At 52.1% G+C, this 55905-nt stretch carries 66 protein-coding genes, 1 tRNA gene, 1 riboswitch and 1 other annotated feature (2 of these 69 running past the window's edge); of the genes, 3 read left to right on the top strand and 64 right to left on the bottom strand.

Translation table 11 applies throughout. The features are described from left to right. From AC0LWM_RS12980 to AC0LWM_RS12810, 35 genes are all read right to left on the bottom strand, one after another. Positions 1-570, bottom strand: the 5' portion of a protein-coding gene (locus tag AC0LWM_RS12980; RefSeq protein ID WP_474675364.1) for a CheR family methyltransferase. Its footprint begins 207 nt before the window's first position; the window shows 570 of its 777 coding nt (coding positions 1-570); its start codon is at positions 568-570; its stop codon lies beyond the left edge, outside the window. 217 nt (positions 571-787) lie between these two features. Continuing rightward, the gene (ndk, locus tag AC0LWM_RS12975; RefSeq protein WP_474675363.1) at positions 788-1231 is read right to left on the bottom strand and encodes a nucleoside-diphosphate kinase; all 444 of its coding nucleotides are present in this window, start codon (positions 1229-1231) and stop codon (positions 788-790) included. A 95-nt stretch (positions 1232-1326) separates the two neighbouring features. Further along, positions 1327-2301, bottom strand: a complete 975-nt coding sequence (locus AC0LWM_RS12970; RefSeq protein ID WP_474675362.1) for a polyprenyl synthetase family protein — start codon at positions 2299-2301, stop codon at positions 1327-1329. Beyond that, the gene (locus tag AC0LWM_RS12965) at positions 2298-3164 is read right to left on the bottom strand and encodes a menaquinone biosynthetic enzyme MqnA/MqnD family protein (protein WP_474675361.1); all 867 of its coding nucleotides are present in this window, start codon (positions 3162-3164) and stop codon (positions 2298-2300) included. The genes AC0LWM_RS12970 and AC0LWM_RS12965 overlap by 4 nt, the downstream gene beginning before the upstream one ends. Further along, positions 3121-3777 (bottom strand): UbiX family flavin prenyltransferase, encoded by a 657-nt coding sequence (locus AC0LWM_RS12960; protein WP_474675360.1) that lies wholly within the window; start codon positions 3775-3777, stop codon positions 3121-3123. Before AC0LWM_RS12960 ends, AC0LWM_RS12965 begins: the two co-directional genes overlap by 44 nt. Further along, entirely contained in the window at positions 3771-4643 is an 873-nt protein-coding gene (locus AC0LWM_RS12955; protein ID WP_474675359.1) for a UbiA-like polyprenyltransferase, read from the bottom strand. Before AC0LWM_RS12955 ends, AC0LWM_RS12960 begins: the two co-directional genes overlap by 7 nt. After that, positions 4640-5359: a demethylmenaquinone methyltransferase gene (locus AC0LWM_RS12950; RefSeq protein ID WP_474675358.1), complete on the bottom strand. Its 720-nt coding sequence runs from the start codon at positions 5357-5359 to the stop codon at positions 4640-4642. Before AC0LWM_RS12950 ends, AC0LWM_RS12955 begins: the two co-directional genes overlap by 4 nt. A 10-nt stretch (positions 5360-5369) precedes the next feature. Beyond that, the gene (locus AC0LWM_RS12945) at positions 5370-6230 is read right to left on the bottom strand and encodes a heptaprenyl diphosphate synthase component 1 (RefSeq protein WP_474675357.1); all 861 of its coding nucleotides are present in this window, start codon (positions 6228-6230) and stop codon (positions 5370-5372) included. 132 nt (positions 6231-6362) lie between these two features. Continuing rightward, on the bottom strand, positions 6363-6929 hold the full coding sequence (locus AC0LWM_RS12940) for a hypothetical protein (RefSeq protein WP_474675356.1): 567 nt from the start codon (positions 6927-6929) through the stop codon (positions 6363-6365). A gap of 78 nt (positions 6930-7007) precedes the next feature. Then, entirely contained in the window at positions 7008-7229 is a 222-nt protein-coding gene (gene mtrB / locus AC0LWM_RS12935) for a trp RNA-binding attenuation protein MtrB (RefSeq protein ID WP_474675355.1), read from the bottom strand. Positions 7230-7377: 148 nt separating this feature from the next. Beyond that, positions 7378-7454, bottom strand: a tRNA-Pro gene (locus tag AC0LWM_RS12930). A gap of 132 nt (positions 7455-7586) precedes the next feature. Further along, positions 7587-7859 (bottom strand): HU family DNA-binding protein, encoded by a 273-nt coding sequence (locus AC0LWM_RS12925; protein ID WP_474675354.1) that lies wholly within the window; start codon positions 7857-7859, stop codon positions 7587-7589. A gap of 443 nt (positions 7860-8302) precedes the next feature. Continuing rightward, on the bottom strand, positions 8303-9781 hold the full coding sequence (gene spoIVA / locus AC0LWM_RS12920; RefSeq protein ID WP_474675353.1) for a stage IV sporulation protein A: 1479 nt from the start codon (positions 9779-9781) through the stop codon (positions 8303-8305). Positions 9782-10059: 278 nt separating this feature from the next. Further along, positions 10060-10809 (bottom strand): hypothetical protein, encoded by a 750-nt coding sequence (locus tag AC0LWM_RS12915; RefSeq protein ID WP_474675412.1) that lies wholly within the window; start codon positions 10807-10809, stop codon positions 10060-10062. A 28-nt stretch (positions 10810-10837) separates the two neighbouring features. After that, positions 10838-11182, bottom strand: coding sequence for a 2Fe-2S iron-sulfur cluster-binding protein (locus tag AC0LWM_RS12910; RefSeq protein ID WP_474675352.1), 345 nt, complete (start codon positions 11180-11182; stop codon positions 10838-10840). 17 nt (positions 11183-11199) lie between these two features. Then, entirely contained in the window at positions 11200-11793 is a 594-nt protein-coding gene (locus AC0LWM_RS12905; protein WP_474675351.1) for a nucleotidyltransferase domain-containing protein, read from the bottom strand. Positions 11794-11820: 27 nt separating this feature from the next. Further along, positions 11821-12114: a 2Fe-2S iron-sulfur cluster-binding protein gene (locus AC0LWM_RS12900; protein ID WP_474675350.1), complete on the bottom strand. Its 294-nt coding sequence runs from the start codon at positions 12112-12114 to the stop codon at positions 11821-11823. A gap of 33 nt (positions 12115-12147) precedes the next feature. Then, a complete protein-coding gene (locus AC0LWM_RS12895) occupies positions 12148-12378 on the bottom strand; it encodes a DUF2768 family protein (RefSeq protein WP_474675349.1) in 231 nt (76 codons plus the stop codon). 93 nt (positions 12379-12471) lie between these two features. After that, entirely contained in the window at positions 12472-12750 is a 279-nt protein-coding gene (locus AC0LWM_RS12890) for a stage VI sporulation protein F (protein ID WP_474675348.1), read from the bottom strand. Positions 12751-12823: 73 nt separating this feature from the next. Then, positions 12824-13867 (bottom strand): NAD(P)H-dependent glycerol-3-phosphate dehydrogenase, encoded by a 1044-nt coding sequence (locus AC0LWM_RS12885; protein ID WP_474675347.1) that lies wholly within the window; start codon positions 13865-13867, stop codon positions 12824-12826. Between the two features lie 19 nt (positions 13868-13886). After that, positions 13887-14486: a glycerol-3-phosphate 1-O-acyltransferase PlsY gene (gene plsY / locus AC0LWM_RS12880; protein ID WP_474675346.1), complete on the bottom strand. Its 600-nt coding sequence runs from the start codon at positions 14484-14486 to the stop codon at positions 13887-13889. Positions 14487-14497: 11 nt separating this feature from the next. Further along, positions 14498-15820, bottom strand: a complete 1323-nt coding sequence (der, locus tag AC0LWM_RS12875) for a ribosome biogenesis GTPase Der (protein ID WP_474675345.1) — start codon at positions 15818-15820, stop codon at positions 14498-14500. A gap of 72 nt (positions 15821-15892) precedes the next feature. Further along, positions 15893-16516: a YphA family membrane protein gene (locus tag AC0LWM_RS12870; RefSeq protein WP_474675344.1), complete on the bottom strand. Its 624-nt coding sequence runs from the start codon at positions 16514-16516 to the stop codon at positions 15893-15895. Positions 16517-16566: 50 nt separating this feature from the next. Then, positions 16567-17619 carry a type 2 isopentenyl-diphosphate Delta-isomerase gene (fni, locus tag AC0LWM_RS12865; protein ID WP_474675343.1) on the bottom strand — a complete coding sequence of 351 codons (1053 nt, stop codon included), beginning with the start codon at positions 17617-17619 and terminating at the stop codon, positions 16567-16569. A gap of 67 nt (positions 17620-17686) precedes the next feature. Then, positions 17687-18892: a 30S ribosomal protein S1 gene (rpsA, locus tag AC0LWM_RS12860; RefSeq protein WP_474675342.1), complete on the bottom strand. Its 1206-nt coding sequence runs from the start codon at positions 18890-18892 to the stop codon at positions 17687-17689. A 181-nt stretch (positions 18893-19073) separates the two neighbouring features. After that, complete coding sequence (locus AC0LWM_RS12855) at positions 19074-19655, bottom strand: lysophospholipid acyltransferase family protein (protein WP_474675341.1); 582 nt, start codon at positions 19653-19655, stop codon at positions 19074-19076. Positions 19656-19658: 3 nt separating this feature from the next. Continuing rightward, the gene (gene cmk / locus AC0LWM_RS12850; protein WP_474675340.1) at positions 19659-20357 is read right to left on the bottom strand and encodes a (d)CMP kinase; all 699 of its coding nucleotides are present in this window, start codon (positions 20355-20357) and stop codon (positions 19659-19661) included. A 129-nt stretch (positions 20358-20486) separates the two neighbouring features. Then, complete coding sequence (locus AC0LWM_RS12845; protein ID WP_474675339.1) at positions 20487-20717, bottom strand: hypothetical protein; 231 nt, start codon at positions 20715-20717, stop codon at positions 20487-20489. Between the two features lie 70 nt (positions 20718-20787). Further along, positions 20788-21441 (bottom strand): flagellar brake protein, encoded by a 654-nt coding sequence (locus tag AC0LWM_RS12840; RefSeq protein ID WP_474675338.1) that lies wholly within the window; start codon positions 21439-21441, stop codon positions 20788-20790. 140 nt (positions 21442-21581) lie between these two features. Next, the gene (gene ypeB, locus AC0LWM_RS12835) at positions 21582-22934 is read right to left on the bottom strand and encodes a germination protein YpeB (protein ID WP_474675337.1); all 1353 of its coding nucleotides are present in this window, start codon (positions 22932-22934) and stop codon (positions 21582-21584) included. Positions 22935-23036: 102 nt separating this feature from the next. After that, positions 23037-23186, bottom strand: coding sequence for a hypothetical protein (locus AC0LWM_RS12830; RefSeq protein WP_474675336.1), 150 nt, complete (start codon positions 23184-23186; stop codon positions 23037-23039). Positions 23187-23258: 72 nt separating this feature from the next. After that, the gene (gene prsW / locus AC0LWM_RS12825) at positions 23259-23954 is read right to left on the bottom strand and encodes a glutamic-type intramembrane protease PrsW (protein ID WP_474675335.1); all 696 of its coding nucleotides are present in this window, start codon (positions 23952-23954) and stop codon (positions 23259-23261) included. Between the two features lie 32 nt (positions 23955-23986). Beyond that, on the bottom strand, positions 23987-25246 hold the full coding sequence (locus tag AC0LWM_RS12820) for a Glu/Leu/Phe/Val family dehydrogenase (protein WP_474675334.1): 1260 nt from the start codon (positions 25244-25246) through the stop codon (positions 23987-23989). A gap of 168 nt (positions 25247-25414) precedes the next feature. Beyond that, a complete protein-coding gene (locus AC0LWM_RS12815; RefSeq protein ID WP_474675333.1) occupies positions 25415-26023 on the bottom strand; it encodes a genetic competence negative regulator in 609 nt (202 codons plus the stop codon). A 191-nt stretch (positions 26024-26214) separates the two neighbouring features. After that, entirely contained in the window at positions 26215-26595 is a 381-nt protein-coding gene (locus tag AC0LWM_RS12810) for a hypothetical protein (protein WP_474675332.1), read from the bottom strand. A 188-nt stretch (positions 26596-26783) separates the two neighbouring features. Between AC0LWM_RS12810 and AC0LWM_RS12805 the strand changes: the two genes are divergently transcribed. Continuing rightward, the gene (locus AC0LWM_RS12805) at positions 26784-27671 is read left to right on the top strand and encodes a polysaccharide deacetylase family protein (protein ID WP_474675331.1); all 888 of its coding nucleotides are present in this window, start codon (positions 26784-26786) and stop codon (positions 27669-27671) included. A 51-nt stretch (positions 27672-27722) separates the two neighbouring features. Here AC0LWM_RS12805 and AC0LWM_RS12800 read toward each other — a convergent pair whose 3' ends face one another. The 3 genes from AC0LWM_RS12800 to AC0LWM_RS12790 are packed head-to-tail and all read right to left on the bottom strand — an operon-like array spanning position 27723 to position 29434. Then, positions 27723-28568 (bottom strand): metallophosphoesterase, encoded by an 846-nt coding sequence (locus AC0LWM_RS12800; RefSeq protein ID WP_474675330.1) that lies wholly within the window; start codon positions 28566-28568, stop codon positions 27723-27725. 24 nt (positions 28569-28592) lie between these two features. Next, a complete protein-coding gene (locus tag AC0LWM_RS12795) occupies positions 28593-28832 on the bottom strand; it encodes a hypothetical protein (RefSeq protein WP_474675329.1) in 240 nt (79 codons plus the stop codon). Then, positions 28829-29434 (bottom strand): CPBP family intramembrane glutamic endopeptidase, encoded by a 606-nt coding sequence (locus tag AC0LWM_RS12790; protein WP_474675328.1) that lies wholly within the window; start codon positions 29432-29434, stop codon positions 28829-28831. Before AC0LWM_RS12790 ends, AC0LWM_RS12795 begins: the two co-directional genes overlap by 4 nt. Positions 29435-29527: 93 nt before the next feature. On the opposite strand from AC0LWM_RS12790, the gene AC0LWM_RS12785 reads away from it, so the two are divergent. Beyond that, complete coding sequence (locus AC0LWM_RS12785; protein ID WP_474675327.1) at positions 29528-30442, top strand: hypothetical protein; 915 nt, start codon at positions 29528-29530, stop codon at positions 30440-30442. On the opposite strand, the gene AC0LWM_RS12780 is transcribed toward AC0LWM_RS12785, so the two are convergent. Then, positions 30429-30767, bottom strand: a complete 339-nt coding sequence (locus tag AC0LWM_RS12780; RefSeq protein ID WP_474675326.1) for a rhodanese-like domain-containing protein — start codon at positions 30765-30767, stop codon at positions 30429-30431. The genes AC0LWM_RS12785 and AC0LWM_RS12780 overlap by 14 nt on opposite strands. Positions 30768-30980: 213 nt before the next feature. Then, positions 30981-31219 (top strand) — a binding site (T-box leader). A 106-nt stretch (positions 31220-31325) separates the two neighbouring features. Here AC0LWM_RS12780 and serA point away from each other — a divergent pair. Next, complete coding sequence (gene serA / locus AC0LWM_RS12775; protein WP_474675325.1) at positions 31326-32915, top strand: phosphoglycerate dehydrogenase; 1590 nt, start codon at positions 31326-31328, stop codon at positions 32913-32915. Positions 32916-33006: 91 nt separating this feature from the next. Here the strand turns inward: serA and AC0LWM_RS12770 are convergent, their stop codons facing one another. The 25 genes from AC0LWM_RS12770 to sigF form a co-directional block, all read right to left on the bottom strand. After that, positions 33007-34440 (bottom strand): HAMP domain-containing sensor histidine kinase, encoded by a 1434-nt coding sequence (locus AC0LWM_RS12770; protein ID WP_474675324.1) that lies wholly within the window; start codon positions 34438-34440, stop codon positions 33007-33009. Beyond that, positions 34441-35157 (bottom strand): response regulator transcription factor, encoded by a 717-nt coding sequence (locus AC0LWM_RS12765; protein WP_474675323.1) that lies wholly within the window; start codon positions 35155-35157, stop codon positions 34441-34443. A gap of 56 nt (positions 35158-35213) precedes the next feature. After that, positions 35214-36473 carry a cytochrome c biogenesis protein CcsA gene (gene ccsA / locus AC0LWM_RS12760; RefSeq protein ID WP_474675322.1) on the bottom strand — a complete coding sequence of 420 codons (1260 nt, stop codon included), beginning with the start codon at positions 36471-36473 and terminating at the stop codon, positions 35214-35216. After that, positions 36470-38131: a cytochrome c biogenesis protein ResB gene (gene resB, locus AC0LWM_RS12755; protein WP_474675321.1), complete on the bottom strand. Its 1662-nt coding sequence runs from the start codon at positions 38129-38131 to the stop codon at positions 36470-36472. Before resB ends, ccsA begins: the two co-directional genes overlap by 4 nt. Positions 38132-38152: 21 nt before the next feature. Next, on the bottom strand, positions 38153-38671 hold the full coding sequence (locus AC0LWM_RS12750) for a redoxin family protein (protein ID WP_474675320.1): 519 nt from the start codon (positions 38669-38671) through the stop codon (positions 38153-38155). A gap of 43 nt (positions 38672-38714) precedes the next feature. Then, positions 38715-39461 carry a pseudouridine synthase gene (locus tag AC0LWM_RS12745; RefSeq protein ID WP_474675319.1) on the bottom strand — a complete coding sequence of 249 codons (747 nt, stop codon included), beginning with the start codon at positions 39459-39461 and terminating at the stop codon, positions 38715-38717. Between the two features lie 18 nt (positions 39462-39479). Beyond that, positions 39480-39821: a hypothetical protein gene (locus AC0LWM_RS12740; RefSeq protein WP_474675318.1), complete on the bottom strand. Its 342-nt coding sequence runs from the start codon at positions 39819-39821 to the stop codon at positions 39480-39482. Positions 39822-39884: 63 nt separating this feature from the next. Further along, complete coding sequence (locus tag AC0LWM_RS12735; protein ID WP_474675317.1) at positions 39885-40418, bottom strand: spore maturation protein; 534 nt, start codon at positions 40416-40418, stop codon at positions 39885-39887. Positions 40419-40423: 5 nt separating this feature from the next. Next, the gene (locus AC0LWM_RS12730; protein WP_474675316.1) at positions 40424-41023 is read right to left on the bottom strand and encodes a nucleoside recognition domain-containing protein; all 600 of its coding nucleotides are present in this window, start codon (positions 41021-41023) and stop codon (positions 40424-40426) included. A gap of 17 nt (positions 41024-41040) precedes the next feature. Continuing rightward, on the bottom strand, positions 41041-42246 hold the full coding sequence (locus tag AC0LWM_RS12725; protein ID WP_474675315.1) for a D-alanyl-D-alanine carboxypeptidase family protein: 1206 nt from the start codon (positions 42244-42246) through the stop codon (positions 41041-41043). 219 nt (positions 42247-42465) lie between these two features. Then, positions 42466-42930, bottom strand: a complete 465-nt coding sequence (gene ytfJ, locus AC0LWM_RS12720) for a GerW family sporulation protein (RefSeq protein ID WP_474675314.1) — start codon at positions 42928-42930, stop codon at positions 42466-42468. 68 nt (positions 42931-42998) lie between these two features. Beyond that, the gene (locus tag AC0LWM_RS12715; protein WP_474675313.1) at positions 42999-43688 is read right to left on the bottom strand and encodes a DUF2953 domain-containing protein; all 690 of its coding nucleotides are present in this window, start codon (positions 43686-43688) and stop codon (positions 42999-43001) included. A gap of 118 nt (positions 43689-43806) precedes the next feature. Further along, complete coding sequence (scpB, locus tag AC0LWM_RS12710) at positions 43807-44409, bottom strand: SMC-Scp complex subunit ScpB (RefSeq protein WP_474675312.1); 603 nt, start codon at positions 44407-44409, stop codon at positions 43807-43809. After that, complete coding sequence (locus tag AC0LWM_RS12705) at positions 44378-45160, bottom strand: segregation and condensation protein A (RefSeq protein ID WP_474675311.1); 783 nt, start codon at positions 45158-45160, stop codon at positions 44378-44380. Before AC0LWM_RS12705 ends, scpB begins: the two co-directional genes overlap by 32 nt. 197 nt (positions 45161-45357) lie before the next feature. Further along, positions 45358-45828 carry a 6,7-dimethyl-8-ribityllumazine synthase gene (ribH, locus tag AC0LWM_RS12700; protein ID WP_474675310.1) on the bottom strand — a complete coding sequence of 157 codons (471 nt, stop codon included), beginning with the start codon at positions 45826-45828 and terminating at the stop codon, positions 45358-45360. A gap of 31 nt (positions 45829-45859) precedes the next feature. Further along, positions 45860-47074 carry a bifunctional 3,4-dihydroxy-2-butanone-4-phosphate synthase/GTP cyclohydrolase II gene (locus tag AC0LWM_RS12695; RefSeq protein WP_474675309.1) on the bottom strand — a complete coding sequence of 405 codons (1215 nt, stop codon included), beginning with the start codon at positions 47072-47074 and terminating at the stop codon, positions 45860-45862. Positions 47075-47095: 21 nt separating this feature from the next. After that, positions 47096-47779, bottom strand: a complete 684-nt coding sequence (locus AC0LWM_RS12690; RefSeq protein WP_474675308.1) for a riboflavin synthase — start codon at positions 47777-47779, stop codon at positions 47096-47098. A gap of 26 nt (positions 47780-47805) precedes the next feature. Next, the gene (gene ribD, locus AC0LWM_RS12685) at positions 47806-48909 is read right to left on the bottom strand and encodes a bifunctional diaminohydroxyphosphoribosylaminopyrimidine deaminase/5-amino-6-(5-phosphoribosylamino)uracil reductase RibD (protein WP_474675411.1); all 1104 of its coding nucleotides are present in this window, start codon (positions 48907-48909) and stop codon (positions 47806-47808) included. Between the two features lie 376 nt (positions 48910-49285). Next, positions 49286-49459: riboswitch (FMN riboswitch) on the bottom strand. A 148-nt stretch (positions 49460-49607) separates the two neighbouring features. Then, positions 49608-50039 (bottom strand): peptidylprolyl isomerase, encoded by a 432-nt coding sequence (locus AC0LWM_RS12680; protein ID WP_474675307.1) that lies wholly within the window; start codon positions 50037-50039, stop codon positions 49608-49610. 60 nt (positions 50040-50099) lie between these two features. Beyond that, entirely contained in the window at positions 50100-50645 is a 546-nt protein-coding gene (locus AC0LWM_RS12675; protein ID WP_474675306.1) for an NUDIX hydrolase, read from the bottom strand. Between the two features lie 94 nt (positions 50646-50739). Beyond that, positions 50740-52071: a diaminopimelate decarboxylase gene (lysA, locus tag AC0LWM_RS12670; protein ID WP_474675305.1), complete on the bottom strand. Its 1332-nt coding sequence runs from the start codon at positions 52069-52071 to the stop codon at positions 50740-50742. Positions 52072-52393: 322 nt separating this feature from the next. Beyond that, positions 52394-54049 (bottom strand): spore germination protein, encoded by a 1656-nt coding sequence (locus AC0LWM_RS12665; protein WP_474675410.1) that lies wholly within the window; start codon positions 54047-54049, stop codon positions 52394-52396. A 64-nt stretch (positions 54050-54113) separates the two neighbouring features. Then, positions 54114-54542, bottom strand: coding sequence for a stage V sporulation protein AB (locus AC0LWM_RS12660; RefSeq protein ID WP_474675304.1), 429 nt, complete (start codon positions 54540-54542; stop codon positions 54114-54116). Then, entirely contained in the window at positions 54539-55234 is a 696-nt protein-coding gene (locus tag AC0LWM_RS12655; RefSeq protein WP_474675303.1) for a stage V sporulation protein AA, read from the bottom strand. The genes AC0LWM_RS12660 and AC0LWM_RS12655 overlap by 4 nt, the downstream gene beginning before the upstream one ends. 112 nt (positions 55235-55346) lie before the next feature. Further along, a protein-coding gene (gene sigF, locus AC0LWM_RS12650; RefSeq protein WP_474675302.1) for an RNA polymerase sporulation sigma factor SigF crosses the window boundary here: on the bottom strand, positions 55347-55905 show its 3' portion. The gene runs 197 nt beyond the window's last position; only the last 559 of its 756 coding nucleotides appear in the window; its start codon lies beyond the right edge, outside the window — the gene reads right to left on this strand; it ends in the stop codon at positions 55347-55349.

The following is a 55905-nucleotide window of genomic DNA, read 5'->3' as shown; positions in this document are numbered from 1 at the left end:
GACGAGCAAGTTCTGCTTTTGAAACTTGATCGCTCGCTTCAACTCGTCCTTTATGATATAACTTACATTTTCATTGTGAAAATATTTTTTCACATAGGGTGCAGGGACGTCGCGGACGGAACGATCGATGTATACGCCTTGACGCGCCTTCTCCAAGGCGCCTTCATCGATGTCTGTCGCGTGAAGCTGAACTTCGTTCAACACGCCTTTCTCCGCCAAGATCATCGCCAAGGAATACGGTTCTTCCCCCGTCGAGCAAGCGGCGCTCCACAGCTTAAGACGCCTAGTACCCCGCAGCATGTCCGGAATGAACCTCTGTTCGAGAATTTCCCACCGATTCGGGTTGCGCCAAAATTCGGATACGTTGATCGTCATCCGGTCGAGAAATTCATAGAAAAGCTTCTTATCTTTCACCATCGCATCAAAAAATGAAACGAACGTGCCGTAGCCGTGCTTCTGCCGCAGCGTCGTCAGCCTGCGCTTCATCTGGGCTTCTTTGTATTGAGCCAAATCAATGGCGGTGGCATCCTTCACTCGCTTAATAAACAGTGCAAAATCTTGATCCTCCATGCTGAAATCACGCTCCAACCCAAGTACGACATGTTTCGCCAAATCGGTGTCGTTTCATGACTTATTCCCTGCCCGTGCATATTTTTCCTGCTTGACATGGCGGCTTCCGAAAAATCAGACTTTATCCCTACTCCATTCCATTCAGTATTTCGCAGCAGCCAAAAAAAAAGCCGGCAACGTGGCGTTCGCCATCGTTGCCGGCTTCTTGCGGCTTATTCTATATCCAAATCTGAATTGCTTTGTCGTAGCTTAACAGCTCTTCCGGCTTGAAGAAGTTCGAAATTTCCCTCTCGGCGCTTGCCGGGGAATCGGAGCCATGAATCAAGTTCATGTTCGTATGTACGCAATAATCGCCGCGAATCGTGCCTGGCAGGGCTTCAAGCGAATTGGTTTTGCCGATCATCATTCGCGATAAGGCAATGACTTCCTCGCCTTCCCAAACCATCGCAAAAACCGGTCCGGACGTAATGAAGCTCACGAGTCTCTCGAAAAACGGCTTGCCCTGATGCTCGGCATAATGATACTCCGCTTGCTCCCTCGTGATTTGCATCAGCTTGGCCCCGACGAGCTGAAAACCTTTTTTCTCGAAGCGGCTTACGATTTCGCCGATCACGCTGCGCTGCACGCCATCCGGCTTGACCATCAAATAAGTTCTTTCCACACTATATTCCCCCTTCCGGCAAACCAACTTATATCACCATTGTTGTCTATACTTTACCACATCATACCTGATGTGTGAACGCCGGGAGCAATGAATTAGTATGAGCGCTTCGCCACGAAATGGGCGACATCGATTAAATTCGTTTTTGCCGGGATATCGGGCAGTGTATCCAAAGCTTTAATCGCTTTGTCGATATAACGGTTCGCAAGCTGCTCCGCCCATTTGATGCCCGCGCTGTTGCGGATCAGATCCAGCACCCGGCTGTTGTCCGATTTGCCTTCGGTTGCCCGGATGACCGCGATATCTTCGAGTATCTTGCCTGCGATATCCGGCTCCTTCAACGCGAGCAATACCGGGAGCGTAATGTTGCCCTGGCGCATATCGCTCCCAGGCGGTTTGCCGAGCTGCTGCTCCGTGCCGCATATATCCAGAATGTCGTCGCGAATTTGGAACGCCATGCCGACATTGTACCCGAACCGGTACAGCATGCGGCTGATTTTGGCCGGCGCATCGGAAGCAACGGCTCCCAGTTGGCAGCTGATCGCAATAAGAAGCGCCGTCTTGCGCCGAATGCGCAGCAAATAGTTGCGGACGGTTTGCCCCGTATTGAAGAAGTCGCGAATTTGCTCCATTTCGCCGATGCACATTTGTACGATCGCCTTGGACAATATTTGATGGAGCACAGGATTGTTCAACTGCGTGACAATCGTTAGCGCTTTGGCATAAATGTAATCGCCGGTATACATGGCCACCTGGTTGTCCCACTTGGACTTGACGGTCAGCTGTCCGCGGCGCGTATCGGCATTGTCGATAACGTCGTCATGGACGAGCGTAGCCATATGAATGAGCTCCAGCGGAACGGCGACGTCCTTCAGCCGTTTCACGTCGTATTGGCCGAACTTGCCGGCCAGCAGCACGAATACGGGACGAATCCGTTTGCCGCCTGCCTTCAGCAAGTGGCTCGACGATTCGCTGAGCAGATCGTGATCGGTTTGTACGCTATGAGCCAGTTCTTTTTCGATGTAGTTAAAGTCTTTTTTAAGTGTGGCGTAAATATCCAATAGTTTCATTCGTTCACCTGCACGACAGTTTGTCCGGACCAGATTTGCAACGGAACTTTATGATCGATTAATCCGAGCTCCCATGCATACTGAAAGTATAATTGTAAACCATTCCATTGCGATTGTCCAAAATCAAAGATCAGCTGCGAGAAGTAGTTATGCCAATACGTCACCGTTCCGCCGATTTGCCGAAATGCCGTCTCAGACAGCGAATCCAGCTGCTTCAAGCTCAAGCGCTTGCTCTCGAGAAAGGCTTCGACGATCTCCTTCACCTGGGAAGGACGCAGCGCGATGGTCTCCTTGCGGATCGCCCATACGGCGAACGTCATGCTGCAGCCTGTAAACTCCCGCCACAGCTCGCCCAGATCGAGTACCTCGTACGCTTCGTTGCTCCAGCTTGCCCGAATCGCATCGTCGCCAATCAGAAGTGCCGCATCGGCTACATCGAGCATGTCGGGCAGGGATGGGGCGGCGTCAACATAAATCGGTTTACCGCCGTAAAAACGTTCTACGATAATTTTCAGCAAATTTACGGATGTCGCCGATGTCGTCGGCAGCGCAATCGTACCGTGAATGACTTCGGAGAGCGGTTTTTTCAGAAACAATAAGATGGAATTCACTTTGCCGAACGCGCTGACCGACATGTCGGGAAATAAGACATATTGATCGAACGATGCGCCATAAGCAAACGACGAGATCGGCCCCATGTCCACGGTGCCGGCAAGCATGGCGCGATTGAGCGACGTCGGAACCTGCTCGACCAATTCAATCGGCGCGCTCAGCTTCGCTCGGTCAAAGTAATAAAACATCGGCCATACGTTCGTATAGTTAATTTTCCCGATTCGGATGATCTCCTGCTGCAGATCGGTCATTCGTATCGCCCCATCTTCTGTACAATTGATGATCAATCCCCATGTTGTCCAGCACTTTGCCTACCATAAAGTCGATCATTTCATCCATCGACAGCGGGTTGTAATAAAAGGCCGGCATCGCGGGGATGATCCGCACGCCCATTCGAGCCAGCGTCAGCATATTCTCAAGATGAATCGCATGCAGCGGCGTTTCGCGCGGGACGAGCAGCAGAGGACGTCCTTCCTTCAGCATCACGTCAGCCGTCCGTTCAAGCAAGTTGTCGGATGCGCCGCGCGCAATGCCGGACAAAGTGCCCATCGAGCATGGAACAATGACCATGCCGTCCGTCCGGTAAGATCCGCTAGCCACGCTCGCGCCGATATCCTGCACCGGATGATACGTCAAATCGCCGGACAGGCCGCCGAATTTCGTTTCGATTGTCGCTTGGCGATGCGCAGCATCCCAGCCAAGCTCTTCCTTCAACACGCGCCAGCCGGCGTCGGTTACGATCAGATGAATATGATAGCCTGCACGCAGCATGTAATCGCACAAGCGGACACCGTAAACGGCTCCGCTTGCGCCTGTAATGCCGACAACCCATTTTTTCTTCGTGCGCGAATCGCCGATTACCATTTATGCAGCACCACCAAGTCCAGGAACGTGAAGAAAAATACGACACAGCTTAATATTCCGTTCATGGTGAAAAATGCGGTATTCAGCTTGCTAAGATCGGTTGGTTTCACCAAACGGTGTTCATAATACAAGATCGCATTCGCCACGATCGTGCCGATCAAATACCACCAGCTCAAATCGGTGATCAACAGCAAGGTAATAAAGCCGATCGCGGTGACGATATGAAACGCGCGCGCAATCCAAAGTGCGCCGCGAATGCCGAATCGCGCCGGGATGGAATGAAGACCTTCCTTCCGGTCGAACTCATAGTCCTGACAAGCGTAAATAACATCGAATCCAGCCGTCCAAAGCGCAACCGTTACATAAAAAATGATTGCCGTAATATCTACCTGTCCGGTTACCGCAACCCAGCCGCCAAGCGGTGCAAGCGCGATCGTAAAACCGAGAAAAACGTGGCAGAGCCAAGTAAAACGTTTCGTATAAGAGTAGATGACCATTAAAAATACAGCGATCGGCAGCAGCTTCATCGACAAAGGATGGAGCTGGGACGCTGCGACGAAAAGCAAAATAAACGAAATGATGATGAAAATAAGAACTTCTTTGATGCCGAGCAATCCGGCCGGGATCGCACGGTTCGCGGTCCGCGGGTTTTTCTTGTCAATCGCCGTGTCGATCAAGCGGTTCAGCCCCATTGCCGCGCTTCGTGCGCCAATCATCGCTACGATAATCCAACCGATCTCCGCCCATGTCGGAAGTCGGTCCGAGATCACGACAGCGCCCAAGATTGCGCCCATGAATGCAAAAGGCAATGCGAACAGCGTATGCTCGAACTTGATCATTTCTAGGAAGACTTTAAATTTTTTCATTTCACTTGCTTCTCCTTGATCCCGATATGCAAAGCGGCGACGCCGCCAAACAGCGGGTAAGCATTAACGTCGGTCAAACCGACATCGCGAAAAATTTGCGCCAGCTTCTTATGATCCGGGAACGTAATTAACGATTCCGGCAGCCATTTGTACTGTTCGTGACGTTTGGCAACCAACTTGCCGATAAGCGGCATAATGTGCCGGAAATATAAATAATACACTGCCTTAAACGGCTGCCAGGTCGGCTTCGACGTATCGAGGCACACGACCATGCCTCCGGGCTTGACGGTACGTTGCATTTCCTTCAGCACTTGCACGAGGTCCGGCACGTTGCGTAATCCGAAACCGATTGTCACGTAATCGAACTGGTTGTCTTCAAAAGGCAAATCCATCGCATTGCCCCGAACGAGTTGAATTTGCTTGTCCAGATTCAGCTGATCGATCTTCGCCTTGCCGTAATCGAGCATATTCTGGCTGAAATCCAGCCCCACGATGCGTCCCGTACCGCTGGCTTGAGCCAAGCTGATCGTCCAATCGCAAGTGCCGCAGCATATATCGAGCGCCGAATCGTTCGGCTTTACGTTCATTTTCCGCATCGTGAATTTTCGCCACGCTTTGTGACGGCCCATGCTGATAATATCGTTCATCAGATCGTACTTGGGCGCGATGCTCTCGAATACGGAATGAACGAACTTTTCTTTTGCCTTTCCATCCATAGCGGTCACCTCAAACTTCCTTCAGCACCGGGCCCGTCAAGTATCGTTGGAACGGTTCGCCGATTTTTGCGAGCTCCCGGCGAATGGCGTCCGAATCGAACTTTTGCCCGATCGCTTGAATTTGCGCAACCGAGTGGCTGAGCATTCCCGTCAACTGGTCGCGTATTTTATATTTCATCAATATCGTGCGGATGCCTACCGAATCGAGAACGCCGTCACGAAGACGTTTCTTCTCATCTCTTGCGCCGTTCTGCAAGACGTGCCAAAAGGCCCAGCTGCCGTTGAAATTTGCCGGGGAATCGTCCCGTTCCAATTCCTTGATAACGAGCTCGCACTGGCTGAGATTGTGCATCAGTTCCGGCCACATGATGGAATATGCGCCTTCCATCATGTTCGCAAACGGTAAAAAAAGCACCGATTTAATGCCGATATGGTGCGCTGCGTATTCCTCCGCCGACATTTTCAGCTGCTTCATTTTCAAATAAAGGCTCATTTTCAACCGATTCACGTCGCAGACGGCTTGAGAAATCAGCTTGACGGTCTCGATCTGTCCGGCTTGAGACAATAGCTGATAAAATCGGCTGCTGTAATAATCGCCCGCGAGCACTTTAAGCTGACGCGACCGCATCGCCTTCTCCGCCAGCGCCGTATCGGCCGCATCGATTAAATCATGCGTATCAAGCCCCATCTGTACAAGCGAGGTGACAAGCGAATAAAGCTCGCTGACATGCTGTACCGACGAGCTTTTGTCCAAAAACATATATAGCAGCCGTGTCCGGTCATCCGGAAACTCCGGCAGCTGCGTATGGGCTACGATCATATCGTATTCCACATATTTTTTAGCGATTTCGGGAATTCGGTAATTGTTCATGCAAAGCCTCCGACCTATGCTCCTAGTATTACAAAAGATGCGCCCATCTACATGATTATAGCATAACCGGGACAAACTCGCACATGCTTTCCGTTTCGCTTTCCTTGGGCCAATTGTGACAAGGTGTTGAACTTATTGGCGAAACCGCGGCGATTCGAATGGCTTCGCGCCGAAATCCCGGTTCCAAATGTCCGTAAATTTCAAATGCAGCTTGGCCGGCAATGCGTCATCCGGCGATCGAGAAAGGCTCTCCAGCGCTTTCATATCATTGGATTCGAAATCAGATCGTCTCATGGTGGCCGTCACATACACTGGCCGGTTGCCGCCTTGAGGAGAATTGCCTATCATCCGGACCCGTAAAGTTTGAACATTCGTCGTTTGCTCGAAGGCGAACCGTACCAGCTCGTACAAATCTTCATAAAACGGTGCCGGCCCCCGCATCTCCGCCGAATATCGCAAGTCGACCTTGAGCGTCGAATCCTCCCACTGAGCACGGGCAATGTCAAGCGCGAGCGGCAGCCGAACCAGAGCATCCACTAGATTGACTTGCTGAAGCTGCTTATTATGTAAGGTTTGAAACACCGACAGATCGTTTTGTTTTTTGGCGAACGTCGTTTGCAGCAACGGTACAAAGGACACCAGCACGGCAATGCCGGCTGATGCGATTGATGTATAGAGGAACCGAACATAGCCTTTCACCCGGAAACCCACCTCCGCGGAAAACCCCTTTACATCATTGTACAACGAAAAAAAGCAGGCTATGCCTGCTGCTCCAAATTACTGCTCGGTGTCAACGACGCCATGCTTCGTATATACGACCGCTTTTCCGCGAATTTTGATCGCCGACGTGTGATCGGTAAATTGCGCGATCAGCACTTCGTTTTTGTCCAGCTTCTCCGTGTGATGAAATCGCGTATCTTGACCACGCGTCAAGCCGATGACATGTACGCCGCTTTCCTTGGCTTTAACGACGATAAATTCGTTGTTGGTTTGATCCATGCGACCCTCTCCTTGTTAGCAATTATTAGATCTTATAAAAAACACTTCTCTCTCGAGAAGCTACCATGTTTAACTCTGTTTTCTTACCAAATTTACGCATAGTCTCACGTCTTGTCCATCGTCCGATTACTGCGGGCTTTTTCGATTCTGGTCGGAGTAACACGATTCGAACGTGCGACCTCACCCACCCCAAGGGTGCGCGCTACCAGGCTGCGCCATACCCCGACACTGCGATACTCGCACCATAGAGTCTAGCCCAATTAAACAAGAATGTCAATCCAAATCCAGGCATCCCTCGGCAAAAAAACAAGCGCCACCTACGTGACGCCCGATTTGTTACCCGTTATGTACGATCTTTTATTGAATTCCGTCTCTCAGCGCTTTGCCAGGTTTGAATGCCGGCACTTTGCTTGCTGGAATGTCGATCTCTTCCCCAGTTTGCGGGTTACGTCCTTTGCGTGCGGAACGTTCGCGAACCTCAAAATTGCCGAATCCAACCAATTGTACCTTATCGCCGCTTTGCAGCGCCTCGGAAATAGCATCAAAAACAGCATCAACCGCTTTCGTAACGTCCTTTTTGGACAATTCCGTAACTTCAGCCACTTTTGCAACCAATTCAGATTTATTCACGTCATTCACCTCCCCGAAAGATAATTGCTTGTTATCTTTCTGTGTTTACCGTTTCGCGACAAATTATACATTCTAAGCGGAACAAATTTATAGTAATACACTGCTAAACGAATTTCAAGTGGATTGCGGAATTTGACGCCAAAAAACAAAAGAAGCACCGGTTTGGTGCTCCCCTAATATAGGCTATTATACCTAATCTGACAAAAATGATGATAAGAAAAACTTCTATCGAAGTCCTTCAAGGATGAGCGACCGCGTTATAGCGGAAGTTTTTCTTGCCAAATAGAATTTAGATTAACTGCGTTATATGTGGAAAACTTATAAATTCTATTATGGTAAGAAAAGCTTTTATTCGAAGTCCTTTCCACGATGAATGACCCTGCGTAAGAGGAAGCTTTTCTTGAAATATCAGAAAGGTTCAGCTCCGCTGAACCTTTCTGATATTATAAAATGATGGCGATTAATCCGCCAGACCCCTCGTTGATAATCCGGCCGAGCGTTTCTTGAAGCTTGTAGCGGGCGTTGTCCGGCATCATGGCGATTTTGCCTTGAATGCCTTCCCTGACGATGGAATGGAGCGATCTTCCGAAAATATCGGACTCCCACATCTTCAGCGGCTCCTGCTCGAAGTCCTGCATCAGGTAGTTGACAAGCTCCTCGCTTTGCTTCTCCGTGCCGATAATCGGCGCGAACTCGGATTCGACGTCGACGCGGATCATATGGATCGAAGGCGCCGTCGCTTTCAACCGCACGCCGAAACGCGATCCGTGGCGGATCAGCTCCGGCTCGTCGAGCACCATCTCGGCAAGCGACGGTGCCGCGATGCCGTAGCCGGTCGTCTTGACCATTTCAAGCGCGTCGGCAAACCGGTCGTATTCCTTCTTCGCATGGCTGAACTCCTGCATTAGCTGCAGCAGATGGTCTTTGCCGCGAATTTCGACGCCTACGACCTCCATCAAGATTTGATCATATAATTCATCCGGCGCATACAGGTCGATCTCTGCGACGCCAAGGCCCATATTCATGCCGCTTAAGCCGGCCCGGTAAATAAAGTCGTATTCGGTAAACTGCGCAACGACGCGATCGACGTCACGCAAGCGGCGAATGTCCTTCACCGTATCGCGTACCGACGCTTCAAAACGGCTGCGCAGCCAATGGTTGTCTTCAAGCACCATGACCCAGCTCGGCAAATTGACATTCACTTCGTGTACCGGGAACTCGTAAAGCACTTCGCGCAGGACCGACATGACGTCTTCTTCGCCCATCGACGCTACGCTCATCGTCATGACCGGAATATCGTATTTGGCCGCCAGCTCGTTGCGCAGATGGAGCGCTTCTTCGCTGCGCGGACGCGTGGAGTTGATGATCAGCACGAACGGTTTGCCGACTTCCTTTAGCTCGTTAATGACGCGCTCTTCGGCTTGAACGTACGAGCTGCGCGGAATTTCCGCGATGCTTCCGTCCGTCGTCACGACGACGCCAAGCGTCGAATGCTCTTGAATGACTTTGCGCGTGCCGATTTCCGCAGCTTCCTGGAACGGAATCGGTTCGTCGAACCAAGGCGTCGTAATCATCCGCGGGCCGTTCTCGTCCTCGTAGCCCTTCGCTCCTTCCACCGTGTAGCCGACGCAATCGACGAGCCGGACGTTCACTTCCAGCCCTTCGGCTACGCGAATGCGGACCGCATTGTTCGGAACGAATTTCGGCTCCGTCGTCATGATCGTTTTTCCGGCCGCACTTTGCGGCAATTCGTCAATCGCGCGAATCCGATCCGATTCGTTCGTGATGTTCGGCAATACGACCGTTTCCATGAAACGTTTGATGAATGTTGATTTTCCCGTACGGACCGCGCCGACGACCCCGAGGTAAATATCCCCGCCGGTACGCTCTGCGATGTCCTTAAAAATATCGATCTTTTCCACTGAGATTCCCTCCTAAGAAATGATACGATGCCGCCATCGTCCCTATTCGGGTGTACCTTCGGAACACGCTCTAGCGACGGAACTCGTACATGCATTTGGACTAGTAACATCATATGAGTCAAACCGGAAAATATGACGCCTAGTCCACGAAATATTTGCTGTTATCGACCGTCTCCCCGCTCCCAGCTTGCCGCGAACACCTTCCAAGTATGATATATGGAATTTCAGGCAAAAAAAGAACTCTACTTTTATAAAAAAGTAGAGTACAAGCTAGCAAACTATTTCGATGACGGTTTCGGTTCATTGTCGATCCAATAGTAGGGAGTCGATTTGACCGGAACGAATAACGACTGTTCAACGAGCACGGTACGCAAGTCGGTGTTCGCATCATAATCCGTCTTTCCTGATTTCTGGATCGCTTTCATGACGTCCATCGCGTAATCCACATACACTTTGCCGCTGGCGTCAACCAGAAATCCGACGTATTGGCCGGAAAATACGCTGCGGATTTGCTCCGGCTTGCGGCCCAGCTTGTCAAAATCAAGCCGGAACAAGTTTTTGGCCACCGTTTCGCCGGCCGGCACCTCGCCCTTGTGGCTTGCGACATAATCCGCTACAAGCTTCTCCAGATCGCCTACCTTCTGATACGTAACAAGATCCATCAGGCGAACCGTCGGTTTCGTTTCTTCATTAATGATCAGAAAATAATTGCTCCCGCCGTTTTCGAACGCACTTGTCGGCACGTCGCTAAGCAAATTGCGATTCGTCAGCTTCGAAAAGTCGATGACGAACTTTTCGTAGGGCGGCGTTTCCACGGAACTGTTTTTGATCGGCAGCAGCCCGGTATCCTTCTGATACTGATCGACCGCATTTTGCACGAGCAGTACGCTTTCTTTATAAGAGACCTGATTTTCTTTGCGCAATTCTTTCGGATACATGCATCCCGAGAGCGCAACCAATGCCGACAATGTGAGCAAACACGCAAACAGCCGCGCGGATTGACGGTTTCGTAGCGAAAGTAGCTTCATCAAAATAAGTTCATTCCTTTATTTATAATCATATGCCCTGATCTTCCTGCTGCTGCAGGGCAAGCTGCGCCCGAACCGCCGCCTTCAGCGGATCCTCGGGAATCGTTGCCGTCACATGATTCGTCACGCGGGCTTGGCAGGCAAGACGGTACGAGCGCTGAACCAGATCGCCAAGCTTTAACCGCTCGTTCCCGCTTACGGGTGATAATCCCGATTGATCCTCGACGATCAGCTTGCACATCAAACAGGCGGCTCTTCCTCCGCACCTTGTACGAATATTGACCCGAGCTCGGCGCCCCGCATCCAGCAACGTAGTCCCAGGTCTGACGCTTGTTTTTTTATGATCCGGCAAAAAGGTGACCTCTGGCGTCATCCATATCGATCCTTTCTTTAAAAGGCCATCCCCGTTAATTCGGTGATTCGCTGCAATATCGACTGCGTCAGCCGGTTCCGCTGCGTCAAAGCACGCATGATCGCCCAGTGCCGCTCGGGCTGCTGGTCATTGCGCATGGCGTCGGCAATGGCTGTATACCGGTCAGGACGATTGCGCAGCAGATTAAAAACGAGTTCATGCGCAAGCGGCATGAGCTTCAGCTCCGCCTCCCCAACCTTTATTCGAACCGCAGCGGCTTCGAGGAACGCGCCGATCTCGACTTCATAGCTCGATCCGCCCGCTTCGACCTGAAATCCCCCGACCAGCTCGATCGGAATGCCTGCAATGTCGAAATGTCCTAACCGCGATCGATACATCGGGGTTTCATTATATTGTAGCTCATCCGTAGCATAAGGTGAAAGCGCTGCGGCAATCGCCGGTGCGTCGGTATCGTCACAGTACAAATCCACGTCGCGCGGCTCTCGATCGAGCGCAACGCCTTGGAGCAGCAAACCACAGCTGCCTCCCAGCAGCCAGCGGAGCGGCTTGTCATGAAGCGCCTCGGCAATCTTCTCCACCGATTGTCGGACGGACAACGGCATAGGGTTCATAGCCGATGCTCCTTTCGATAATCGGAATTAGAAATAAGGCTTGTTGATCGCAACGATCATTCCCGCTTGTTTGATCAAGGCTTGACACCCGAGACGAAAGCCGGCTTCCAGTTCTTCGGGTTCTAGCCGGTCTTCCTCTTCGTCTGTAGGCCTTGCCAGCAGCTCAATTCCGGTTTCGACGAAACAGCGGCACCGCGCACAGGTCCCCCGGGTACAAGAAAAGTTCCAATCGACGCCGTGCTTTAACGCAAGATCAAGCAGGCTCATCCCAACTTCGGGCTCTACGGTTATTGTTTTGGTGCGTCCTCTAAGTTCCAGCATTGTGCAAATCCTCCGTATGTATTATCGTACTTGTTACAGCATGGAAATAAGCCCGTACAGCAGTCCGACCAGCAGGATGACAAACGCGATGATCGTCAAAATCGCTTTGATGACGCCCTTCGTCTTCCAGCGGGCAAACGAAACCGTCAAAGCCGCAACGACCATTAAACCTAGCCCGATGAGAGACGCCCACATTTTGTCCATGCTGCTGATCGCGGCATAACCGATCAACATGCCGTTTACAAGCAAGAATAATGATGCCATAAAACTCTCCCCGTCAATCGAATTTCAGGTTCAAAAAACTAACTTTCATTATAGCATCGTTATAAAAAAAGAACAAAAGGCCGAGGCCTTTTGTCACGATTTCTTCATCATCATTTTCATTAAAGATTCCAGATTGTTCGGGTTAAGACCGCTGCTCTGGATCGCCTGAATAATATCGTTAATCGTATTTTCCGAAACGGGGACGTTCGCCATGGCCGAAACTTGCTTGATCAATTGCCGCAGTTGCGCCTCGTTCTGCATCGTTGTTGGCGTTACGGTGCTGGCCAGCTGTTTCACCGCATTTTCAGAGATATTATTGCCGGTCTTCTTCTTGACGGTGTTCAATACTTCTTTGTTTAAATCTCTGCCCATGCTTAACCTCCTCATTCGAGATGGTAGTATCTTATGAGGACGAAAGCGGATTGGTGTTAGGCGGTCATCTTGATTACTTCAGCCAATTTTCCTTGGCGGCTTTGGCAATTTCCTCGATTTCGTGCGTACGGCCCCGGCCCATCAGGTCTTCCACCGCGGTTTTAGCCGGTTTGCCTTCGAACAGCACCCGGTACAGTTCATCGGTAATCGGCATCTGCACATCATATTGACGAGCTAAGGCGTATGCGGCTTGTGTCGTTTTGACGCCTTCCACGACCATTCCCATCGCGTCAAGCACCTCAGCCAGCGGTTTGCCTTGCGCGAGCAGCGAGCCTGCGCGCCAGTTGCGGCTATGCTTGCTTGTACACGTAACGACGAGATCGCCAACCCCCGCAAGACCTGCGAACGTGAGCGGATTCGCTCCCATCTCGGCGCCAAGCCGCGCAATTTCCGCAAGGCCTCGCGTCAGCAGCGCGGCTTTGGCGTTGTCGCCGAAGCCCAGCCCGTCCGACAAGCCTGCGCCTAAAGCAATGATGTTCTTGAGCGAACCCGACAGCTCGACCCCCGTCACATCGGGATTGGTATATACACGGAAATACGAATTGATGAACAAGTCCTGTGCGGCCTCGGCTTTGGCGGTTTCCTGCGCCGCGACGACAACCGTCGTCGGACAGCGCCGAACGACCTCTTCGGCGTGACTTGGACCCGACAAAACGACGATTTCGCTTTCGGCGCGGCCGGTTTCTTCGGCAATGACGGACGTCATCCGTTTCAGCGTACCCGTCTCGAAGCCCTTCGTCGCATGGATAACCAGCGCCTCCGGACGCAAATACGGCTTCATCCCGGCCGCAACGTCGCGCATCGCTCCCGAAGGGGCGACCAATACGACGGCTTCGGCTGCGCCGACCGCTTTTTCCATGCTCGTTGTGGCAAAAATATTCGGAGACAGCGTCGCGCCGGGCAAATACTTCGAGTTTCGGCGATGCGTATTGATTTCATCAACCTGCTGCTCGTTCCTGGACCACAACGTCACGTCGATCCCGTTATCCGCAAGAACGGAAGCGAGTGCGGTCCCCCAGCTTCCCGCAACGAGCACGGCAGCTTTTTTGATCACCATGACGTTTCTCCCCCTTGCGTTATGAACGTTTCGAGCCCAGCTTGTTTTCCTTGCCGCGTATCAGCTTAACGATATTGCTCCGATGACGCCAATAGGCAAAAACAAACAATACCAAACTTGCCCAGAATGTTTCGATCGGCCAGCCGAGGGTATAAACAAAGATCGGCAAAAATGCGGAAAGCAGCAGCGAGCCTAATGAAACATATCTGGTGATGGCGATCGATACGATCGCGATCAGTCCTGCATAGAGCGTCGGGAAAAAGGCCAATGTCGCCATGGCGCCAATCGTCGTAGCGATGCCTTTTCCCCCTTTGAAGCCAAAATAAATCGGCCAGTTGTGGCCGGCAATGGCGGCGATTCCGCATAACACCGGAATCCAGGCTTCGCCGTCGCCGAGCCAGTACCCGGCCGCTACGGCGGCGACACCCTTGGCTGCATCAAGCAGCAATACGGCGATGCCAGGCCCTTTGCCGAGCACCCTGAGCGTATTCGTCGCGCCGGCGTTGCCGCTGCCGTGTTGGCGTATATCGATGCCTTTCAGCAGCTTTCCTGCAATGAAGCTAAAGCTGATCGAGCCGAGCAAATAGCTGACTACGATCGAAACGATCCAAAGAAACACATTATTCTCCCCTATTCGTCATCGGATTTCCTGCGCGTTAAGATGCGGATCGGCGTCCCTTCGAACGTGAAGGCGGCGCGGATTTTATTTTCCAAATAGCGTTCATATGAAAAATGCATCAGCAGTGGATCGTTGACGAACACAACAATCGTAGGCGGCTTGACCGCCACTTGCGTTGCATAATTGATTTTCATGCGTTTGCCTTTGTCGGTCGGCGGAGGATTGATCGCCACGGCGTCGGAAATGATATCGTTCAGCACCGGCGTCTGAATCCGCAGCGAGTGCTGCTCCGCGACATGGTTAACGACAGGCAGCAGCTTATGCAGGCGCTGCTTTGTTTTGGCGGACAAAAATACGATCGGCGCATACGTCATGAACAGGAAATGATCCCTTATCGTTTGCGTGAAATGCTGCATCGTTTTTTCGTCCCGCTCAACGGCATCCCATTTGTTGACGACGAAGATGGACGCTTTGCCCGCTTCGTGCGCGTAGCCTGCGATATGCTTGTCTTGATCGATAATGCCTTCTTCGCCGTTGATCAGCACAAGCACGACATCGGCCCGTTCAATGGCTTTCATCGCGCGCATGACGCTGTATTTCTCCGTCGTTTCGTAAACTTTGCCCCGTTTGCGCATGCCTGCCGTATCGATCAGCACGTAACGCTGACCGTCCTTCTCGAACGGCGTATCGATCGCATCGCGCGTCGTTCCCGCGATATTGCTCACGATCACGCGTTCCTCGCCAAGTATGGCGTTCACGAGCGATGATTTGCCGACGTTCGGTCTGCCGATCAACGCCACGCGAATGACGTCCTCGTCATATTCTTCGTCCGTCAGCTCGGGCAGACGTTCGATAACCTCGTCCAGCAAATCGCCGATGCCTACGCCATGTGCTCCCGAGATAGCGATCGGGTCGCCGAAGCCTAGGCTATAAAACTCGTATACATCGTCTTGACGTTGTATATTGTCCACTTTGTTGACGGCTACGACGACAGGCTTTTGCGAACGGAACAGCATCTGGCTCACTTCTTCGTCCGCAATCGTAATGCCCGCTTTGGCATCGACCATAAAAATGATCGCATCCGCTTCTTCAATCGCAAGCTCCGCTTGCATCCGGACAGAACGCATAATCTCGTCTTCGCCTTCAATTTCTATCCCGCCGGTGTCGATAACGCTGAATGAAACGCCGTTCCATTCCCCAGTACCGTATAACCGATCCCGCGTTACGCCGGGTTTATCTTCAACGATTGCCACACGATCGCCGATAATCCGATTGAAAATGGTCGATTTCCCGACATTCGGACGTCCGACGATGGCAATGACCGGTTTTGCCATAATTTCACTCCTCTAACTTTCTGTCCAACACATCTGATATTTTAGCAAAAAACACCCAACTTGGCTAATCATTCATTTTCGCCTGGCCCAGACGGCTTCGATCAATGTGCGGCACCCGGCGACCGCACGTTCCGTTGCGATTGACAATAATCTCGAAACCGTTACGGTCACCCACCACAGATCGTAAAATGCCGGCGATCCGAAAACGAGAGTTCCGTTGGGCATAGACGGGGCCAGCCATTGCATCAAACCATCGCCTAACATCAGCGATAGCGTGATCGCCGCGACCTGTTCGCGTGGTTTGCGAAACAATAGAGCGGCTGCAGCACCGCATAGCAATGCATTGTCATATTGCACGTGATGCAGCGTAATGATCTGCGGCAAATGGTGCAGCTGACTGAACAAAGCATAAAAAGCGCCCATCAGCAAAACCGCCGAAAAACCGTACACGAGCGATTGCCCGCTTTTGGCTGAAGCGAACGTCCCGAACGCATACAAGGCGAGCACGACATAAGCCCCATTCAAGTCCGCTCGCGGAAACAGCGGTATGTAAATCCACAAACCGATAAACCAGAGCGCAAAAAAAAGATGGATGTATTTGTGGGAAATCCCTCGCAAAATAACATCCTTCCAGCCGCTTGCGCACAAAATGAACGTAATGGATAGGAGCAATAAGGACAAGTAACCCGGATTCATCGGAATTCACCTCAATTGCTCCTATTATTTGTTCGGTTATCGTTTTTTAATCAAACTGGCCTGCGGCAGCCGTATGTTCGAGCGTCGATTCCGCGGGCACGGCACCATTCCGCCGTTGCGCCGCCGATCACAAGCGGGACATTCCATAACGAGGGGATGTTCGGCGAACCGAGGGCAGTCATGATTAAACGCAGTCCGTTTTCCGTATGCGTGATCGAGTCGATCAACGACTGCGTTCCATCTTGTCGCAATATTTTCAAGAAAGCCCCGGCAATGCCTGCCGCGGAAGCGCCAAGCGCGAGCGCTTTGGCGATGTCCAGCGAATCCGTTATGCCGCCGGAGGCGATGATGCCGCCATATGGGTAAATCTGTGAGCATTCGATCAAGGATGAACAAGTCGGAATACCCCAATCGTTCAGCGAGGATAAAGGAATATCTCTTCGCGCGTTTTCGATTGCCGCGAAATTCGTTCCTCCGGCACCGCCGATGTCGATGATGCGGATGCCGATTTCCTTCAATCGAACGGCACATTCGGCAGACATGCCAAAGCCCACTTCCTTGACGATGACCGGAATCGGAAGCTTGTCCGAGATTTCGGAGATCCTTTCCAGGGCGCCGCGAAAATCGCGGTCGCCTTCCGGCATAATAAGTTCCTGCATACAGTTCAAATGAATTTGCAGCGCATTCGCGTTCAGCATATCCACTGCGCGGAATGCCTGCTCTACCGTCGCTTCCCCGCCCAAATTGGCAAACACGATGCCATTCGGGTTTACTTTGCGTACAACCTTGTAGCTGGACTCGACATCGGGGTTTTTCAACGCGGTCATTTGCGAGCCTACCGCCATGGCAAGCTTCAATTCCCGCGCGGCAACGGCAAGCTCGCGGTTTATTTCTTCCGTCTCGTGTGCCCCGCCCGTCATCGCATTAATGACAATCGGCGAACTCAACTTGAGATCGCCGATTGTCGTATCCAAAGCAATTTGATCCATTGAAACGCCGGGCAGGCAATTGTGAACGAACCGGATGTCGGAGAAGCCATGTTCTCCGCTAGGGCCAAGCGACAACGCGTAACGGATATGATCCATCTTGCGTGACTCGCGCATACCGATTCCCCCTGATCGACCTTCTTTGCCAATTGCTTAACAAATGTCTCAGACATTTGAAGATTGCTTATTTGAATTTGCTCAGTTTGTCTCCGAAGCGTTCGCCAAGCGTGATGCTGAGCGATTGTGCAGGAGGCAGGTTAACCGAGCTGTTGTCTTCTCTAGGCGCTCTTGTTCTTTCCGGTTTTTGCGGAGCGGCAGGAGCTTCTTCCGTTTCCTTGATGCTCAAGCTGATCCGTTTTTCCTTCAGGTTGACGTCCAGCACTTTCGCTTGAACCGTTTGGCCTTCCTTCAGCACTTCATGCGGAGTGCCGATGTGGTTATGGGAAATTTGCGAAATGTGCACGAGGCCTTCAACGCCAGGCGCCAGCTCGATGAACGCGCCGAACGTAACAAGACGTTTCACGACGCCGGAAACGATGTCGCCGATATTGAACGAGCTGCCTGCAGTTTCCCAAGGACCTGGTTGTGCCGCTTTGATGCTCAGGCTGATTTTGCCGATGGAAGGATCCACCTTCAGCACTTTCACTTTGACCGTTTGGCCTTCCGCTACAACGTCGGACGGTTTGTCGACATGCGACCAAGCCAGCTCGGAAATGTGTACAAGCCCGTCAACGCCGCCGATATCCACGAATACGCCGAACGGAGTCAGCCGTTGTACTTTGCCTTCCAGCACTTCGCCTACGTTTAATCCGGCCATCACTTTTTGCTTGTTGGCTTCGAATTCTTGATCCAGCACGTCTTTGGCCGACAAGATGACTTTATTGTTCTCGCGGTCCAGCTCTTTCACTTTGACGCGAAGCGTACGGCCTTTGTAATCGCTGAAATCTTCAACGAAATGACGCTCTACCATCGATGCCGGAATGAAGCCGCGGACACCCACGTCAACAACCAGGCCGCCTTTAACGACGTCGGCAACGACAACATCGATCACTTCTTGCTTGTCGAAATCGGCTTGCAGCACGTCCCAAGCTTTTTCGCTGTCCACGAGACGCTTGGACAAAATCATTTTTTCTTTTTCGTCGTCGATAGAAACGACTTTGCATTCCACTTCTTGGCCGACTTGAACCGCATCGCCCGCGTTTTCCAATTGAATAGACGAAAGCTCGCGAATCGGAATGACACCCTCGTATTTATAACCGAAGCTTACGAAAGCTTGATTGTCTTCGATTTTAACGATCGTGCCTTTAACGGTATCGCCTTTTTTCAAAGTCACGATATTCGTCATGTCTTGCGCCTGTTGGTCTTGTTGTACGTTTGTTTCCTCTGTCATATGGAATACCTCCTCGATTCTTTAACCCCAATAACATAACCGGGCAATATGTTCGTAAAAAAAGCTTTATGTTTAACGCGCAGCATGGCGCGAAAACGATGCTCGTTGCGTGTTGCCATAGTAATTGTAGTATAATTCCAAATGCGGTTTTCCATACATGCACATCGTATGGTTATGGCCGTCAATAGGTGCCGGTCTCGCTCATTCGACGAATGCGGTCCATGATCTTCTCGGTCGCAAGCTCCGCCGCTTCAGCGGACGGATTGTCGATGAATTCGCTCAAATCGACTGCCGGCCCGTAAATGATCTTTATCTTCGTAAACGGAATATAGCTGCCGATAATCGCCGAAGGAATAACCGTTGCTTTGCTGCGGAAAGCGATGCTGGCTGCGCCTTTCTTGCCCATGCCGACAGTGGAGCTCCGCCTGCCTTCCGGGAAAATGCCCATCACCTTGTTTTCGCTTAACAGCTGCAATGCCGTGCGGATCGTTTCTTTGCTGACCCCGCCCCGTTTGACCGGAAATGCTCCCAGCGCCGTAATGAGCTGCTTCAGCCCAGGAACCTTGAACAATTCGATTTTGGCCATGAAGTGAACCTTGCGGTCGACTTTGATGCCAACCGTCATCGGATCAAGATTATTGATATGGTTCGAGCACAATATCGTCGGCCCGTCTTTGGGAATGTTCTCCAAGCCTACGGCCTCGAACCTGTAAATGAGGAAGTATATCGCTCTCAGTATCGCTCTGCAAACGGTATATAACATAGTTTACTTCTCCTCGCCCCATTTGGTTCTGCATCGATCGATAATGACCTCAACGACCTCTTCGATCGACATTCCCGAGCTGTCCAGCAAATACGCGTCTTCGGCACGGACAAGCGGCGATATTTCGCGTTGTTCGTCCATACGGTCGCGCAAGGCGATGTCACTTTCCAGCTGCTCCAGCGTCACCTCGGTCTGGTCTCCCATTTCTTTGAACCTGCGTTCCGCGCGTTCCCTGACGCTTGCCGTCAAGAAAATTTTGACTTCCGCATCCGGCAGCACATGGGTTCCGATATCCCGGCCGTCCATGACAACCCCTTTGCGGGCGGCCATTTCTTGTTGCGCGTTCACCAGCTTCAATCGGACTTCCTCGATTTGGGCGACGGCGGATACATTCCGATTCACTTCGATGGAACGGATGAGCTCGGTCACGTCCTCGCCGTTAAGCAGCACGATCTGCTTGTCCGCTCCAGGCAAAAGCTGAATACGCAGAGACTCGGCCATGCGGGCGATATCAACCGCCCTCGAAGGGTCAATGCCGCTTCGGATCGCTTGCAATGTAACCGCGCGGTACATCGCACCCGTATCGACATAAATGTATTCAAGCTGTTTCGCCACGAGCCGGGCAACCGTACTTTTTCCGGCCCCGGCCGGCCCGTCGATGGCGATATTGATTTTACCGCGGTATCCTTGATGTACTGCCATCGGCTCCTCCTAACTCGGCCCTTAAACATTCCTTTAGCGTTAAAAAAGCAGGCTCTGCCTGCAGTAACGTTGAAAATTATACCATAGTAAGCGGGCAGATGCAAAGTAACGGCTGAAGCCGCAGGTTGGTTACGGACGGTTTCGGGAAGGATTTGGAATCGTCAGCTCCTCCAATCGAACGCCCTCCAACCGGTCCACTTTGGACAAACGTTCACGCAGCGAAGGAATACGCAACGCAAGCTGACCGATAAGCAGCGCAACGGCAAGAACGATCGCGGTGCGCAGCAAATACGTCTCGACCCGGTTTGAAAATTGCAGAAACAAACGAATATACCATTCGGCTGGATCGCGTTCGGACATCGTGCAGCCACCTCATTTTACCAGATATAATGGCGGTAGTATGTCCAATCGCAGATCTAATATGCAAGTTTCACTGCTTGCGAAATTCGAATTGCCTTTCAAAGCAGAAACGAATGAGCTTCTGTCTCTCGCGCTCCGGGATCTCCGTAAATTTGACCATCGCGAGCTGCTTGCCCGTCTCCAAATGCTTCACACGGACGATTTCTCCTTTAAACCATACATGGTCGATCGTTCCGTTGCGGAACGGAATCGTGATCCAGCATGCGATCTTGTCGTCGTTCTTCAGCGGCCAATTGCCGTCGCAGCGAAACGAAATGCCTCCTCCGCTCACATCTTCGGTATAGGCCAGAAACTGCAGCTTCTCCATCAGCTTGACGGCGATTTCAAGCTCCGCCCCGACCCGCAGGAAGTTGCGCCGCTGTATTTTGGATATCGACTCCAGTTCGGGTTTTTTGATAACCACAAGCCGGATAACTTCCTCCTTATGACCGAGCACGTAGGAGTTAAAATAATTTTTGACGCCGCCCTCCGCCATAAAATACAGAGCGAGCTCATCACCGATGTATAAACGCTTCATTCTGCCGGTTTTCTCGTTCATCGGCACTTCCATCAATATGTAATCGTCCGTTACATCCGCGATCCGCGATTTGTATTCGATTCTCGCTTCTTCTTCATCCGGCGAGGCGACCTGAAAATATAACATTTGATTGATTTTCGGATACAAACTTGCGTCCCCCCGTTTTCGCCTTAACTCGACAAGCTCCTCTACGATTATAACACGTCCTTTTCGAATGGGAAGTACAAAAAAAAGATAAACGGCAAAGAACTGTCCCGCTAAGGACAGTTCTTCTCGATCACGTGCTTTTAGGTTAATTTCTTCTCGGCCGGCGACACGCGCTCGATCATTTCCTCGATTCCGTTATCCGCATTAATGAAAATGCGGTAGTTGTCACCGTTGATCGAGCCCATATATTCGTAGCACAGCACCTCTTGCCCGAGTTCGTTTTTGATCAGCGCCTTTGATTCCTGGGTCGTCTTGAACTCTGGATTCAACGTTTTGCGGGCTTGCTTCGAAGTCATAGCAGGGACTTTAAGCTGCTTAGGCTTCTGTTCGAATATATAGTCGGTTGCTTGCATGCCGGTCACATCGCCGTTGTCCAGCGCGACACGCACGGTCAGCTTCTTGTTGTAGTTGACAACGTCGCCCTGTACACCGGCGTAGGTCAAGGTTCCGACATTATGATATTCGTCGTAGCTCACGGCCCGCATGTCATGGTACCCGTGGTGTTTCAAAAAAGAATCGGCTTGGCTTTGCGCGTCCGCGACGGATAGCTTCTTCCCGTCGACCGACCGGGAATCCATGAAATAGATCAGATCTCCGCCGTATTTCGCAAAATCCAATTGCACATCGTCGTTGGAATTCGGTTTCTTCATTGTAACGCTGAAGGAAGCGAATTCGCTGCCGTTGCCGTTTTCCTTGACATGCATATTCGAGGTATCGTGCGCTCCCATGAACTGCGCGGCCTTATGCTTGATTTCCTCCGCTGTCATGAGCTTGCCGCCGAGCGCCTTGATGTCGCGTTTCTCATGCAGGCTTGCCATCGAAGGGCCCCAGTTGATTTCAGGGTATTCGCCCACTTTTTTATCGACGGTTTTGAAACCGTCAATGATCGTATTGTCCAGCGTATTGCGCTCGGTCGCAAGTGCGGTTTCAACGTCCATCCAGCGCAAATTGCTTTTTATAACCTTGTCCTGCACGCTGCGCAAGTCTTTTGAAATTTTGGCCGTATTGGCATGCAGCGTTTTTAAGGTTTTGAGCTCATCCTTCGTCAAAGGATTTTTCGTCAGATCGCGGACGGCCGTCTGGTACGAAAACTTCGATACGTGGGACAGCAGCTCTTCCGTTTTGTTGAACGGAAGCAGCGTCAGCGGCAGCTGGTTGATCTCGCTTTGGGCTTCGCTGGTCAAGCGCCATACGTTAATGAGCCCTTTGCGCTGAAATCCATGCGATGCCGAATTGACGGCCAGCGTGTTGCCGAGCTCGCTGTGCAGCTTGTCGACATGGAACGATAAATCGTGGAACGCCCGCTGGTATTGGTTTTCCGCTTTGATCAGAATCGAGTTTTTCTCTTGGTGCTCCTGGTACCCCCAGAAAATCGCTCCGAGAAACAGCAACGTTGCGACAGGAAACAGGATCGCGCTAAGTCGTTTATACATGTATGTAGTCTCCTTTCCATACAAACTTGGCTATAGTTTGACAACTGAAAAGGAAATTTATGCGCCAAATGAAAAATAGGAGCCTCCCTATCCGGGAAGCTCCTACATCGGCTGCTCGTCGACGTCAAAATGCTCGGTGTTGCTGCAAATGCACATTTTAAAACCGGTGTCGACTTTGCCTTTTTCTTTTCTGCCGCGCAGAATAAACCGCTCGCCGCAATGCTTGCAGCGTATCGTCACTTTCACACGCACCTGTTCATCACCCCATACCGGCTGTATTGCGGAGCCCCGCTCCATCGCTACAGTGCAGTATTGACCGATTTGCTACAATTTAACCTCTTCTTCGCGCTTTAATACCCGGAACGGCGAACGGGCATTGGCCCGATTGACTTTACGCAAACCGCGCCCCCATAACACGATCATAAAAGGCATGATCAGCCAAATCCAATACGACTTGAACATGAGCAGAATATAATCGAACAATCCGTGCCAAATGATCGGGAACAGCAGCGACAGCCACAAGTAGCGCCTGCTCTTGCTCCCTTCAGTGAACTTCGCTTTGCCCATGTAATACCCCATCATAACGCCGAACAACGCATGGCCCGATACGGGCAAGAGCGCCCTTACAAGCAGCTGCTGAAAGCTGGTTTGCTCGAACCACGCGTAAAAAATATTCTCGAGCGTTGCGAACCCGAGCGCGACGGCTACCGCATACACGATACCGTCGTAAGGCTCATCGAATTCCGTATGGTTATAGATGATGTGATAGAGCACGAACCATTTGATGAACTCTTCCGCGGCTCCCGAATTGAGGAACGCAGAGATGAAGATATGATCGCCGAAAGCCATGATCATGCCGCGCTGAAGGATGATCGTCGGCACGACGACCAGCATCCCCAGCACGAACATTTTGACGACCATATGAATGGGCTCCGTATCGTAACGGTCCTTCAAATAAAAATAAGCCAACAATGCGATGCCCGGAGCAATCGCCGCTGCCAAGATTGGAAACAATGCCAAAACGTATCCTCCTTCCCCGCACGTTCATGATGTCAGACCCAGCCCCGATACCGAGTCGCTTCCGCCATCTTCCTTACGCCGACCATATATGCCGCGAGACGCATGTGGACGCCCCGTGTTTGATGAAGCTCATATACATTATGGTAACCTTTCACCAATAATTGTTCAAGTCTTCGGTTGACTTCTTCTTCGGTCCAATAATATCCTTGGTTGTTCTGGACCCATTCGAAGTACGACACCACGACGCCGCCCGCGCTGGCGAGCACGTCCGGCACCAGCAGTATGCCGCGTTCCGCGATAATTTGGGTCGCTTCCAATGTCGTAGGACCGTTGGCCGCTTCAACGATAATCTTCGCTTTGATCTTATGCGCGTTGTCGATCGTGATCTGATTCTCGATAGCGGCTGGAACAAGGATGTCGCAGTCCAGCTCAAGCAGCTCTTGGTTCGTAATCGTATTCTTGAACTGCTTCGTCACCGTGCCGAACGAATCCCGCCGGTCGAGCAAATCGTCGATATCGAGTCCGTTTTCGTTATATAGCCCGCCGTACGCATCGGATATGGCGATGACGCTCGCACCCGCGTCCTTCATAAACTTCGCCAGATAACTGCCGGCGTTGCCGAAGCCTTGGATGACGACCCGCGCTCCCGCAAGCGGAATGCCCTTCGTCTTGAGCGCCTCGCCGATCATGATCGTCACGCCGCGCGCCGTAGCCGTCTCCCGTCCGTGGGACCCGCCTAATACGATCGGCTTGCCCGTTATGAAGCCCGGCGAATCGAACTCGCGAATCCGGCTGTATTCGTCGAACATCCACGCCATAATTTGCGAATTCGTCATCACGTCGGGAGCCGGTATGTCTTTCGTCGGTCCCACGATTTGGCTGATCGCCCGCACATACCCCCGGCTAAGCCGTTCGAGCTCGCGGAACGACATTTGGCGCGGATCGCAGATAATGCCACCCTTTCCTCCGCCGTACGGCAAATCGACAATGCCGCATTTCAAGCTCATCCAGATGGATAAAGCTTTGACTTCGTCCTCCGTAACGGCCGGGTGAAACCGTACGCCGCCCTTCGTCGGACCGATCGCATCGTTGTGCTGCGCGCGGTAGCCTTTGAATATTCGGACGGAGCCGTCATCCATCCGGATCGGTATGCGTACGGTCAAGACGCGGAGCGGCTCCTTCAGCAGTTCGTACATTTCTTCGGAAAACCCAAGCTTCGTTAACGCCTCGTGTATGACAATTTGCGTCGCTTGTAAAATATCGGTGTTCCTCGCAGCTTCGATTACGGCCATGAAGCAATCCACCTCCAGTTTTTGCGTTTTTGCGCATAAAACTAGGATGAGCGGACAGCTCCTCCTCTATACGAAAGGACGACGAATCCTCGCCAATTCCAAAAAAAGCACCTTGCAAAAACGATCCGTTTTTGTAAGATGCCGTCTTTTGACTATCTGATCATCGTATTATGAATCGAAATGAGAGCATAACACTTTCACTGCATCGTCGGCAATTACCGTTTTCCCGTACTCTTCAAGGACCGCTTGCGTCAAGGAGCACGCTTCACCGAACTCGGACAACATGGCGATCAGCGTCTGATAGCGCTGCTCTTCCATCTCGATCGCCCCAAGGTGAAGAATCCACTTGCCTTTATAAGAATAAAGCGTACCGCCGTCAGTCAGGTGGTGATTGATCATTTTGGCAGCGGACAGCAAATGCTCGAAATCGTGAAACATATAAGAAATGACGTCGCTTTGCTCCATCGTCACTTCCATTTCGTACACTTCTTCCAGCTCTTCTTCCTCCAATTGGGAAACGAACGGGTTCTGATCGATTTTGCCGCGGGTCACGATGACGACCATACCTTGCGCCGGCAGCGCGAACACTTCAACCGCAAGCGGTCCCGTCGCGTCGAAGCCGAGCTCCGAATAGGCTTGATCCATCATTTCGCTGAAAAGCTCGTGGACCTTCGGGATTTCTCTCCACATGTCCTCTTTCTGTATGCCCCGTTCCTTCAAGTCGTCGAAAGTCAGGAAAATCCTTATCTTGTCTTGACTTAATCGTTCTATTTTCATGAAAGGATCCTCCTTGCAACATCTGTTATAACAGCGTATGAAAAATCATATAATATGTGATCAAAAATGTTTGCATTACCATGTTATCATTATTTTTATGTCAATGCACTATAAAAAATTTATTTAAAAAAAGAATCATTCTTACAGTTTTTAGGCTGTAAAAATGATTCTTCGTTCGGTTGGGCCGCACGCTATTGCGTCGGCATTGCGGGCACTTTGTTGTCCTGCAGAATCGCATCGACCTGCTGCTTCAGTTGCGGGTCTTTGCTGACGATCTGCTCGACTTGACCAAGGCTCGCGGCATTTTTGGAGCTGGAAGTGCTGGAGCTGCTGGTTGCGCCGCTCATGCTGGGTGCGCCGCTCATGCTGCTTGTGCCGGTTGCAGCGCTGTTCGTGCCGAATTTTTTGGTGAGCGCCATGTCGAGCATTTTAGCTCTCGCCGATTTCATCATCTGATTGACGTTACCGGTCATATCGGTAAGATTCGTCAGCATCGGCTTGTTCTGGCGTTTTAAATATACGGCAGCGGCCGCCCCGAGTATCCCGCCTACAATAAATCCTGTCCAGCGCATGGTTTTCATGACCTCCAATGGTTTGAAGTAAGCATGATAATGTGCCCGCTACTATCGTTTGCCGGAGCATGCCCGGGCATACCGATTAAAATTAGGAAATTCGCACGAGACCCGATGAATGGCGAGTTGTGTTACAATAAGAAGGAAACAGCCATGCGGCGCATTATAACGAAACGACAGGTGATCAGATGACGAAGAAATGGATGATGGCCGCACTTGTTCTCGGCCTTTTGCTATCGGGCTGCGGCCAGAAGGCTGCCGGCAACCCGTCAGGCAACGATACCGGCAGCGGTACGCAAGCAACGAACTCCGAGGTTCAGCAGCCGGACAAGAAGCAGCCGAAGGATGAAGAGACAACGACCGTTCCGCCGCAGAAAGAAACGGATGACAGCAGCGACAAAGGCGATACGGGTGCCGAGACTCCTGCGACCTCGGAAAAACTGTATCATATGAATAAGGTGTTCAACATCGTGCCGAACGACCCGGACAAATCAAGCAAAAACGTCGTATTGCTTACTTTTGACGACGGGCCCAAAGATTTAAAAACGCTCGGAAGCTTGTTGGACACACTGGATAAGCATCAAGCGAAGGCGATTTTCTTCGTTAACGGCTACCGGGTCAAACAAAATCCGGACCTGCTTAAGCTCATTCACGAACGCGGCCAAATTATCGGCAACCATTCCTGGGATCATATCGACCTGAAAAAGGAAACCGACGCGAAGATCGATCAGCAAATGAACGATGTACAAAAGATTGTCAAAGATTTGACCGGCAGCGCGCCGCAATTTTTCCGTCCGCCGTTCGGCAAGGGCAACGATCATGTCCGCAAGGTTGCCAAGGATAACGGCATGCTGTATATGACATGGTCTAACGGTTCCCTTGATTGGGACAAAAGCACGAAAAACAAACCGGAGAAAGTTATCGCGAATGTACTCGATCAGCTTCACCCGGGCAGCAATATCCTGATGCACGAGCTGCCTTGGACGACGGAAGCTCTGGATGAGCTGCTTACGAAGCTTAAAGAAAAAGGCTACGGCTTCGTTGATCCCAATACGATCGAACTCGAGGCAAGATAACTCCAGGCAATATAATACGAAAAATTTCCAAAATAAAGAAGGCAGCGCGTATCAAACGCGACTGCCTTTGTTATATGTTTTTAATGTAATGACGTGCATTTCCGACTTGCAAAAGGCGCGGATCGGCATTCCGGAGGTTCCGAAACCTCGGCTGACGAACATTTGCGTTTCCAGCTCGCGTCCGCCGCGAACCTTCCGATTGAACCGGAACAAGCCGGCCGTATATTTGATCGGCTGCCCGCCCGCCGTGCCGTAAATCGGTCCGAATCCGGGCAAGCACACCTGTCCGCCGTGCGTATGGCCGCACAGAATCAAATCAATCGCTTTATCGCCGAGACGTTCCACGATCATCGGATCATGCGCCAGAAGCAGCGTACACACGGTATCGTCATTCACCTCGGCGAACGCGAGACGTACATTGTCGCGTTTCGTATTTGGATCGTCCACGCCGACAAGCCATACCGCCTCGTTCCCTTTTTCCAGCAGCACCGCTTCATTATCCAGAATCCGAACCGACAGCTCCTGCAGCAGGATATTAAGCCTGCGATAGTCCGTCTTGTAGTCGTTATTGCCATGCACGAAATAAACGGGAGCCAACTGGCGCAGCAGTGCAACGTTGTGGCGCACGCGTTCCAGCGGCACGCCTTTTTCGGTCAGATCGCCTCCGATGCATACAAGCTCTATCTTATGGCCGGACTTCAGCCGTGAGATCGTTTTTTGCGACAACACCCGCCGATGCACATCCGAGATGAACAAAAACTGGGTCCCGGCAAAAGAATCCGGCAGCCGCGGCAGTTCGAAACTCCGCACATCCACGTTTACGAGGAACGCCTCGCGAACCATTAGACCGACGCAAACGAAGCCTAATACGACGACAGCCGACAATACATACAACATACGGAGCCCTCCGTTGTTATGACGTTACGTGCCCATGCTCGTCAGGTTGTGTCCCCATAGCAGCAACCCGGCGACGAGCAAAATAAACAATAGGATTAGCGTATTGACGAACAAGCGCGTCAGTTTTCCTTTATTCGAAGGATGCAGCGTTTTGCGCGGCGGTATCACATCATCGGGATCGATAAGATCCGAAATCGATTGTCGGTAATCCGTTTGGGTACGTTTTACATTCCGATTGCTTTGAAACCTTTCCACCCTGCTCATGTGTCCCTCCGAAACCGAATAATCAAGCCCATAATCAAATCAATGATAAAATGGGCAACGATCGGTGTCCATAGGCTTCCGGTCTGAATATAGATCCAGCCTAGGCCATAACTGATGCTGAAGACTAGCCCGGTCGGTATCCAGTGGCGCAAATACCGGATGTGGATCGCCGCGAACAGAATGCTGGTCCAGTACGGCCCGAAGGCATGCTGGATTGCACCGCGGAACAGCAACTCCTCGCACACCGAAACGATAAACGAAATGACGGCGATGTGCCAGATCGGGCGATTACGGAACAGCTTATCGTTCACGCCCCCGTCATCCGTCGCGTCTTCGGGCACAAATCGCGAAACCGCCAGGTCGACAAGGATGACCAGCAAGGCAAAAATACCGCCCCATATGGCAAAATTCCAACTTTCCTGAAAATAAAATAACGAAAATACGTTTCTTTTTTGAAAAAATAAGATAATAATGCCGATAAGAAGAGTAAGGCCTTGCGTCATGTACAAGTTAATCAGCAGCATCCTGTCGTCCAAATCGTCGATCGATACTTTTTGCAGCTTGATGTTTTTGAGCTTATCGCGTAGATTGAACTTTTTCATCGCCGTCCTACCTATCCTATTCTATGGGAGTATATTCACATTTTTCACATTATCACCTATACTATTAGCAAAATGAATAGAAGGAGCTTATTCATGGAAAAACGACTGTCTCGATACGAATACATTTTCAGCCTAGTCTTCATACTTATGCTTGTTTGTGCAGTCGGTGCATTCTTCTATGGTGTCAAAGTCGGTGCGGAAAAAACCGAAGCCAAATACGACCAGAAGCAGCAAAAGAAAACCAAGCAGTTGGCCGTTGCCTACAGCCAGCAGGATCTCGTTTCATTCTACCATACGGTATTGACCCCGTACCGGGAATTTCAATCGTCATGGTTCGAGAAGCTGGACAGCATCGCCTTGCATGACGGAACGACCGACGCTTCAAGCGTATTGAACGAATTGCAGAAGCTTGCGGATTCCAAGTTCAATGAAGTCGGCGAGCTGCCGATGCCCGAAATATCGCCGTTGCTGCAAAACGCACAGACCAATTTTTTGAAAAGCTTGAAGCTCTTCTCCGAAGCCAGCGGCAAATTCATAGCTCAGGCAAACGGTCTTAAGGGCAGTATCCTATTGAATGAAATCGACAAGGACGCTTATTTCATAGAAGCCAAAAATTTCGCGCTGCAAGCCGAATCCGAATATTATGAAGCGATCGTCAAATGGCATCAGTCCGTCGACGCCGATTATCCGGAGCAATTGCTAAAGCTCAAATCGATTTCGCTTACGATTTGGAAGCAAGCACCGCTCACGCTCAAGAACAAATGGTCGGCAAACCTGCTTCAATACAGCAAATACTATGTCTCTTTTGATCCGCAGGATTTGACGGCACGCATCGACGAACTGATTTTATCGGGTCAAGCCGGCAAAATGAAGCTCACGGACGTGCAATCGATCGTTGACCTGCTTGTTAATACCGACGCTGTCCGCAAGGGCGATTTCGTTCGGACGAAGGACAAGCTGTACAATGACGAAAAACTTCCGAGCCTGCCTTTTTTCAATCGTATCTAAACCCGTTTAACAAGGCTACGGCCGCCATCCCGCCAGCTACATTGTGGATGTCGCCGTAGCCTTGCTGCGTTAAGAAGCGGCAAACCGCATGGCTCCGAACGCCGTGAGCGCAAATGACATAGATTGTCCGGTCTTTCGGTAGTTCCTGCAAGCGATCGGGTATCGTATTCATCGGCATGAGCATCGTGCCGTCCAGATGATAAAAATCCCACTCGTATGGCTCGCGTACGTCGATCACGAGCGCATCTCCCAATTCGTTCTCCTCGTGCAGCTCATGAAATCGCTGCGGCGATATCGTTTTGACGTGGTCTTCGGCATGATCCATACCGCTCTCTCCCCCATTTCATGCACACGCATCATATGGAATGAATCATAACGAAATTTTCATGTTTGTTCAAGTTTACCGCATTGCATCCGGCAATAGAATACGTTTAAAATAAGGTCAGCCCAATGGCAGCGAATCTTTCGTTATACATCGACAAATGATGGTTGACAGTGCGGACAACGCATGGTACATTATGAAAAAGTTTAATATTCGACAAATGCTGTGAAGGAATTATGCAAGCGGGAAACCTGCAGAGAGCCGGTGGTTGGTGCAAACCGGAGGTGAAACGTTCGCGGAAGCGGTCCGGAGCAGTTGCGCTGAAGATCTGTACTACAGTAGGCGCAAACGGCGGAAACCGTTACGATTCCTGGTCGCAAGACCGATAAGGTTGTTTGTGTGAACAAGCAATGAATTAGGGTGGTACCACGAAGAAATAAACTCTCGTCCCTTCAATACGCTAGTCGTATGGGATTGTGAGTTTTTTTATTTTTTATGGCCCATTGGGCAGCTACACACCGGAGCATTTTCGCTTCGCAAAACTTGAAGGAGGCTTTATCCATGTTAAAAGTTCTAGTGTCCGACCCGATCAGCGATCTTGGTATTCAACAGCTGGTCGAAGCAGCCGACGTCGAAGTCGACAAAAAAACCGGTTTAAACGAAGATGAGCTTGTTGCCATTATCGGCGATTACGACGCCCTGCTCGTTCGCAGCCAGACGCGGGTGACCGAGCGGATCATGGAAGCGGGCAAACGTCTGAAGGTCGTTGGCCGCGCCGGCGTCGGCGTCGACAACATCGATCTGGAAGCCGCAACGAAACGCGGCATCATCGTCATCAACGCGCCGGACGGCAATACGATCACGACATGCGAACACACTTTTGCCATGATGATGGCGCTTGCCCGTCATATTCCGCAAGCTTATGCGAAGACGGTAAACGGCGTATGGGATCGCAAATCGTTCCTCGGCGTTGAGCTTCATAACAAAACTTTAGGCGTTCTCGGCATGGGCCGGATCGGCAGCGAAGTCGCGAAACGCGCCAAAGCGTTCGGCATGGAAATCATCGGCTACGACCCGTTCTTGACGGAAGAGCGCGCAGAGAAGCTCGGCATCAAGCTCGGCTCCGTGGACCAAATTATCCAGCAAGCCGACTTCATGACCGTGCATACGCCGCTGACCGCGGAAACGCGCCATATGATCTCGCACGAGCAATTCGCGAAGATGAAGAAAGGCATGCGGATCGTCAACTGCGCGCGCGGCGGCATCATTAACGAAATGGCGCTTGTTGAAGCGATCGATCAAGGTATCGTTGCCGGAGCGGCGTTCGACGTGTTCGAAGAGGAACCGCCTCGCGAAGATCATCCGTTCCTCAAGCATCCGAAAGTGATCGTCACGCCTCACCTTGGTGCATCGACGGTCGAGGCGCAAGAAAACGTAGCGATCGACGTATCCGAGCAAGTGCTGCACATCCTGCGCAACGAGCCGTTCAAAAACGCGGTTAACATGCCGCCTGTGCCTGCAGCGGTGCTGAACAAGCTGCAGCCGTATTTCACGCTTGGCGAGAAGCTGGGTACTTTCTTGGCACAGCTGACGGAAGGCGCCGTAAAAGAAATCACCGTCAGCTACTCCGGCGAGCTGTCCGAAGTCGATACGACGCCGCTGACGCGTTATATCGTGAAAGGCGTGCTATCGCACCATCTCGGCACTGAACAAGTGAATATCGTGAACTCGATGCACCTTGCCAAAACACGCGACGTCAACGTGGTTGTGCAGAAGACAGCGGCAAGCAAAGGCTTTACCAACCTCGTCACGCTGTCGCTCAAAACGAAGAACGAAGAGCGCTTGCTCGCCGGTACGCTGCTGAACGGCTACGGAGCGAGAATCGTTCAAATCGATCAATATCCGGTCGACGTATCGCCGGAAGGCAACCTGCTGCTCGTATCGCATCACGACAAACCGGGCATTATCGGCCGCGTAGGCACGCTTCTAGGCAGCAACGACGTCAACATCGCAACGATGCAGGTAGGCCGTAAAATCATCGGCGGCGCGGCAATCATGGTGCTTACCGTCGACAAGCAAACGCCAAAAGAAGTGCTTGCCGAACTGGGCAAGCTGCCTGAGCTGAACAACGTCCGTGAAATCGCGCTTTAAGTCCTTATTCATAACTTGTTCCACGAACAACAAGATTTATCTCGATCATTCAACAAAAAACCACTTCCTCCGCGGAAGTGGTTTTTTCGATTTAGTGCTGATCCATAGGAATCATGATGGAAAATGTCGTACCTTGGCCGATTTCGCTATCCGCCTTGATGGTGCCGTGATGCGCGTCCACGATGTTTTTCACGATGGCGAGGCCTAAGCCCGTTCCTCCGTTATGTCCCCGTGTCCGGGCTTTGTCGGCTTTATAGAAGCGCTCGAAGATGTAAGGCAAATCTTCGGGAGGAATGCCGCGCCCTTGGTCGGCAACCCCGATCAGCGCCATCCGTTCTCCCTTGTTCTCCGCTTCTTCCGCGCTTATCGACACGCTCGCCCCTTCCGCCGTATGGCGGAACGCATTGTCAAGCAGATTGGTCAGCACCTGCTCGAGCCGGTCCTCGTCCGCGGCTTGCAGCAGCAGCTTGCGATCCGGCTTGTCGTAGATCAGCTGGACGTTCCGTTCCTTGGACAAGACGAGAAACTTGCGGAACACACGCTGGATCAATACATCCACGTCGACCTCGCTGAAGTTCATCTCCATATGACCGGCTTCCATTCGAGCGAGATCCAGCAAGTCGTTCACAAGCCGCCCCATACGGAGCGATTCGTCGTAGATGACTTGAACGAGCTCCTTCCGTTCTTCCGGCGATGCCGCAATGTCGTCCATCAGCGCTTCGCTGTAGCCTTGGAGCATGGACAGCGGCGTGCGGATTTCGTGAGATACGTTGGCGACGAAATCTTTGCGCAGCCGTTCCAGGCGAAACTCTTCCGTTACGTTGCGCAATACGGCAACCGACCCGCGTACGGCATCGTTGGCATACAGCGGCGTCATCACGACCGACCATACTTCGTTAAGTACGTGCACCTTCGTGGAAAGGTCCGTAGATTCCCGCAGCACGGATTCGAACAAACCGCGAAGCGGCTGAGGCACTTGCGAATGGGACTTTGCCGATTCGTCATCGGCGCCCTCCCAATGAAACTCGTTCCACTTTTGCAGGATCATATCGCCCTGCGGATTCGTCAGAATCGCTTGTCCTTCCGCATTAAACGTGATGACCGCATCCGCCATGCTCCGGACGACGCTCGATAAATGTTCCTTCTCATGGTTTAAATCCAGAATCGTCGCTTCCAGCTCTTCGGCCATATGGTTGAACGTTTTGGCGAGCTCTCCGATTTCGTCCGTTGAACGAGTCGGCACCCGGGTACTGTATTCGCCGACAATGATTTGATCGGCCGCTTCCTTCATTTTGCGAAGCGGCTGCGTAATTTTGGTAAGCAGGAAAAAAGCAAAAAACGTCGTCAGTAAAAAACCCATCGTGCCGGTAGCTACAAACAATATTTTGACATCGTACGAATTGATCGTATTGGCATTTTCATCGAGATAGATCAGCAGGAAGATGCCGAGCGTGCTGATTACGACGGCAACCAACCCGATGATGGTCATCCACAGTTTGCCGACTACACTTTTCCAGAGCGCCACTTATCTTGGCACCTCGAGCTTGTAGCCGACGCCCCATACGGTCGTGATCATGGCGGCCGACTCCGGCGATACCTTATTCAGCTTCTCGCGCAGCCGCTTGACATGCGTATCGACCGTACGCAGATCACCGAAAAATTCATAATTCCATACGTCCTTGAGCAGCTCTTCGCGCGAAAACACTTTGTCCGGAGACGACGCCAAGTAATGAAGCAGCTCGTATTCCTTGGGCGTCAAGCTTACTTCTTGCCCGCCGGCCGAAACGCGATGCGCATCGTGCTCGATGACGAGATGCGGGAACACGATGTCGTTGCTTGAGCTTGCGTCCTTCGTCAAGTAAGCGGTCGCCGACGAACGGCGCAAAATCGCCTTCACGCGATAAATGACTTCGCGCGGGCTGAACGGCTTGACGACATAATCGTCGGCCCCCACCTCGAATCCTTGCACGCGGTTCACTTCCTCGCCCTTCGCGGTCAGCATAATGACCGGAGTTGCTTTGTGCTGGCGCAGTCTCGTGCACACCTCGATGCCGTCGATTCCCGGCAGCATCACGTCAAGAAGAATCAGGTCGAACTCGCTGCCGGTCGCTTTGCGCAGCGCCGTTTCACCGTCCTCCGCTTCTTCGATGGCATAGCCTTCCTTCTCCAAATACATCCGCAGAAGTCTACGGATCCGTTCCTCATCATCGACAACCAAAATACGGCTCATTTGCTCCACCATCCTAAACAACTCCTTTCAGCTTTCGAACATACGAAATTTCGAAATTGTTCCATCCATCAAACGCCTGCATAGGAATGCAAGCCGGCAATAATCAAGTTGACGCCGATCAGCGTAAACATCACGATCAGGAAGCCGATTACGGTAAGCCAGGACGATTTTTTGCCCATCCAGCCTTTCGATAACCGCAAATGCAAGTAGGCGCTATAGAACAGCCACGTAATCAACGCCCATACTTCCTTCGGATCCCAGCCCCAGAAACGTCCCCAAGCGACATGCGCCCAAATCATGGCAAAGATGAGCGCGCCGAGCGTAAAGATCGGAAAGCCGATCGCCGTCGCCCGATAGCTGATTTCGTCCAGATCCTCCGGATCGACGCCGTCCAGCAGCGGGTGGATCGTTTCGACCAATGACTTGCGCAGCACGAGGCGCAGCAAGCCGTATATGATGACGCCGGAAATAATCGACCAAATGACCGTATTGAGCTTGCGGCCCGCATTCGCTCCGTTCATCCAATACGGCGCTTCAAACAGCGGCTTGCTCATGCCGAGGAACGGTTGGACCGATTCCGCTTCGCTGTTATAAGGCGCTACGATCGGCGGCATCGTATATTTGACTTTCGCTTCATTCGTAATTTCATTGCCTTGCTGATCGATCGATACCGTTTCTTGGACGAAGTTCGCTTCATACCCCGCAATGCGGAATGCGAATACCGTACCGATGAACGTAACGACCGTTAAGATGACGAACAACGTAAATTCGATGGAACGGCGCGCCCGGATCGCGGACTTCGTAGCCGTCGTCAAATCGACGGTTCGCAGCAAGTACATTAAACCTGCGGCAAAAGCAACCGCAAAAAACGCTTCGCCCGTAGCCGCTGTCGTCACGTGAATTTTAAGCCAATATGATTGTAATGCCGGAACTAGCGGTTGTACTTCCTGCGGGAAAATCGAAGCGTACGCCATCACGATGACGCTCACCGGCAAAGAGAAGATGCCGAGCAGCGGCGTCCGGTAAATCAAAAATACGATCGTAAAGGCGACCATAATCATCATCGCAAGGAAGCTCATAAATTCGTACATGTTGCTTGTCGGGATATGGCCTCCGCCGTACCAGCGCGTGAAGAAATACGTCAGGTTGGACACGAGGCCGATGCTCGACACCGTAAAAGCGATGCGCGTCCATTTCTTGGTGTGTGCTTTCGGATCGCGATTTTTCCAGCGCCTTCCGGTTATCGCGATGACATAACCTAAAAACGCCAAGCAATATAAGGCGAGCGCAATAACAAAAGCCGCGCTGCTAATGCTCAAAAAATTCACGCTTGTTTCCCTCCGTTATCGAGTGTCTTCGGATCTACGACGATGCCCGTTTTGCCGAGCGCATAGGCGACGTCGCCGCGCATGCCGTACCAGTTCTTGTTCGTATGCGCGCCAAGCGATAACGTCTTGCCGTCAATACGCAACCAGATCCGGCGATGATGCCAGTAGAAGCCCATAATCAGTCCGATCATCGATATCGCCGCTCCGACCCATATGTAAGGCATCGCGCGATCGACTCGAATGTTCAAGTATGTCGTAAACTGGGCAATCTCTACATTCTGCATCGAGCCTACGGAAATTTCCAGCTTCTTGCCGATTTCGCCGTTAATGTCGTCCTGGCGGAAGCGCTCCTTGTCCACCTGGCGCGGGAAGTACATGTAAGGCTGTCCGTCTTCCGGCAAGCCCGGTCCTTTAATGAGGAAAATAAACGCCGGCGCGTTCGGTTCCCGCGACTTGGTGCTCGGCTGGCCTTTGTCGTTCAACGTGAAATCCATATACTTCTCTTTGATCTCGAGATGGTACGGGCCGACGTCGAACGAAGGCTTCGGATCCTTCATCTTCAGATCGAACGTGCCGTACGATTCGCCGGTCTCCTTGTTCTTTAGCGAGGCTTTCACCGCACGAAGGCGAGGTGTTTGGGCAAAATCGAACTGATACGCGATCAAGCCCTTATACTCGAGCGGATCATTAACGGTAATATCGTGCCGGGCCACCTCCGTGAGCGTAGGTTCCTGCAGCGGATCGTCGCAATTAGCCGTACACTCGTACAATACCGCTTTTGTTTCGTACAGCTTCGGCACGATCCGGCCGGTTCCTTGGAATTCCTTCGGCAGCTCATTATCCTTATAGAACTCGACCGTGAACTTTTCGTTTTTCAAATAATAGTTCGTATCCGGGATCGGCGTTATATCGCCTTCCAGAAATCCGACGTATTGGTCCATGTGCCAGCCGGGAATCGTTCTCGCCAGAACGGCGAGCAAAAAGATAATCAACCCGATATGGTTGATATAAGGGCCCCATCGGCTAAACCGGTTTTTCTCGGCGAGCAGCGCCGTGCCGTCGACATGGACGCGATAATGTTTGCGTTTCAGATGTTCTTTGAAATGCTCGATCCATGCTTCCGGATCGCCATCGATTTCGCCGACGTATTTCGTTTTTTGCCTAAGAATGAATTTTTCATGCTTGCGGATCTGCTGCTTGCTGAGCGCCCGGTAAAGAGGAAGCACCCGATCCAAACTGCAAATGACAAGCGAAGTACCGATCATGACCAGCAGCGTGATGAACCACCACGAATCAAACGTACGCGACAAGCCCAATGCATGATAGATTTTGCCGAGCGTCCCGTAATTTTCCGCGTAAAACTGCTCCGCATCGACATTCATGAACGTGTTTTCCTGCGGATAAATCGTTCCGACCGCTGAGCCGATCAAAGTGATGATAATAAGAATGACGGCGATTTTGACCGAGGAGAAAAAATTCCATACCCGGTCCAGCACATTCGGATTTTGCTTCTGCGACCTCCGGGCTACGCCGTCGTAGCGCATTTCCAAAGGAGCGGTATCATCAGCCTCCTGCTCCAGCGGTTTGCCGCACGACTCGCACAATACGGTCCCTACGCTGTTCTGATGCCCGCACTCGCACTTGGTGTTTTGAAACAAAGCGTACAACCTCCCGACCGCTTACTCCAGCATCTTTGCGATTCTTTGTTCTACATCCGGCTCTTTCATTCCGCCGACAAAAATATCCGCGATTTTCCCTTCTTCATTAATAAAGAAGGTCGTCGGATAAGCCTGCAAGCCGTACTTTTTTTCCGTCGCCTTATTTTTGTCGAGAATAATCGGGAATTTGACGTCGAAGTTGCTGACAAAACTGCGAACCGTAATCGGATCTTCGCTCAGGTTCACGCCCAGCACATCCACCTTGCCCTTCCATTTCTCGAATTGGCTTTCGATCGCCGGCATTTCCGTCACGCATTCCGGGCAGAAGCTGCCCCAGAAATTGACGATGACCGGCTTGCCCCGGTATTCGCTAAGCTTATGCACCTTCCCGTCCAGGCCGAGCAAAGAAAACTCGGGAGCCTTATCGCCTTTTCTCGGCACGCCATCGGATGCGAACAGCGTATTGCCGATCGCATAACCTCCGAGAAGCACGACCGCGATAAAAATAATGACTTGTACCGTTCTCCGGTATGATTTCATGAGAATCACCTACCCATCATTATAGCGAAAAAAACGAGACCGCTTACTTTTCATTTTGAATTTTGTGTGTCTTTGTTGCTTCCTGCCGCAATTCTTTCACTTCCGCAGGAGAGAGCAAGCGGTATTTGCCGCGCGGCACGCCGTGCAGTGACAACGGGCCGAATTGAATTCTGCGAAGCTTCTCCACCGGATGGTTGATCGCCTCGAACATGCGCCTTACCTGGCGGTTGCGCCCTTCGTAAATCGTAATGGAAATCGTCGCTTGCTTCTGATCCGGAGCAATGTCGTGGTACTCTACCTCAGCCGGCGCCGTTATCCCGTCCTCCAGCATGATTCCCTTCTTCAGCTTGTCCAGCTGATCTCCATGCGGAACACCGCGAACCGTCGCGTGATACGTTTTAGCGACATGGTGCTTAGGATGCGTCAGCAAATGGGCCAGCTCGCCGTCATTCGTCAGCAAAAGCAGGCCTTCCGTATCGTAGTCAAGCCGTCCGACGGGATATACCCGCTCCTTGATCCCTTTCAGGAAGTCGCCGACCACTTTGCGGCCCTCCGGATCTTTGGCGCTTGTGATCACGCCTTTCGGTTTATTCAACAATACGTACACCTTTTTCTCGGACCGCAAGGGGCGTCCGTTCACCGTAATCGTATCCGCTGCCGGATCGGCCTTCGCCCCGAGTTCCTTCACGACGACCCCGTTCACTTCGACTTTACCTTCCAATATAAGCTGCTCGCTTTTTCTCCGGGAAGCGATCCCTGCTTGTGCAATTAATTTTTGCAAACGTTCCACGTTTCCTTCACCTCAACCCTAATGATAACGATCCTTTGTCGAAATCACAAGTTCGGGCCAAGGAAAAAAATGTCCGGGGCAATCGGAATTGTGCGCATAAATGTTGCCTGCGTCGAATGAGAAGCGTTCAGCCAAGTAATATTGCAGCTTCTTCAAGGCAAAGAGCTGCTCTTTGCTTTCGATCGGCTGGACGCTGTTGGGGATTGAAAAATCGCCTTCGAGGCATATATGGATATACTTCGCATCGGTCTCAAGGGAAGCGGGAATCACTTCGCCGGATTTCACGATCCAATAATCGAAGCCTTTCCCGTTAATGGAGGGACAAACGGAATGATGGATGACAATGCCGTCATACTGCACGCAGTTCACCTCGCCTACATCGGTCGGAAACTGCTACAGTATATGCGGAGACCCGCTATCGGTTCAGCCGAATGCAAAATAGCAGACGGTTATCGCCGCGATGAAGCCGACCAGGTCGGAGATCAGTCCCACCTTAAGCGCATATTTGGCTTTGCGGATTCCAACAGCGCCGAAATAAACGGTCAGCACATACAGCGTCGTGTCCGTACTGCCCTGCACGGTTGCGGCGATGCGCCCGATGAGCGAATCGGGTCCGAACTGCTTGATCAGCTCCGTCGTGTAAGCAAGCGAACCCGCGCCGGTAATCGGCCGCAGCAGCGCCAGCGGAAGCACCTCGGTCGGCACGCCGAGATAGTCGAAGAGCGGCCTGACGAAGGCGATCAGGAAGTCCATCGCGCCGGAAGCGCGAAACATGCTGATCGCCACCATCATGCCGACAAGATGCGGAATGATCTTGATCGCGGTATCGAAGCCGTCTTTGGCGCCATCGACGAACGATTCGTAAACCGGCACTTTCTTGGCGGCGGCGTATAGGGGAATAAAGACGATAATGATCGGTACGATCCATGCGGAAAATGCAGTTACGATCGCGAACAATGGAATCACCCTTTCGCGGGAGGTAGGTTGGCATGCCTTCGTCTGTACCACCGGTCGACGATGATGGCCGCCGCGGTGGAGATGAACGTTGCGATTAGCGTCGGTCCGACAATATCGGCCGGATGTTCGGAATTAAAGCTCATCCGGATGGCGATAAGTGTCGTCGGAATCAGCGTAATGCTTGCCGTATTGAGGGCTAGCAGCGTACACATCGCCGGACTGGCCGTATCGGGGTTCGGGTTGAGCTTCTGCAGCTCCTGCATCGCCTTAATCCCCATCGGCGTTGCCGCGTTTCCGAGCCCGAGTATATTGGCGCTCATATTGGACATGATGTAGCCGAATGCCGGATGATCCTTCGGGATACTCGGGAACAAAAAGCGGATGATCGGCCGCAACAGCTTCGCTAGCTTGTTCAAAAGCCCCGAATCCTCGGCAATTCGCATCATGCCGAGCCAAAAAACGATAATGCTGATCAGCCCGAAACAGACGGTCACGCCGGTTTTGGCGCCGTCGAAGGCGGCTTCGGTCACCGCCTCCATCCTGCCTTGAATCGCGCCGATAATAAAGGCCGATACGATAAAAAACAACCAAATGAGATTCACCATCTCGACTCGCCTCCAATTCAGGTTGCAAATGTAAACATCGCCCGGAACACCTTGCCTATCGTTGCGAATAAATTTTTGTGCCGCTGCATGTCAGCCGGTAAGGAAGAATGCGCCGGAACGGGCTGCTTTACGAAAGGCGCAGCCGGACCGACTAATGCGAGCCTTGGGCTATCTTTTTCGAAGACGGGAACTGCGCCGATTTCCGTATCGTTTAACGTGACCACAAGCTTGCCTCGGCTGCCTAATTGATAATTCGCGGAAGATGCGTCCTCCAGTACGAGCTTTTTGTTCAACTGCTCCCATTCGCCTTCCGCAAACGGATACGCTAAAGTCTGCCCGACGGTCAAGTTCGTGCCGTCGATATCCTGTCCCTTCATGACGATGTTTTTCAGATCATATTTGGCAAACCCGTAATCGAGCATTTTGCGGTGATCCGACCAGTCGTCGGAGTCGTTTAAGGTTACAGCGGCAAGCTGTTGCCCGTCTCGGGTCGCCGAGCTGACCAAACAGCGCAGAGCTTGTTTCGTATAGCCCGTTTTGACGCCGTCGGCACCATCGTACATCGTCAGCATTTTATTTTTGTTGCGCCACGTCGTGTCCCAGCTTTCGTTAGGGGTCGGAACGGTTTTGACCTTCGTTTTGACGATATCGCGAAATACCGGATTTTTCAGCGCATAAGCCGTTAGCTTGGCCATATCGTTCGCCGTGGAGTAATGGCCTTCGGCGTCGAGCCCATGCGGATTCGCAAAATGGCTGTTATCCATGCCGATCATCTCGGCTTTTTCGTTCATCAAGAAGACGAAGCCCTCCTCCGAACCGCCGACATGTTCGGCAATAGCTGTCGCGGCGTCATTCCCGGATCGCAGCATCAGTCCGTACAGCATATTTTGCAGGCTCATTTCATCGCCCGCTTTCAAATAGATCGACGAACCTTCTTTGCCTGCCGCCCGCTTGCTTACTTTCACCTTGTCGGACAAATTTCCGTGCTCGATCGCTACGATCGCCGTCATGATTTTCGTCAAACTCGCGATATTCATCCGCTTGTCCCCATTCGCGCTATATAAAAGGCGTCCTGAGGCAACATCGATTAACGCCGCGGCTTTCGCGTGCGTGCTGACGGATTCAGGTGCGGCATAAATCTTGCCGGCTGTCAGCGGCACCGTGAGTGTGCATAAGAGCAGAAAGAGCAGCATGCGCTGGAATGGAGATATGGCCGGTTTCATAGGTTCCTCCCTGTAGGTCTTGTACACTTTTTAGTCCATGTATATGTCGGCTTGTACCGGCTTATGTCCAAATGCAAGGCAAAGTTTCACTCTATACTTGGCCTATAGGTAAACGATGCACCGACGAGGACGGCGCTAACTAACCATCCTAGGGGACGCAAAAAACCGTCGGACAAGTCCTGACGGTTCCATGCAATAATTTGATGGGGACAGTTCTGGCTATACAAGCATGTTCGTATCGGATGCGCTTGGGCTTGTCATGGCAGCCGTGCTTTTATTGCCTTTGACCATCGATTGAACTTTGTCGATCATCTGCGGTACGGATTCAATGACGCGTTCAAGCAAGTGCGTTTGGCTATCGAGCGGCACCACGCGAACATCGTTGTTGTTGCCGACAACGAGAAATGCGATCGGCGTGATCGAGATCCCGCCGCCGCTGCCGCCGCCAAAAGGCATGGCGACCGAAGCGTTATGCCCGTCATGCTTGTGAAGCCCGTTCGCCTCATGGTCCATCTTCAAATCGCTCCCGCCTGCCGCGAAGCCGAAGCCGACTCGCGAAATCGGCAGAATCACGCTGCCGTCGGGGGTTTGTACAGGATCGCCGACGATCGTATTGACATCGACCATCTGCTTAATATTTTCCATAGCGGTTTGCATAAGGCCTTGTATCGGATGTTCTGACACAGTGATTCCTCCTTAAAATATTGTGCAAGGCATTGTTTCGGTACACACTTCTTAAGATGTCCCGAAAACTACACTTTAAACAATACCTTCTGCCATGTTCGGAATCCGCCCTTCGCCCGAAGGATGCGTACGAGAAACATAAAGCCCGCCACAAAAACATAACCCATCCGAATCTTGGCTTCGCCGACAATTTCCGTAGTCAATTGCGGCTGATTGTAACTCGGGTGGACGGCAAGGCTCGGAACGGTCTTGAGCCGGATGAAACGGGTAATATAACCGAGAAGCGATGTCTTCAAGCTCCAAACAAGCCCTGTCGCTATCGCGGTTTCCGCCGCATCGCCGAAGCCGATGTACGTCGTCCAATTCAACTTCGTGAACTTGATCCGATGAAGCGTTTTGGACATCCATTCGTTAAAGTCGACAAAATGCGCAATCAAATTTTGAACATTGTGATAGTACTCTTGGATTTTGTCGATCGTGATCATCTCGCTTGCCTGGTTCAGGACTACCCCTTGATTGCGGTTAACCTTCTCTGCATGCAACATGAAGCCTTTCATAAATCCTTTGAACTTGATCATCGGAACGGTGTATCTTCGTCTCAAAAGCCCATACAAGGCATGTATGTCAATCGTAACCTGATCGTTCTGACCGACGTGCGATGTCACGAGCCGCAAGGTCATGTCGGACATGCAGACCGCTGTGATGGCGACGGCGATAATCAACAAGACGGCAATTCCTATCCAAGCCCATACCGACACACCCGATAACCTCCAGCGCTGTAGAATTCCGGTTTAGTATAGCCTTGCGAGAGAAAATCATGCGCGCCGTCCCGTTTCCCACAAGCAAAAAAGCCGATTCCCCATTGGGAAACCGGCCTTATTCGGAAACCTCTTCCATCGTCATCTGTCTGCCTTCCAGCTTCTCGAACAGCATCTTCGTTTCTTCCTCCAAGCCGTCACTTGATTCGAAGGCTGAAGAATCCGGCAGCTCCTTTAGGCTGCTGAGCCCGAAATAATCGAGAAACGATTTGGTCGTCCCGTACAGGATCGGCCGGCCGATGGCTTCCGCGCGGCCCGTTTCAACGATCAAATCTTTGCTGACGAGCGTTTGAATCGCGCGGTCGGACTTGACGCCGCGAATCTCGTCGATTTCCACCCGCGTGATCGGTTGCCGGTAAGCCACGATCGATAACGTCTCGAGAGCGGCTTGCGATAAAGTCGCCCGCGATGGCGAATAAGCCAATCGCTCGAAATAGGGAGCATGATCCGGCAATGTCGTCAATTGAAAAGCACCCGCGATTTCGACAATTTGAATGCCTCGCCCTTCCCGTGAAAAGTCGGCTTTCAAATCATACATCACATCGGCTACGACCGACGGATCGACTTCGACAATCTCGGCAATTTGTTTCACTTCAAGCCCCTCGTCGCCGGCGACGAACAGCAGTCCTTCAATAATCGATTTCAACTTCCGAAATTCCATTCGTAGCAGCACCTTCCTTAGCCTTAATAACGATGTCGTCGAATAGTTTGTTCTGGAAGCACTGAATCCGTTTCATCTTCATCAACTCCAAAATAGCCAAAAACGTAACGACAATTTCATCCCGCACCATGCCCTGGTGGAACAGCTTTGAGAACAGCAGCTTGCCGCCGCGTTCAGCTAAAATATCAATGATCTCCGTCATCCGATCCTTCACCGAAATTTCATCGCGGCGGATTTTGGCGACGGTATTGCGGCTAGCCGCTTTGCGCAGCGCCTTCTGAAAAGCCGATACCAAATCGGCGACATGCAGTCCGAGCACCGGATTCTCCGGAACGGTCGGCATATAGGGGGTCAGATCCTCCGGCTCTCTTGAGAAGATAAGGCTGCGCTCCACCTCTTTTTCCCGCAAGTGATCGGCGATTCCTTTATATTTGCGATATTCGATCAGCTTCTGAATCAGTTCTTCGCGCGGATCGTAATCATCTTCGATATAATAGTCATCCTCCAATTCGATAACCGGAGGCTTCGGCAACAGCTGCTTGCTCTTGATCGACAGCAGCGTGGCGGCCATGACCAGAAATTCGCTCGTCACTTCCAGCTCCAGCTCCTGCATCGATTGTAAATACGCCATATATTGATCGGTAATCTCGCTAATCGAAATTTGATGAATGTCGATTTCCGCTTTGTCGATCAAATGCAGCAGCAAATCGAGCGGACCTTCGAATGATTCGAGCTTGTACAGCACGGTCATTAATGATGAACCTCCTAAAGGTCGTTCTTGCCAAATAGTATGGATTTTGATAGAATGCCACATTCGTAAGTATACACCGACCTGCCACCTGCGCGCCACTTGTCATCTCGAACTTTTTTGCGTTGTCCGAAGTAACAAAAAGAGCATAGGAGCGAAACCGTTGAGGGTTCACTCCTATGCTCACTATATTGTAATGCTTATGCTTGCAATGCTTTGGTCAAATTCGCCATCTCGATGGCGCTAACCGCCGCTTCCCAGCCTTTGTTGCCGGCTTTGGTACCCGCACGCTCGACCGCCTGCTCGATGGAGTCCGTCGTCAGGACGCCGAAAATTGTCGGCACGCCGGTTTTCAGGGCAATGGCGGCGACGCCTTTGGCCGCTTCGTTGCACACATAATCAAAATGCGGCGTGGATCCGCGAATGACGGCACCTAACGTGATGACGGCATCGTATTTGCCGCTTTCGGCCATTTTTTGCGCGATAAGCGGAATTTCGAAAGCTCCCGGCACCCATGCGACTTCCACGTCCGCGTCATTTGCTCCGTGGCGCTTCAGTGCATCGAGCGCTCCTGCAAGCAATTTCCCGGTAATGAACTCGTTGAAACGTCCAACGACGATTCCGTATTTCAGCTGATTCGAAACTAAATTTCCTTCATAAGTATGTGGCATAACTCATCAACCTTTCTCTGCTATGATCGTATTAGTTATCGTCAAAATTGAGCAAATGGCCAAGCTTCGCTTTCTTCGTATGCAAATAGCGGGTGTTGTCTTCGTTCTCCATCATTTGCAGCGGCACGCGTTCGACGACCTCCAGGCCGTAGCCTTCCAAGCCTTTGATTTTTCTCGGGTTGTTGGTCAGCAGCCGCATTTGGCGGATGCCGAGGTCCTTCAAGATTTGTGCGCCGATGCCGTAATCCCGAAGATCGGGACCAAAGCCCAGCTTCAGATTGGCGTCAACGGTATCCAGCCCCTGCTCTTGAAGCGCATATGCTTTGAGCTTGTTGATCAGCCCGATGCCGCGGCCTTCCTGGCGCATATAGAGTAACACGCCTGAACCGTTCTCGTCGATTTGCTTCAGCGCTGCGGCAAGCTGAGGACCGCAATCGCAGCGATGCGAATGGAATACGTCGCCCGTCAAGCATTCGGAGTGGACGCGTACGAGCGTTGGCTTCGACGTGTCGATTTTGCCTTTGACGAGCGCGACATGCTCCTTGCGATCGACATCGTTCGTATAGGCAATCGCGCGGAACGTCCCGAAATCGGTTGGCATCTTCACTTCCACTTCGCGTTTGACCAGCTTTTCCTTCTCGTTGCGATAGTGAATCAAGTCCTTGATCGAGATCAGCTTCAGCTGATGCTTCCTCGCGATGACCGCAAGATCCGGCAGACGGGCCATCGTGCCGTCTTCTTTAATGACTTCGCATATGACGGCGGCCGGATACGCTCCGCTCATGCGCGCCAGATCAACGGCCGCTTCCGTGTGGCCCGCTCTGCGAAGCACGCCGCCTTTTTTGGCGATCAGCGGAAAAATATGTCCCGGCCTGCGGAATTCTTGCGGGCGCGTCTTCGGATCGATCATCGCTTTGATCGTTTGGGAACGCTCATGCGCGGAAATGCCCGTTGTCGTTCCGTTATGGTCGATGGAAACGGTGAACGCCGTCCCGTGATAATCGGTATTGTGCGCCACCATCGGCGGCAAGTCCAATTCATGGGCTCGTTCCTCGGTGACGGGCACGCACACGAGACCGCGGCCTTCGGTTATCATGAAATTGATGACCTCCGGCGTCGCTTTTTCGGCCAGCGCGATAAAATCGCCTTCGTTTTCCCGATCCTCGTCATCGACGACAATAATCACTTTGCCCATGATCAAGTCATAAATCGCTTCTTCTATCGAATCGAGCTTAATGTCTTCCATTGCGATTCCCTCCTATCCTGATTACATAAAGCCGTTCTCTACCAGAAAGCTCGCCGTTAATCCCGTCTTGCGCCCGGCGGAAGCCTCCCCTGAATCGCCGCCTGCAGGCGATATGCCGAATTGAAGCAACCGTTCGATGTATTTGCCTAGCACATCGCATTCGATGTTGACCGCTTCGCCGGGCTGCTTATGCCGCAATATCGTCTGCTCGAGCGTATGCGGGATGATCGACACCGTAAAATCATCGTCAGCGGCATGAACGACTGTCAGGCTGATGCCATCCAGCGTAATCGATCCATGCGAGATCACATATTTCATGAGTTCGGGACGTTCGGGCCGGATGCGGAACACGATCGCATTGTCTTCCGGTTTTCTGGATACGATCGTGCCAACGCCGTCGACATGGCCTTGAACGATATGACCGCCGAACCGTCCGCCGGCTTGCATCGCCCGTTCCAGATTGATCGGGCTCCCTACCGCAAGGTGACTTAACGTCGTCTTGCGGAAAGTTTCCGGCATAACATCCACCGTCATCGAAGAGCCGTCGAATGCAATCACCGTCAGACAAACACCGTTCACCGAGATACTGTCGCCCAGCTTAACGCCTTCCAGTACCTTGGAGGCACCGATCGTAAGCACCATCGCCTGGCCTTGCCGGGTCATTCGGCGCATCGTGCCGATTTCTTCAACCAATCCGGTAAACACGAGATCACCCCCCTTTCCTTTGCGAACTAATCAACATAGCGGGGATAACCCGCAATACAAATATCATCGCCAAAATGCTGAACGGACAGACGCTCGAGCGTAATGGCTTCGCTCATTCGCGCGAATCCGCCGAAGTTGAAATTATCCGGCGCAAGACTTCCGCCGCCCACGATTTTCGGAGCGAAGAATAATTCCACCTTGTCGATCAGCTTCGCTTCCAGCATTGCTCCGTTCAGCGTTCCGCCCCCTTCGAGAAGTACGGAACCGATCTCGCGCTCGCCAAGCTTTTGCATCGCTTGGGCCAAGTCCACGCGTCCGCCGCCGCCGCATTCGACAACCTCGACCCCTTGCTGCTCAAGCATCCGCTTCTTCTGCGGATCTGCGCCTTCGGTTGTCAACACAATGGTTGGCGCTTCCTTGTCGGAGACTACTTTGGCTTTCAACGGCAGCCGCAAGGTCGAATCCACTATGACGCGAATCGGGCTTAACGCAGGAACTTCAAGCCGGGTCGTCAACTGAGGGTCGTCGGCTATGACGGTGTCCACCCCGACCATGATGGCCTGGTGTCGATGCCTTAACGTGTGCACATAAGCGCGGGAAGCCGGATTCGTAATCCATTTGCTGTCGCCGGATTTGGAGGCGATTTTCCCGTCGAGCGTGCTTGCCGTCTTCAACGTCACGAAGGGCAGCCGGGTCGTAATGAACTTGTTGAAATGCTCGTTGAGGCGAATCGCCTCCTGTTCCAGCAAGCCCACCTCGACCTCGATGCCGTGCTCGCGCAGTCGTCGTATTCCCGTGCCCGCCACCTGCGGGTTAGGGTCCTCACAAGCGACAACGACACGCTTCACTTTCTCGGCGATCAGCCGGTCGCTGCACGGCGGCGTTCGGCCGTGATGGCTGCACGGCTCCAGCGTCACATACGCGGTGCTGCCTTCGGCCTCGGCGCCGGCCATCTGCAGCGCATGCACTTCCGCATGCGCCGTGCCGCGCTTCAAATGGGTACCGAGCCCCACGATGCGCCCGTCTCGGACGATCACGCAGCCGACGACCGGATTGATGCCGGTTTGACCCGAAGCCTGCTCCGCCATTTGCAGAGCAAGCCGCATATAGGACGCGTCATCCAACAACATCGTCAATTTCTGCACCGCCTTTCGAAAACAAAAATAACCCCTCGGAACAACATCCGCAGGGGTTAAGCCATGGGTAAACAGCATGAAAACGCCAAAGAGACGATGCAAAAAAGGGACGTCAACGACAACCGGCTTGCGCCATCAGAGGAGGCGAGTCCGTTACCGAATAAACATAATTCCTTACAGGGCAATGCCTATAAGTTTATGTTTCATGACGAGCTGCAAGCTACCGTACCGTGCATATGCCAAAGAGAAGGTCGACATATCATTCGACCGCAGCATGCCCGGCGGAAACCCGCAACATTTTTTGCATATCTATTATGTGAAAAAAAGTACATGAATGGTCGATTAAGCGATGACCACAAACTTCTTTCCGCGTTTCCTTCTCCCATCCAGACTATACTGTCGGTCTCGGAGTTGCACCGAGTCCACCGTTACGTATCAGCAATCGCCGTTTCGTACCGGGTCACGGACTGAATGCCGCAACCATTCGCATGGTATGCAGCATATCACCGCCGGTGGGGAATTTCGCCCCGCCCTGAAGGATTCCATCGTTGAAAGCATAGTAACATTCCGCCATGAAAAAAGCAAGGATATTTTCATCCTCGCTTTTGCAGCTTGTTCTTAGCTTGTTCTTAGCTTGTTCTTAGCTTGTTATTTGCCTGTTACTTGGTTGTTATTGGCTTATGTACCGCAGCTTACACTTCGTAAACTTCAACGGATTCCATTTTGTCGCGGCCTTTGAACGCATCGACATGCTCCATGCCCTTCACGACTTTGCCGAATACGGTATGCGCTCCGTCCAGATGCGGTTGCGGCTGGTAGCAAATGTAGAACTGGCTTCCGCCCGTGTTGCGGCCTGCATGCGCCATTGCAAGCGTTCCGCGCTCGTGCTTGTTCGGGTTGATTTCGCAGTTGATCGTATAGCCTGGGCCGCCGGTACCTGTGCCGGTCGGGCATCCGCCTTGGGCGACAAAACCCGGAATCACGCGATGGAACACAAGACCGTTGTAGAATCCTTCGTTCGCCAATTTTTCAAAGTTTGCTACCGTGTTCGGTGCGTCTTTGTCGAACAAGTCAAGAATAACTTCCCCGCCGTTTTCTAATTTGATTTTTGCTTGTTTTGCCATCGTTAGAGCACACTCCTTATTTTCGATTACGACCTTTAGTTTACTACGAAGGGACAAATTTCACAAACGTCCCGCCCCGATACCGGCTGCAAGAGCCATCAGATCATCCGCTAACGGCAGCATGCGAAATTCCAGCAAAGTTTCATTGTCGTCGTACACGCATTGATATTCGTGCATTTCCCCTGCCAGCATGGACGGCAAAAACTGCTTGATGTTCGCCACGATGCCCGCATTATCGGGATGCAGCGCCCAATCCCGGTCGACCCAGGCGAGCAGCCCTTCCTCTCGATCAACAGGCCCGCGTGCCATCTCGGCAAGCTGAACATCGGACAGATTCGCGACAAAGGCATACATGCCGCCATAATCTTCCGTCAGCGACCTCCAGGTCACGATGCCGGCAAAACGCGCTTCGTTCAGCACGATTCCCGTTTCTTCGCGCACTTCCCGCAAGACGCCGTCCACCGGCGTTTCTCCCGGCTCCAGCTTGCCCCCTACGCCGTTCCACAACCCCATGTTGGGCGAATATTTGCGGTTCAAGAGCAGCAGCTTGTCCCCGTGAACAATAAAACAAATCGTATATTTTAACTTGCTTCGATCTTGAATCACGTGCTTTACCCCACCCCTCTGTCATCATAGCACAAAAAGGACTAGGCGAGACGCGAGTCTCTGCCATAGCCCCTATGCAAGGCCGCTGCTGCGATTATTTCGCAACGGCTTCTTTTTTCATCCGTTCAGGCACAACGTCGTTTCCGATAATGTTGCCGAGCGACTCGCGCTTTACGACAACGTCCGCTTGCCCGTCTTTGACAAAGACGACGGCCGGTTTGCGAATCCGGTTATAGTTGCTCGACATTGCATAGTTATATGCGCCTGTGCAGGCAACGGCAAGCAGGTCGCCCGTGTTTACTTTCGGCAATTCGAGATCCCAGATCAGCATATCGCCGCTTTCGCAGCATTTGCCCGCTACGGATACGACTTCCTCGTTCACATCGTTCGCGCGGTTCGCCAGAATCGCCTCATAACGGGAATCATACAGCGCCGGGCGCGGATTGTCCGTCATGCCGCCGTCGACCGCAATATATTTGCGTACGCCCGGAATCTCTTTGCTCGTTCCGACCGTGTACAGCGTTGTACCGGCATCGCCGACGATGCTGCGGCCCGGCTCAACCCAAATTTCCGGTACCGGATAGCTATGATTGCCGAAGTAGGTTTTGATCGCGTCCGTGATCGCTTTTACGTATTGAGAAACCGGCAGCGGCGTATCGCCTTCCACGTAACGGATGCCGAAGCCGCCGCCCAAGTTGACGACTTTGAAGGTGAGCGCGAGCTCATCGCGAACTTTTGCCGCGAAACCGGCCACTCTTTCGACCGCCATCTGGAAGCCTTCCACTTCGAAGATCTGCGAGCCGATATGCGAGTGAACGCCAAGTACCTCCAGATTCTCGAGCGCAAGCGCATGCTGAATCGCCAGGAACGCGGAGCCGTTACCCAGGTCGAAGCCGAACTTGGAATCCGTTTGCCCTGTCGAAATATATTCGTGCGTGTGCGCTTCAACGCCCGGCGTAATGCGCAGCAGTACTTTGACCTTCTGGCCCTTCTTCGCAGCCAGTTCGTTCAACATGTGCAGTTCGATAAAGTTGTCGACGACGAAGCAGCCGATTTGCGCATCCAGCGCCATTTTGATTTCTTCTTCGGTCTTGTTGTTGCCGTGGAAATGAATCCGGCCAGCCGGGAAACCGGCTTGCAGCGCCGTATACAGCTCGCCGTCGGAAACGACGTCCAGCGACATGCCTTCCTCTTCCGCGATGCGGCACATCGCCATGACGCAAAACGCCTTACTCGCGTACGCAACCTGGAACTGCAGCCCGGATGCGCGGAACGAATCGACATATTCGCGGCATCTTTGGCGAACGAGCGCCTCGTCGACAATATAAAGCGGCGTGCCGAATTTTGCGGCCAAATCGGACGTGTCCACGCCGCCGATCGTCAGATGCCCATGGGCATTAATTGAGCTTGTACCATGTAAATACATATTGTTCTCCTCCACAATTCCGTAGTCATCGTTTTTCAAATCTTCTGTCTTAACTATAAAGGGAAATAGAAGTGCCGTAAATGGATTTTTTGACAGTTCATTTGCATTATTGGTTCAACGATCCTTTTCCGGACCGAAATATTCACCGGCGCACCGCATCCTTAGCGTATGTGGCAAATGGCGGGATTGACACCTTTTTCAGGGGAAATTTATGCAAAGCTGAAAAACGCCTTTGTCAGCATACCACGACAAGCAACCTCTTCACAACAAAAAACAGCAGAAAACCGCTCGGTTCCTGCTGTACGCATCAATTAGGTTTCGATCAATCCGGCTGCCTCGAATTGTCGACGGTTTTGGTCAAGCTTGGGCGCTCCTTCATCATCAGCACCGGTCGGCGAATAAGCAGGGTCACCAGCGCTTTGGCGTTAAACGGAATAAACGGCCATAAATACGGAGAATTGAAGGACCGTTGAATCGACAGCAGCAAGATAAGCAGCGTCGTGCCGACGATCAGGCCGGGCACCTTGAACAACGCGACTGCAACAAGCAGAACGAGCCTGACGATCCGGTTTGCGAGACCGAGCTCGTAACTCGGCGTTGCGAACATGCCGATGGCGGCGGCGGCCATATATAAGATGACCTCGTTAACGAACAGACCAGCCTTCACCGCGATATCTCCAAGCAAAATAGCAGCCATCAAACCGATTGCCGCCGCCAGCGGAGTCGGCGTATGAACGGACGCCATCCGCATCAGGTCAACGCCGACCTCTGCGACCAAAAATTGGATCAAAATCGGCAGGTCTCCGGTTTTGGTAGGCCCGATAAAGCTGAGTGCCGCCGGCTTCAGGCCAGGCTCCAAAACAAGAAGGAACCAGAGCGGCAGCAAGAATAAGGAAGCGAAGATGCCGAGGAAGCGGACCCAGCGCAGGTAGGTGCCCATAAACGGCGTTTGCCTGTTTTCTTCGGCGTGCTGCACGAGATGGAAAAACGTCGTCGGCAAAATCATGACGGACGGCGACGTGTCGACGAATAACACGATATGGCCCTCAAGCAAATGCGCGGCGACAACATCGGGCCTTTCGGAATAACGGACAAGCGGGTACGGATTCCACCCCTTGCCGATGATTGCTTCCTCCAGCTGCTTATCCGCAAGCGGAATGCCGTCGATCTTCACCTTTTTAATTTTGTCACGGATGGATTCCACCAGATCCATATCGGTAATATCGCCGATAAACGTCAAACATACATCGGTTTTGGTTCTTGTGCCGACCGTCATGACCTCCAGCTTCAGCCTCGGGTCGCGGATGCGCCGCCTAACCAGCGTGACGTTCGTTAAGAGCGTTTCGACAAAACCGTCGCGGGCGCCGCGCACGACCCGCTCGAGCGACGGCTCCTCCGGATTTCGCGCCGGGAACGTCTTGGCATCGACCACAAGCGCCTTTGTCTCCCCTTCGATGAAAAAGGCGCTCGCCCCGGCAAGTACTTTATCAACGGCCACATGCATCTTCGACACGATCTCGACTTGGATATGAGGCACGTAATGATCGAAGAAGCTCTTGAGCGCGTCGGCCGAAATATCATCTTTCGTCAAATACGTCAGCCGCTTCAGCAATTCCACGATCACGACGTCCTTCGCAAAACCGTTGATGTAGAAAATCCCTGTTGGCGTCCCGCCGAATATCATTTCCCGGAATAGGACGTCAAAGCTTTCGTTCAGGCCGACTTGCTCTTCCAAAGTCCGTTTGACGTTCTCCAATTCGGGGTATATTTTATCATTATTTTTCCAAAACAGTTCTTCGTCGCTTAACGTTTCATGCGGACTTGCAATCTTGGCCGCTGCCGCGGCATCATACGCTTCAACCGCAGACGTTGCCCTGCCTTTATCATCCGTTTTTTTATCCGCGTGATCCTGCTCTTGCCCCGGATCGCTGATGCCTGACGCCATCATCGCATCGGTATCGGCATGCTGATTTTCCATTTCGGGTGGATCTATTGTTTTGGAAGGCAAACGCGATCTCTCCTGTCTATAATCATGTTCGTTTTCAACGCATTTGGAAGACGAGCCAATCAAACAAAGAACCGCAAACCTTGCCCAGCACCATGGCCATGAGCAACCAGACCAGCATTCCGTTCAGCTTCAGCCGTTTGGCCAATATCGGAAACACGTTAAGCACTTCGGTTAGCGCAGCCGCCAGCATGCCGACAAAGATGCCGTCAAACAAGCCTACGAATGAAGTCACTGCCGGCCATAACGGGACGCTCCATGTGAAAAAATCGGCAAATGTCCAAAACACCGAACCGATGACGACCGCGCTTTCGAACCGCAATACCTGATCGAAGGACCGAGTAATCTGCGCAAGCCTCGGAATGATGTCCAACACGACGAGAAAGGCGACCATTCCGCTTCCGACGGCGATTCCTCCCGCCAACCCGAAAAAAGCGAGAAAGGCGTTGGCAGCGAGCTCTTTCATTGCTCGTCACCGCTTTTGACGCTTGCTGCCGCCGACCCTTCGGTCCCGGTGTCCCCGCTGATGATCCCGCCCCTGTTGTCGTGAAGCTTGCGGTATTCCTCCGTGATGACATAATGATTCAGGTGCTCCTGGTACATGAACATTTCGACCTCCAACGGCGTCGGCTCCTCGCTGAACTTCTTCTTGAAGATATGGTTGAAGAAAATAACCATGCCGAGGCCAATCCCGAACGAATAGGGAATCTGCAGCCATAACGGATGCTCGACCTTTTTGCCCGTGACAAGTTCCGCGATGCGCTGGTGCACCTCCATCATGCTAACGTCGACGTGGAAGTTCATGATGGCCAGCCCGGCGCCGAAAAATAACAGGAGCCAGACGATGCCGACATACAACGCATTCGTCTTCCGTTCCTTCTTGTATACTTCGACGAGAACATGCGGTTCGCCGAACAGCTCGATCGTCATGTGCGGATAAAAGTCCTTCACTCGCTGGACGATCAGCATCATGTCGACGAGGATGAGATCCCCGTCCGTCTCCCGCGGCCGATACAGTTCAATCTCTTTGAGCCGCTGCTCGATCTCAGGCTCTGCGAGGAGCTGGGCGATTTGGCCGAGCAGAATCGGCTTTCCTTTGGGCAGCCGGATCCGTTTGCGCAGGCGAATATATAAGATGGGCGTCTGGTCCGTCTTCATCCAATCACCTCATCGATCATTTTTGTTAGTATGTGACGAGGAAAATCGATTAGTCCTTGCAACAAATGGAATAACTCGGCTGCCCTGCTTCCAAGCAAACAAAAAGCCCAGATCACTGGGCGATCTGCGCTTTAATGGATTGCAATATTTTTTTCTCGAGACGGGAAACCTGTACCTGGGATATGCCGAGCCTGCTGGCAACTTCGGACTGGGTCTGATCGCGGAAGTACCGCAAATATACGATCAGTCTCTCCCTTTCGGACAACGTTTCGATCGCCTCGGTCAAAGCGAGCTTATCGAACCACCGTTCCTGCGAGTCGTCGGATATTTGATCCATTAATGTGATCGGGTCTCCATCGTTCTCGAATACGGTTTCGTGGATCGACGTCGGCGGTTTGTTCGCCTCTTGGGCGAATACGACATCCTCCGGCGTAATGCCCAGCTCCTCGGCCACTTCCTTCACCGTCGGCAGCCGTCCAAGACGCTTGGACAGCTCATCCTTCGTCTTCCGCACTTTATTCGCCATCTCTTTAAGCGAACGGCTCACCTTCAGCGTGCCGTCATCTCTCAGAAAACGTTGAATTTCGCCGATGATCATCGGCACTGCATACGTCGAAAATTTCACGTCATACGAAAGATCGAACTTGTCGACCGACTTCAGCAAGCCGATA

Source organism: Paenibacillus sp. sgz302148 (genome assembly GCF_056120465.1).
The sequence above is the reverse complement of the archived record's forward strand: the minus strand, read 5'-3'. Positions and strand labels throughout refer to the sequence as shown.

Coding starts and splice junctions, on each gene's coding strand:
- AC0LWM_RS12970 (WP_474675362.1), bottom strand. CDS start 2,301: ATGAAACTATTGGATATTTACGCCACACTTAAAAAAGACTTTAACTAC.
- AC0LWM_RS12965 (WP_474675361.1), bottom strand. CDS start 3,164: ATGACCGATCTGCAGCAGGAGATCATCCGAATCGGGAAAATTAACTAT.
- AC0LWM_RS12960 (WP_474675360.1), bottom strand. CDS start 3,777: ATGGTAATCGGCGATTCGCGCACGAAGAAAAAATGGGTTGTCGGCATT.
- AC0LWM_RS12955 (WP_474675359.1), bottom strand. CDS start 4,643: ATGAAAAAATTTAAAGTCTTCCTAGAAATGATCAAGTTCGAGCATACG.
- AC0LWM_RS12950 (WP_474675358.1), bottom strand. CDS start 5,359: ATGGATGGAAAGGCAAAAGAAAAGTTCGTTCATTCCGTATTCGAGAGC.
- AC0LWM_RS12945 (WP_474675357.1), bottom strand. CDS start 6,230: ATGAACAATTACCGAATTCCCGAAATCGCTAAAAAATATGTGGAATAC.
- mtrB (WP_474675355.1), bottom strand. CDS start 7,229: ATGGATCAAACCAACAACGAATTTATCGTCGTTAAAGCCAAGGAAAGC.
- AC0LWM_RS12915 (WP_474675412.1), bottom strand. CDS start 10,809: ATGAAGCTACTTTCGCTACGAAACCGTCAATCCGCGCGGCTGTTTGCG.
- AC0LWM_RS12910 (WP_474675352.1), bottom strand. CDS start 11,182: ATGACGCCAGAGGTCACCTTTTTGCCGGATCATAAAAAAACAAGCGTC.
- AC0LWM_RS12905 (WP_474675351.1), bottom strand. CDS start 11,793: ATGAACCCTATGCCGTTGTCCGTCCGACAATCGGTGGAGAAGATTGCC.
- AC0LWM_RS12900 (WP_474675350.1), bottom strand. CDS start 12,114: ATGCTGGAACTTAGAGGACGCACCAAAACAATAACCGTAGAGCCCGAA.
- AC0LWM_RS12895 (WP_474675349.1), bottom strand. CDS start 12,378: ATGGCATCATTATTCTTGCTTGTAAACGGCATGTTGATCGGTTATGCC.
- AC0LWM_RS12890 (WP_474675348.1), bottom strand. CDS start 12,750: ATGGGCAGAGATTTAAACAAAGAAGTATTGAACACCGTCAAGAAGAAG.
- AC0LWM_RS12885 (WP_474675347.1), bottom strand. CDS start 13,867: ATGGTGATCAAAAAAGCTGCCGTGCTCGTTGCGGGAAGCTGGGGGACC.
- der (WP_474675345.1), bottom strand. CDS start 15,820: ATGGCAAAACCGGTCATTGCCATCGTCGGACGTCCGAATGTCGGGAAA.
- AC0LWM_RS12870 (WP_474675344.1), bottom strand. CDS start 16,516: ATGAATCCGGGTTACTTGTCCTTATTGCTCCTATCCATTACGTTCATT.
- fni (WP_474675343.1), bottom strand. CDS start 17,619: ATGCGCGAGTCACGCAAGATGGATCATATCCGTTACGCGTTGTCGCTT.
- rpsA (WP_474675342.1), bottom strand. CDS start 18,892: ATGACAGAGGAAACAAACGTACAACAAGACCAACAGGCGCAAGACATG.
- AC0LWM_RS12855 (WP_474675341.1), bottom strand. CDS start 19,655: ATGTTATATACCGTTTGCAGAGCGATACTGAGAGCGATATACTTCCTC.
- cmk (WP_474675340.1), bottom strand. CDS start 20,357: ATGGCAGTACATCAAGGATACCGCGGTAAAATCAATATCGCCATCGAC.
- AC0LWM_RS12845 (WP_474675339.1), bottom strand. CDS start 20,717: ATGTCCGAACGCGATCCAGCCGAATGGTATATTCGTTTGTTTCTGCAA.
- ypeB (WP_474675337.1), bottom strand. CDS start 22,934: ATGTATAAACGACTTAGCGCGATCCTGTTTCCTGTCGCAACGTTGCTG.
- AC0LWM_RS12820 (WP_474675334.1), bottom strand. CDS start 25,246: ATGGCCGTAATCGAAGCTGCGAGGAACACCGATATTTTACAAGCGACG.
- AC0LWM_RS12815 (WP_474675333.1), bottom strand. CDS start 26,023: ATGAAAATAGAACGATTAAGTCAAGACAAGATAAGGATTTTCCTGACT.
- AC0LWM_RS12810 (WP_474675332.1), bottom strand. CDS start 26,595: ATGCGCTGGACAGGATTTATTGTAGGCGGGATACTCGGGGCGGCCGCT.
- AC0LWM_RS12805 (WP_474675331.1), top strand. CDS start 26,784: ATGACGAAGAAATGGATGATGGCCGCACTTGTTCTCGGCCTTTTGCTA.
- AC0LWM_RS12800 (WP_474675330.1), bottom strand. CDS start 28,568: ATGTTGTATGTATTGTCGGCTGTCGTCGTATTAGGCTTCGTTTGCGTC.
- AC0LWM_RS12795 (WP_474675329.1), bottom strand. CDS start 28,832: ATGAGCAGGGTGGAAAGGTTTCAAAGCAATCGGAATGTAAAACGTACC.
- AC0LWM_RS12790 (WP_474675328.1), bottom strand. CDS start 29,434: ATGAAAAAGTTCAATCTACGCGATAAGCTCAAAAACATCAAGCTGCAA.
- AC0LWM_RS12785 (WP_474675327.1), top strand. CDS start 29,528: ATGGAAAAACGACTGTCTCGATACGAATACATTTTCAGCCTAGTCTTC.
- AC0LWM_RS12780 (WP_474675326.1), bottom strand. CDS start 30,767: ATGGATCATGCCGAAGACCACGTCAAAACGATATCGCCGCAGCGATTT.
- serA (WP_474675325.1), top strand. CDS start 31,326: ATGTTAAAAGTTCTAGTGTCCGACCCGATCAGCGATCTTGGTATTCAA.
- AC0LWM_RS12765 (WP_474675323.1), bottom strand. CDS start 35,157: ATGGTGGAGCAAATGAGCCGTATTTTGGTTGTCGATGATGAGGAACGG.
- AC0LWM_RS12750 (WP_474675320.1), bottom strand. CDS start 38,671: ATGAAATCATACCGGAGAACGGTACAAGTCATTATTTTTATCGCGGTC.
- AC0LWM_RS12730 (WP_474675316.1), bottom strand. CDS start 41,023: ATGGTGAATCTCATTTGGTTGTTTTTTATCGTATCGGCCTTTATTATC.
- AC0LWM_RS12725 (WP_474675315.1), bottom strand. CDS start 42,246: ATGAAACCGGCCATATCTCCATTCCAGCGCATGCTGCTCTTTCTGCTC.
- scpB (WP_474675312.1), bottom strand. CDS start 44,409: ATGGAATTTCGGAAGTTGAAATCGATTATTGAAGGACTGCTGTTCGTC.
- AC0LWM_RS12705 (WP_474675311.1), bottom strand. CDS start 45,160: ATGACCGTGCTGTACAAGCTCGAATCATTCGAAGGTCCGCTCGATTTG.
- ribH (WP_474675310.1), bottom strand. CDS start 45,828: ATGCCACATACTTATGAAGGAAATTTAGTTTCGAATCAGCTGAAATAC.
- AC0LWM_RS12695 (WP_474675309.1), bottom strand. CDS start 47,074: ATGGAAGACATTAAGCTCGATTCGATAGAAGAAGCGATTTATGACTTG.
- ribD (WP_474675411.1), bottom strand. CDS start 48,909: ATGTTGTTGGATGACGCGTCCTATATGCGGCTTGCTCTGCAAATGGCG.
- AC0LWM_RS12680 (WP_474675307.1), bottom strand. CDS start 50,039: ATGGCAAAACAAGCAAAAATCAAATTAGAAAACGGCGGGGAAGTTATT.
- lysA (WP_474675305.1), bottom strand. CDS start 52,071: ATGTATTTACATGGTACAAGCTCAATTAATGCCCATGGGCATCTGACG.
- AC0LWM_RS12665 (WP_474675410.1), bottom strand. CDS start 54,049: ATGGAAAATCAGCATGCCGATACCGATGCGATGATGGCGTCAGGCATC.
- AC0LWM_RS12660 (WP_474675304.1), bottom strand. CDS start 54,542: ATGAAAGAGCTCGCTGCCAACGCCTTTCTCGCTTTTTTCGGGTTGGCG.
- AC0LWM_RS12655 (WP_474675303.1), bottom strand. CDS start 55,234: ATGAAGACGGACCAGACGCCCATCTTATATATTCGCCTGCGCAAACGG.